This is a genomic window from Sphingobium indicum BiD32 (assembly GCF_000382885.1).
GTDB classification, from domain to species: Bacteria; Pseudomonadota; Alphaproteobacteria; order Sphingomonadales; family Sphingomonadaceae; genus Sphingobium; species Sphingobium japonicum_C.
The window spans coordinates 1-51,267 of sequence record NZ_CAVK010000240.1; the positions used below are offsets into that span (position 1 = coordinate 1).

The following is a 51,267-nucleotide window of genomic DNA, read 5'->3' on the forward strand; positions in this document are numbered from 1 at the left end:
GCCGAGAGAGTGTCTCGCGGCGGCCCGTCATGGAGACCTGCCATGGCCAGACAGCCTGCAAAAATCACCCTCAGCCCGTCGCGTGACATTCCCTTCGACCATCTGATCCTGTCACAATCCAATGTCCGCCGCGTGAAGGCCGGCGTGTCGATCCCCGAGCTTGCCGAGGATATCGCGCGCCGGACTTTGCTTCAGAGCCTCAACGTGCGCCCGGTACTTGATGCCGAAGGTCAGGAGACCGGCATCTTCGAAGTTCCGGCCGGTGGCCGACGCTATCGCGCCCTTGAGCATTTGGTGAAACAGAAGCGCCTGGCGCGCACTGCTCCCATTCCCTGCATCGTCAAGGCGGCGGACAATGACGTCTCGGCGGAAGAAGACAGCTATGCCGAAAACGCGCACCGGGAACAGTTGCATCCGCTCGACCAGTTCCGGGCCATGCAGGCCATGGTCGACAAGGGTAGCGCCGCCGAAGACATCGCCGCGCATTTCATGACCACGCCCGCTGTCGTCCGCCAGCGTCTCAAACTGGCGTCGGTCTCGCCCAAACTCCACGACATTTACGCCGAGGACGGCATGTCGCTGGACCAGTTGATGGCGTTCACCGTGTCCGAAGATCATGAGCGCCAGGAGCAGGTGTGGGAAATGCTCACCCATAGCTTCAACAAATCCGCCGCCTACATCCGTCAGCGCCTGACGGAAAACAGCGTCCGGGTTGCCGACAAGCGGGTGCGGTTCGTGTCCGTCGATGCTTATGTCGCAGCAGGCGGCGGCGTGATGCGCGACCTGTTCGAGGACGATGACGGTGGCTGGCTCACCGATCCCGCACTGCTCGACCGCTTGGTCGACGCGAAACTTGCCGCCGAGGGCAACCGGATTGGCACCGAAGGCTGGAAATGGGTGGTGACCTCGGTCGATCTGCCATGGAATGCGACCAACGGACACCGTGAGATCGTTGGCGCAGAATTACCCATGACTGAGGCTGAGCAGGCAAGACTCACGGCGCTCCAGGCTGAAATCGAGCAGATCGAGACCGAATGGGCCGACGTCCCCAACGTGCCGCAGGACGTCTATGCGCGGATCGAAGGGCTTGAAACGGAAATCGGCCAGCTGGTCGACCGGCCCATGGTTTTCGATCCTGCCGAAATGGCAATCGCCGGTGCCTTTGTGACGATCGAGGCGGATGGTTCGCTTTGCATTGAGCGGGGCTACGTCCGAGCCGAAGACGAACCGGTGGCGGAAGTGGGCGGGGAAGACGATGGCTCCGGGGTCGATCCCGTTTCGGGCGAGCCAATACCTGGCGCAAACCACAACGGGACCGCACCAAACGCCAGCGGTTCGGCGCCTACCGGAACTGAAGAAGAAGATGCTGACGACGACATCCTCAAGCCGTTGCCCGACCGCCTGGTTGCCGACCTGACCGCCTGGCGCACACTCGCGTTGCAGGATGCCTTTGCACAAAGCCCCACTACCGCCTTCGCGACGGTGCTGCACGCGCTCGTGCTCGACACTTTCTACAGCTACAGCCGCGAGAGCTGCCTGCAATTGTCGCTGAACCGGGTGTCCTTTGCCAATCCACCTGCAGGTCTGCGCGACAGTGCTCCCGCGCGGGCCATCGGCGAGCGCATGAAGCGCTGGGAGGATCGACTACCGGAGTCCGACAAGGAGCTTTGGGACGCGCTTCTGGCCTTCGACGCCGATGAGCAGGCCAGTCTGTTCGCCCATTGCACATCGCTGGCGGTGAACGCGCAGGCCGAGATCGTCCCCAAGTACGACAATGGCCGGGTGTCGACGCACAGCGTTGCACGCCGCATCGCTCACAGCCATGTCCTGGCGCATGCCGTTGGTCTTGATGTCGTGGCGGCAGGCTGGAAGCCCACAGTCGATGGCTATTTCCGCAGCGTGACCAAACCGCGCATCCTTGCCGATGTGACCGAAGCGCGCGGAGAGCAGTTCGCTGGCATGATCGATCACCTGAAAAAAGGCGACATGGCCCGCGAAGCGGAACGGCTGCTGGAAGATGCCCACTGGCTTCCAGAGCCGCTGCGGACGCCCGACGCCGACGGTGGTCATGGCGCTACGCCTGACGTTGATCGTGAAGGGCCCGAATTACCCGCGTTCCTTGATGATGACGAGGCGGCTTACGCGATCGCCGCCGAATGATCCGAACCGCGCGGGTTCAACATCCCGACTGTTTTTATCTCACTCAGGCCCGGCCATCGCGCCGGGCCGCCTCTTTTTGAGGAGACCTCAAATGCGGAAAACCAGTGCTCCCTGGCCCTCCTGCGGAGGACGCCATGGCTGACTATTATTCACCAACGGTCGTGCAACCGGACATACCAGTCGCGGCGATGACCCCGCTCGAACGCCGTTTGCTGTGCGAACTGTTTGAACATGAGGGCAATGACCAAACGGTCTACTTTTTCGCCAGCGATAATGTCGCCGACAGTGCTTGGATCGCGACCGCTGAGCTGGTCGAATTGCTCGGTCAGGATAATGGCATGGTCAGTCGCATCGCTGACGTGGTGCGCGCGGAAATCGCCAAGGGTGATCTTGGCGAAGACGAGTTCGAGCTCGATTTCTCGATGATCGGCTATGACCTGATCTTCCAGGACATTGTCCGGCGATCGCCTGACCTTGACCATGTGCAGATCATCGCAGCGTGGACCTGCACGAAGATGCGGCCCGACGGCTTTGGCGGGATGGCGACCGTCATAACGGCTGACGACGTCCATTCGATGTCGACCGCGTCCTACATCGAAGAGGTAATCGGGCGTTTGGGCGAGCCACCGCCCTCCACCTGAAATTTCCCGTCCAATCGTCCCACGAAGCCCGGCCGTTGAGCCGGGCTTTCGCGTTTCAAGGAGACCTGAAAATGTCAGCGCAATACATCTACGACACCGCCCCATTGGGCAGCCTCATCCGCTATTCGAACGGCGAGCCGCGCCCGCCCGAGCGTTTTCGCCGCAAACTTGCCGCTTGGAACAACGACAACGGCACCGGCCGGCTCGTTGAACGCTACCCCGGCCAGGTTGCCGATAACTACCGTTCGCCGGCGCATTTCATGCTCCATCTGGCAACCTACGGCACTCAGGGCGTCATCGTCATGACCGTGCGCCGCGCCTACAGCGTCGACAGCCCGCTCAACTTCGAGAGCGTCGATACGCCAAAGCCTGGTCAAGTCCGCGTGTTGACCACGTTTCGGGATAAGGACGAATTGCGCCACCTCGCAGCCGACATGGCATCGGCAGAAGCCTGGATGCGAGACAATCCCTATTCCGGGATGCGCGCCGAGATTGTGACCGGCGCTGATCTGGCCGTTCCGTCCTCTGAGCTCAGGAGGGCGGCATGAGCGACATCATCGTCGAACATGGCACGACCAGCGACGGCCTTATGGCCGCACGGGTCGATGGGCTCGCCTATATCGCCATTCCGCTCAAGGAAGGCTTCTCGATCGTGTCCGGCTGGAAGCTCAACCGGCCGATTGGCGAATGGTCCCGGTCAGATGTCTATTGCGCCGAAAGTGCCGTGGCTGATGAAGTCTCCTTCCGCGCCTTTATTGCCGACATCGCGCTGCATGTCCGCCAACGAAACGCGCTCGGTCGCGTCGATACGATCCTGCGCGTTTCCACGCCTTGGGGCATGTCTCAATCGGCAACCATCTACGCTGAGGGGATCGTCTTTCATTCCACTGCCGGTCATGCCGGCTTCAAGCTCGACCGGGTGCGCAATGCGGGGATGAATCCCGCGTTGCGACTATCTGGCGGCTGGTATGAAGAAGACGCCGAATGGGCGTTCGTCGCCGCAGGTTACCCGGACCTGTTCACCTACCGCGAACAGGTGATGGCAGACAGGGCGTTGCGGGATTGGTATCCTGATGCTTGGGAGGCACTCTATGGGCGCGAGTTGTCAGCGGCAGAATCTTTCACCCGTGACCGCCAGCAGTTTGCCCACCGCCACGCAAAGGACTGGGTGGTGATTTCCGCTGTTCGATCATCCGATCATCCTGGCATGGTAGAGGCACTGGCCACCGTTGGAGGGGATCGGAAAAGCCACGAAACGCGACGATTTCTGGTGCGGGTCGGAGAATATGCGGCCGGGCGCCATGGGTTTGTTATTGTTCCGTCGCGGCATCGAAACGTGCTCTGACGTCATCAGCAAATGAGCCACGCCGCGTTGAAGGCTAGCGAAACTGTTGGCTTACAGTTCTGCGAAAATCCGCATGAATCTCTGATCCCCTTCGCGATACCCCTGCCTTGGACCAGAGAAATTATCGGAGGAGATCGCCACTGAAGATATCTCGTTCACTAGGAAAAGTCTGAAATCCTGACCACTACCACCTGAAGTCTGCCAGCCACAGAGTGCTTCCTGCCCGTTCTCCAGCTGGCCGTACGTGTGCGGCTCCACGTCACGGATTTTCCCTTTGTAAATTAACGATATGGGCCTGATGTCATTGATTGCCTTTATTATCTGTGGGTTCATGTTCTACATACCTTTCATCAAGATAGGTGGGCAATCAAATGCAACTCAAGCAGGTCACGGTACGCCATTTTCGTTCATTGCGCGACGTGACTGTACAAATCGGTGCGCATACCGCGCTGATTGGCGGAAATGGGGCAGGAAAATCCAGCCTGCTTAAGGCACTCGAGAAATTTTATTCGACTACAAAGTCGCTCGATCCTGACGATTTTTATGGCCGTGACCAAACAATTCCCGTCGAAATTGAGCTCACATTCGATGGCCTAAGCCCTGCGGCTAGGGAAACCTTCGAAAGCCGGGTCCGTGAAGGTCGCCTTGTCGTCACCCGGATATTCGATAACTCTACATCGAGCGGCCGATACTATGGATCAGTTCTTCAGAATCCTGATTTTGCGCCGATACGCGCACAAACAGCCGCAAACCCAAAGCGTGAGGCGTATAAACAGTTAAAAGAAGGCACCCCTGCCTATGCAGGCCTCCCAAATGCATCGAGCGCGACTGCAGTCGATACCGCTTTGCTCGCTTGGGAAGCGGAGAACCCAGGGCAGCTAGTACTTTGCCGAGACGATGGCCAGTTTTTCGGCTTTCAGAATGCAAGCCGCGGAGCGTTGCAGAAGTTCACAACTTTTGTGTTCATTCCCGCTGTCCGCGAAGCTGCAAATGATGCTGCCGATGGAAAAGGTAGTCCAATAGCGCGACTTCTTGAGTTGGTCGTCAAAGGCGCCATCCTGCAACGCAAAGACATTCAAGATTTCAAACAGGAAATGAGCGCCAGATATCAAGCGCTAGTTTCACCTGAGAACATGCCGGAACTGGGTCAGCTTGCAGCCCGACTCACCACCGACATCAAAGGCCTGTATCGCGACGCGGCGGTTGATCTTGCGTGGCGCGCCCTGGATGAATTTCCGGTTCCTCTACCGCTAGCCGACGTATCGCTAAGCGACGACGGTTTCGGCGGGCCAGTGGACCGGCAAGGCCATGGTCTACAGCGGGCCTTCATTATCACCTTACTCCAGTACCTTGCGCGGACTGCCACCGCTCAACCATCTGAAATTTCTACAGAAGCAGCGCCGGATGTGGACGAAGCTTCTCTAGCAGCTCCAGAAATCCCAAATCTCATATTGGCAATCGAAGAGCCGGAGCTTTACCAGCACCCAACCAAGCAAAGGCATTTTGCAGATGTTCTTCGCGGACTAAGCTCCGGCAGCCTTCCAGGCCAAGAAGGCCCTACACAGGTGGTTTTTGCGTCACATTCGCCAATGTTCGTTTCTCTTTCGAAAGCGGACGAAATTAGGCTTGCCCGCAGAATCGCGTGCGAAGGCAGTGATTATAAGCACTGCGAAATGCGCGCACTTGATTTGGCTGCCGTAGCCGACAAACTCGGAGCTGGCTGGAGCAAACCCGCAGGCACGTTTACCGCAGAAACCCTTGTCCCTCGTCTACACATTCTTGGCATTGAGTTAGCTGAAGGTTTTTTCGCAAACGGCGTCGTTCTAGTGGAAGGGCGCAGCGACAAAGCAGCGTTGACGGCGGCGGCCCGGATGCTGGGTGTGAGCTTCGAGTCTGCGGGAGTCGCGATCCTCTCGGCGGAGGGCAAGAGCAACATTGACCGGCCGCTAATCATATTTCGCGAGCTTGGTATTCCGACCTTCGTTCTGTGGGACTGTGACATCGGAACCAAAGATCATTCCGAACAAAAAGATTTAGCCATTCTCCGCCTCTGCCAGCCAGAAGCTGCTGGTCTTATAGCTCCTATGCAGACAACAATTGGCAGCGGCTTCGCCCACTTTGAAGTGAACCTCGAAGCAACTTTGAAAGCGGAACTTAGCAAAGAGCTTATGGAAGCCTGCCTCGCCGTTGCCTGCGAACCGTTCGGAATCTCGCCAAGCAGCGACGCGCAGAAAATTCCCGAAGTTATGTACCAGACGCTTGCGGCTGCACAGGCTCAGGGCACAACTGCAACAACGTTGACCAACATAGTCAGGGAGATCTGGCTCTATTTGACTGGAGAAGCCCTGCCGGAGAATGTTCACAATTCAATTGGATAGATGCACCTGTCCACAAATTGCAAAATGCATAGCTGTCGTGGCCCGTATCGGTAAACCTTGAGTGGCTGCTGGCAGGTCGACAGAAGAATGGCAAACTTCGAGGCAGAGCTTTGCCTGGAGCGGGCGAACCGCCCGGGTTTGAGAGAGAGTGTCCGGGCGTGATCCGCCCTTCCTGCTCTCCCGGAGATCTCACCAATGGCCCATATCCTTACGGACGCAGCGCTCGGCGCTGCGCCGCACGCCCCGCATTGCGCATTTGATGAGCGTGCGCGTGCGCTGCTGACCGCAGCGACCTCGCTTATAGCCCTGCTCGAAACCGGGCAGTGTGTTGAATCCGCCTGTTTGCGGGATGCAATGACGACAGCCTTTGGCGGCACCGACGCTGAAGGCGCATGGGATTGGAAGAGCGCCTACGATGCCTGTGAGGTTGCACAAATCCTTTTCCTGCGCCGCTTTGGCCCGGCAATCTTCTCACGCGGTGGCTCTCGATCTCGCTCCCTTGCGCTGATTGAGCGGGTATCAGCTCTCATGCCGACCCACACCCGGCGCTCTGAAACCAGCCAGGCCTTGCAACAATATTCGACGCCTGCGGGCCTATCGTTCGTGGCCGTTGTCGCTGCTTCGATTGGCGCAGGCGAAACTGTGCTCGAACCTTCTGCTGGCACGGGCATGTTGGCGATTCAGTCCGAACTGGCCGGTGCACAGCTCGTGCTCAATGAACTCGCTGAAGGCCGGGCTGCGCTGCTGTCGTACTTGTTCTCAGGCGTGGCCGTCAGCAGACATGACGCCGCCTCGATTGATGATCGCTTGCCCATTTCGGCACGCCCGAGCGTTATCCTCATGAACCCGCCATTTTCGGCTGTCGCGCATGTTGAGCGGACGATGAAGGACGCCGCGCTTCGTCACATCGCTTCCGCCCTGGCCCGGCTCGCGAATGGGGGCCGGCTGGTGGTCATTACCGGCGCTGGCTGTTCTCCTGATGCTCCAGCATGGCGCGATGCTTTCATCCGGTTGCAGGGGACCGGACGTGTGGTCTTTACGGCCGCCATCGACGGCAAGGTCTATCGCAAGCACGGCACGACGATCGACACGCGATTGACGGTGATCGACAAGCTGCCGGCTTCCGATCCCACGACTTTCATTCCCAGTGCAGGGACCGCTCCTGATACCGCGACCTTGCTCAAATGGGTCGAAACGCAGGTGCCGCCGCGCGGACCGATGTCACCAATGCCCGGCGCAGGACTGCACTGCGCTTCTTCGCCGCCCGTGAACCGCGCGGTTGCTCGGACTGCCCCGATCAATCCCCTGGTCGATGCCGATGCGCCGGAACTCACTTATTCGACTGCTGCCTGGGCTCCGCCCGAGGAGCAACTCGGTGACAGCATCTACGAACGATATGGACTTCAATCGGTCGTCATTCCCGGCGCATTGCCGCACCCGACGCCGCTGGTTCAATCGGCGTCAATGGCCTCGGTGGCGCCGCCGAAACCAACCTATCGCCCGCATTTGCCCGAGCACCTGTTGCGTAACGGCGTGTTGTCAGGCGCGCAGCTGGAATCCGTAATCTACGCTGGCGAGGCCCATTCCGGGCATCTGGCAGGGTCCTGGGCCGTTGACGAGACATGGGATCTCGTCTCGGCGGCGGCTGAAGAAAGCGATGCTGCCGTCCGCTTTCGCCGCGGCTGGTTTCTGGGTGACGGCACGGGCGCGGGCAAAGGCCGCCAGGTCGCAGGCATCATTCTCGACAACTGGCTCAAAGGCCGCCGTCGTTCGCTCTGGGTTTCGGTATCGGACCGCCTGCTAGAGGATGCTCAGCGCGACTGGTCGGCTTTGGGGCAGGAACGTCTGCTGGTGACGCCGTTGTCACGCTACCGGCAGGGTTCACCCATCAAGCTGACGGAAGGCATCTTGTTCACGACCTATGCGACCCTGCGTTCGCAGGAGCGGGGCGCCAAGGCGAGCCGGGTCCAGCAGGTCGTCGAGTGGCTTGGCCGTGACTTTGACGGTGTCATCATCTTTGACGAGGCGCACGCCATGGCCAATGCCGCAGGCGGAAAGGGCATGCGCGGCGATGTCTCGGCTTCGCAGCAGGGACGGGCAGGCCTGCGGCTGCAACATGCCCTGCCCAGTGCCCGCATCGTCTATGTCTCGGCCACTGGTGCAACGACGGTACAGAACCTGGCCTACGCCCAGCGGCTCGGCCTGTGGGGCGGCGAAGACTTCCCTTTCGCCTCACGCGCCGACTTCGTAGCCGCGATTGAGGATGGCGGCGTCGCAGCCATGGAAGTTCTGGCCCGCGATCTGAAAGCACTCGGGCTCTATGCTGCCCGCTCATTGTCATTCGACGGCGTCGAATATGACCTGCTCGAGCACCAGCTGACCCCTGAGCAAGTGCGGATTTACGATTCCTATGCCGGGGCATTTCAGGTCATTCACGCCCATCTCGATGCGGCGCTCGAAGCATCGGGCGTCACCAGTGCATCCCATGGGACCTTGAACGCACAGGCCCGGTCGGCAGCGCGATCAGCGTTCGAAAGCGCCAAGCAGCGTTTCTTCAACCACCTGATCACCGCAATGCAGACGCCATGCACCATTCAGGCGATGCAGCGCGATCTTGAGGCCAGTCAGGCCTGTGTCGTGCAAATCGTATCGACGGGCGAAGCCCTGCAGGAACGCCGTCTTGCCGAAATCCCGACCGACGAATGGGATGACGTTTCCGTGGACATCACGCCGCGTGAATATGTGCTCGACTATCTCGCGCACAGTTTTCCTGTGCAGCTCTATGAGCCGTTCACCGACAGCGAGGGCAATCTCGCGTCGCGGCCCGCATTCGACGCGGATGGCAACCCCATCCTCAATCGCGAAGCCTGCCGTGCCCGTGATGCAATGCTCGAGCGGCTTGCGGCTTTGCCGCCTGTGCCCGGCGCGCTTGACCAGATTGTCCAGCATTTCGGCAGCGATGCGGTTGCCGAGGTGACCGGACGTTCCCGTCGCATTGTGCCCCGCGCCAACAGCGATGGTTCAGTCCGCTTTGCTGTCGAAAACCGGCCCGCTTCAGCCAATATTGCTGAAACCCATGCGTTCATGGATGACAAGAAGCACATCCTCGTCTTCTCCGAGGCTGGCGGCACGGGGCGATCCTATCATGCCGACCGGGGCGTGAAGAACCAGCGCCGCCGCGTCCACTACCTGCTCGAAGCAGGCTGGAAGGCCGACACCGCCATCCAGGGCTTTGGCCGCACCAACCGCACGAACCAGAAGCAGCCACCGCTGTTCCGCCCGGTATCGACCGACGTGAAGGCGCAGAAGCGCTTCATCTCGACGATCGCCCGAAGGCTCGACAGTCTCGGAGCGATCACGCGCGGCCAGCGGCAAACCGGCGGCCAGAACATGTTCAGCGCCAGCGATAATCTGGAATCCTACTATGCCCGCGATGCCCTGCGCCAGCTTTACCAATTGCTGGTGCGCGGTAAGATCGATGGCTGTTCGCTCGGGCAATTCGAAACGGCCACCGGCCTGTCGCTGCTCGACAGTGACGGCGGGCTCAAGGACGAGCTTCCGCCCATCACGACCTTCCTCAACCGGATGCTGGCGCTCACCATTTCCATGCAGAACATCCTGTTCGAGGCCTTCGAGGGACTGCTGACGGCCCGGGTCGAAGGTGCAATCGCCAGCGGGACCTATGAAATGGGCCTCGAAACCCTGCGCGCCGAAAGCTTCACAGTGTCTGACCGCAAAACAATCTATACCCATCCCGGCACCGGTGCGGTTACCCACCTCCTGACCATCGAACGCAAAGACCGGATCGAGCCGGTTGTGCTCGAGAGGGCGCTTGCCATGGCAGCGGATCGCGACGCCGAACTGGTGATCAACACCCGCTCCGGACGCGCGGCAGTCAAATTGCGCGCGCGCAGTCTGATCGACGATGATGGGGGCATTCACCCGCGCATCCGCCTCGTTCGGCCTTTGGAGGCGACCAATATCCTCGCCGAGGTGTTCGCGACCAGTCATTGGGAGCCGGTGGACCGTGAGCGGTTCAGCGAAGTCTGGCAGGCCGAACTTGCCGACTTGCCCGAGTTCGAAACCTCGACCCTGCACATGGTTTCAGGCCTGCTGCTGCCGATCTGGCGGCGGCTCCCCAACGAGTCGACCCGCGTCTACCGCCTGCAAACCGATGCTGGCGAGCGCGTCATCGGCCGCAAAGTTTCGCCCGCCTGGGTCGCCACGGTGATTGAGCAAGACACGGCGTCCGTCGTGCCTGCCGATGCTTGGGCGATGCTGTGCGCCGGAGATGCCAAATTGCATCTGGCCGAAGATCAGACACTCGCTCGCGTCCGCGCCATGAATGACTGGCGGATCGAACTGACCGGCTTCAACGATCTTGGCATCGAGCGATTGAAGGCAATGGGCTTGATCTCCGAGATCGTCTCGTGGAAACTCAAGCTCTACATACCGACAGGGGCTGTCGGGGTGGATGTGCTCGCCAAGCTGCTGGACCGGTTTCCGATCCAGCGGATTGCGGCACGAAAAGCCGCCTGAAGGAGCCCCGCATGGACAGTCCCGCCACCGATATCGCCCGCCGCCTTGCCGCCTCAGCCGAGGCGGTTTGCCGCCGTTACTTGTCCAATGGTCGCCGAGAAGGCCGCTACTGGCTGGTCGGCGATGTTCACAATTCGCCGGGTCGCAGTCTCTACGTCCGATTGTCTGCAACAGCCGAGAGCCGGGGAGGCGCAGGCAAATGGACAGACGCGCAAAGCGGCGAACACGGCGATCTTCTCGACATTATCGCGGCAAGTTGCTCCCACCGGACCATGCGCGAGACGCTCGACGAAGCCCGCCAATTCCTGAGCCTGCCGCCGCCTGATGAGTCCAAACCCCGAAACCCTACCATACGCAAAGCGCCGACCGGCACACCAGAAGCGGCCCGGCGCCTATGGGCCGCCTCAAAGCCGATCACGAACAGCATCGCAGCGCGTTATCTTGGTCGCCGGTCGATCATCGATCTTTCCGGCATTGATCAACTGCGTTTCCATCCGCGCTGCTACTATCGGCCTGCTGAAGATGATGTACCTGGTGCGCGAGAGGCATGGCCCGCCATGATCGCTGCAGTCACCGACAATGAAGGCACTATCACGGGGGTTCACCGCACTTGGCTTGATCCGCAATCCCACGACAAAGCCGCTGTCGCATATCCACGACGCGCCATGGGGCACTTGCTCGGCTCGGGCGTCCGGTTCGGCAAAGCGGACGGCGTCATGGTAGCCGGTGAAGGCCTCGAAACCCTGCTGTCGCTGCGACAGGTGATGCCATCCATGGCGATGATCGCAGGGCTATCGGCCGCCCACCTCGCTGCCATCCAGTTCCCTGCCGCGCTACGTTGCCTCTATGTCGCGCGCGATGATGATCCTGCCGGGGCAACGGCATTGTCGACCTTGATCGAGCGCTGCGAACCGTTTGGCATTGCGGTCATACCTCTTGAACCCCGGCTCGACGATTTCAACAGCGACCTTACCGCCTATGGCCACGAGCGGCTGGCAGCGGCCATTCGGGTGCAGCTCAGCGCCGCCGATGCCGTGCAGTTTCTCAAAGAATGAGCAAAGCTGTCCGGTAAGCGGGGGATTTTCCGGCGAAGTGGGACGCATGGCCACCTCTCCCGGTCCTTGAAGGTCGCCACGCCCTCGGCCTTCGGGAGGGGGCGACTGCGGCAGCGGACACGGGCACCGCAATGGCTACGCTGCGGCTATTTTCCGCCGGGGCTGCGCCCCTTTGCATCGCGAAACAAAATAGCCTTGCTTCGCCATCCTCTGCTGACGCTCCGGCCGCGCGGTTCCGCGCGGTGCAGGCCCATGCCCGCCGCCGCTGGTCGTCGCCACGAAAGCCGCGAGAGGCGCGGCTCAGGACACGGAGACCATCATGGCAAGCGCCCCAGACCTTCCCCTTGAAGACACCACCCCCGAACTCGGCTCAACCGCCTATCTCCTTCAGGAAATGCAACTCTACGGCTATCGCCCCTTCGAAGACGAACCTGATGGCAGGCCGCTCCCCGATGCCCGCCTCGCCGGTGGCGCGGTCGCCGACATGTTCGACGGGCTTGTCTCGGCTTTGATCGACACCCGCGTTGAACCCGATCTCGAAGACCTGCTCTGGAACCTCGTCAACATCTTCCACCGCGCCGGCGAGCGGGTCGAACGCGATCTTGACGACAATGAACAGGCGCAAAAACGCCTTCAGCGCGAACAGGATGGCAGCGAAGTGCGCTCGGTCGAACTTGAGCGCCAAATTGCCGAAGGCATCTCGCTCATCGAACGCCGCGATACGATGGAATTCTTCCGCGAAGCCGCCGCCGATCAATTCCGCATTCACGCCCGCAAGGCCTGGACGCCCCGCACCGGATCCCGCGTCAACCGCAAGGCCATGACCTCAGCCATCATCGACAGCCGCGACTTTCTCGACAAACGCGCCAGAGAAAATGCCCGCGTGCTGCTGCCCGAAGGCACCCGTATCGGCTTCACCGGTGGCCCCGACTGCAACGATCACTCGGCCATCTGGGATGTCCTCGACCGGGTTCATGGGCGTCATGCCGACATGGTCCTGTTGCATGGAGCAACGCCCACCGGTGCCGAACGCGCCGCCGCTTGCTGGGCCGATACGCGCCGAGTTCCACAAGTCGCCTTCCGGCCTGACTGGAACCGACACAAGAAGGCCGCTCCGTTCAAGCGCAACGACCGTATGCTCGAAGCTCTGCCAGTAGGTCTGGTCGTATTTCCGGGCACCGGCATCCAAGACAATTTGGCTGACAAGGCGCGCAAGATGGGCATTCCGCTCTGGGACTTCCGCGAGAAGCGGTGAGACCGTCAAACTCATGCAAACCAATTTGAGCATTGTCGGCTGCCGACCAACTTAAGCCATTCCCCGCCCAGCGGTGAATGACCGCTCCTGCCGAAACCTTCCATTCCCGTTCCATTGAGCAGTCCGGCAGCATGGCGCGAGCTCTTTTGCGGTGTGGAAGGAGAGGGCGAACTTCCCAGCGGCAGACGACTCCGAGGTTCTCTGATGTCGGATGGACGGCAAAATCGCGCGTGTCGACAAACCCTAAAACTTGCATTGTTGTACATCGCAGCAAAGCGACAGGGTTTGTCGCATGGCTCTCCGAGCCGACAGATGTGATATGGCAAGGCAATCGGCATAGCCGCGAGAAACATGTGTTTGCCGTCATAGCTAAGCAGTGGGGGCGCTCCTTTTCGATCAAGCTAGATCGCATAGGCACGGAGAAACGCATCTACTGCAAAGGCAACCGATTGCTCGGTGTCGAACCATGGCTCCGCTCCGTACAACGGCGGTTCGATGATCCCCGCTTCGAGCAAACCCTTGAGGTGAGCTGCCACGAACCGATTATCAGCACCACGGATTGCCCCGCTTGTCTGCAACTGAGTGAGATAGGTCTTCACTTCAGCCCATGTGCCTCCGCAACCCGCGTCGTAGAGGCTCTTTCCCAGCTTCGAGTTTGCGCCCTCGGCAATCGCCGTCCTCATGATCGCTACCGCATCAGCAGATGTCAGCAAGGCCAGATAAGCCATCCCGAACCGGCGCAGGACGAGGGCGATATCGGGTTCAGATGCATCAAGGAGGCGCACCGCGTCTGCCGCCTGCCCCTCCATAACCTCCATCATCGCCGCGCCGAACAACTCCTCCTTGGATTTGAAATATCCATATAGCGTGCCCTTCGATCCACCGAGCCGCGCCGAGATCATCGCCATGCTTGCGCGCGCGTAACCAACCTCGCGGAATATGTCCGTCGCCGCTGCCAAAATCGCGTTACGCCGTGCGTCAGTTTTCACTCGCATTCGCATCACTCCTTTCTTGAACCACCATGTACGGTTTTAGATTGACAGGCACAAGGGCCTGCTCATAAATGACCGAACTGTATGGTTTTGGAGTTCGGTATGGAGTCGCTTGTGAAAAAGCGCGGGGGAATGGCGGTACTCACCGCCGCGCTCCTGCTGGGCGGTTGCGCAACCCTGCCACAGAAAAGCGCATTGCCTGCGCGAGCAGCCGTTGAGAGCATAGCTAGCGTGAACAGCTTTGCCGCGCCGGACGCTGCCTGGCCGTCAGATCACTGGTGGGAGGATTTTGGCGACGCTCAGCTTTCGGGGCTGATTGCGGAAGGACTGGTGGGCGCCACCGATTTGCGCGTCGCCGAGGCCCGGTTCGCCCGCGCCCAGGCGCTGGTCGGGGAGACCCGCAGCCGCCTGCTGCCCTCGCTCAATGCGAATGCTGAAGCCGGTGCGACCAAGCAGAGCTACAACTATCTCTTCCCGCGCGAATTCGCGCCCCAGGGCTGGCCCGACTATGGTGTTGCAACACTCCGGCTAGATTGGGAGCTGGATTTCTGGGGCAAGAACCGGGCAGCACTAGGCGCGGCGCGGTCAAGTGCGGCGGCTGCCGGAGCGGAGGCGGCTGCAGCGCGACTGGCCGTGTCTGCCGGAATCGCCGCCGCTTATGCGGACCTGGGATCTCTCCATGCCGAGCGCGATGCCGCTGCGCGCGCTGTCGAGGTGCGTGGGCGTACGCTCGAACTGATGGAAGGCCGCAAGGCGGAAGGGCTCGAAAACGCGGGCGCTGTCGAACGCGCCCGGTCAGCATTGGCGACCTCGCAGGGCGAATTGGCCGCGCTCGACGAAGCGCTTGTTCTGGCGCGCAATCGCATCGCAGTGCTGCTCGGCGCTGGGCCGGATCGCGGCCTTACCATCACGCGGCCTGCTCCAATCGCCCGCGAGGACTTCGGCCTGCCCGCCAATCTGCCCGCCGAACTGATCGGCCGTCGTCCTGACATCATCGCCGCACGGTTGCGCAGCGAAGCGGCCGCGAGCCGGATCAAGGAAGCGCGTGCAGCCTTCTACCCCAATATCAATCTAGCCGGACTGATCGGATTGCAGGCGCTGGGCCTGGACAATGTGTTCAAGTCCGGCTCCGAGTTCGGAACAGTCGGCCCTGCGATAAGCCTGCCGATCTTTGACGGCGGAAGCCTGCGCGGCCGCTACCGAGCCTCGGAAGCCGACTATCGCGAGGCCGTCGCACAATATGACGGTGCGCTTATACAGGCGCTGCGCGAAATCGCCGATGCCGCCGCCAGCGAACGCGCGCTTGGCCAGCGGCTCGACCGAGCCCGCGATGCCGAGCGCGCTGCAAGTGCGGCCTGGGCGGTCGCCAACAACCGCTATCGCGGCGGTCTTGCCACTTCGCTGGACGTACTCGTGGCGGAAGACGCGCTCATTTCCACCCGCCGCACCGTCGCAACGCTGCAGGCCCGCGCTTTCGCCCTCGATGTCGCGCTCGCGCGCGCGCTGGGCGGCGGTTTTCGATCCTGAAGAGGAACCCTTTCGATGAACGAACTCACCTACACCGAGGAACCGCCCGCCGGTCCGCAGAACGCGAAGCGCAAGAAGCTGTTTATCGGCCTTGGAGCGACAGTCGCCATTCTTGGAGGTGGCTATCTTGCTTATGACGTCTTGATTGCTTCACGCCATGTCGAAACCGACAATGCCTATGTCGGCGCCAATGTGGCGCAGGTCACGCCGCTGATCAGCGGACCCGTCCATGATGTGCTCGTGGACGATGCGCTGCCGGTCAAGCGCGGCGATATATTGGTCAGGCTCGACGACACCGATGCCAGACTGACGCTGGCGCGCGCAGAGGCGGAGTTGGCGACCACCGAGCGGCGGATACGCGGTCTTGTCGCGACCGACAGCGGTCTCGGTGCCCAGGTCGCGGCGCGCGCCGCAGACGAGACACGGGCAGACGCCCAGCTTGCTGTCGCCAGGGGCGATCTGTCGCGAGCAAGGATCGATCTTGATCGTCGGGAAGCGCTTGCTGCTTCCGGCTCGGTCTCCGGCGATGAATTGACGAGCGCTCGCAATGCTTACAGCACGGCGCTCGCGCGGCTCAAGGATGCTGACGCCGGGCGCGCTCAGGCGACCGCGAACCGCACCGCCGCGATCGGCAGCCGTGACGCCAATCGCGCGCTGATCGACCGGGCAGCGCCGGAGGATAATCCGGAGGTCCTTGCCGCACGCGCCGCACGCGACCAGGCGCGCGTCGATCTCGATCGTACCGTCATCCGCGCCCCGGTCGATGGTGTGGTGTCCCGCCGCCAGGTCCAGGTCGGCCAACGCGTGCAGGCCGGAGCGAGCCTGATGGTCGTGGTCCCTGTGAACGCGGTCTATGTGGATGCCAATTTCAAGGAAGGGCAGCTCAGGAAGGTGAAGCGCGGTCAGCCCGTGACGCTCACCTCCGATCTCTACGGCAGCGATGTCGAATATCGTGGCACGGTCGTGGGCTTTTCCGGCGGAACGGGATCGGCCTTCGCGGTCGTACCTGCCCAAAACGCCACCGGCAACTGGATCAAGGTGGTCCAGCGCCTCCCGGTCAGGATCAGGCTCGATCCCCGGCAGCTCACCGAACATCCGTTGCGGGTCGGGCTGTCGATGACAGCCGACATCGACGTCTCCAATTGATCGTGGACTGAGCCATGGCCGACGCTGCTGCAGAATCTGGAGTCACCGCAGTTCAACCCTTGACGGGTGGCAAGCTTATCCTTGCCGCGATTTTGATCGGCATGGGCAACTTCCTGGTCGTGCTGGATACGACCATTGCCAATGTCTCGATCCCGCATATTGCGGGCTCGCTCGGCGTATCCGTGTCGGAGGCGACCTGGGTGATCACCTCCTACGCGGTTGCGGAAGCGATAACCGTACCGCTCACCGGATGGCTTTCGCGTCGCTTTGGCGGGCAGCGGGTCTTCATAACCTCCTATCTCCTGTTCGGAATTCTCTCGCTTCTATGCGGCCTGTCCAGCACGCTTGGCATGCTGATCGGGGCGCGCGTGCTGCTGGGGTTGGCCGGCGGCACGATCATACCGCTTTCGATGACGCTGCTGCTGCGCATCTTTCCGCCCGAGAAGGCGTCGGTGGCGATGATCATCTGGGCGATGACGACCACGGTTGCCCCGATCGCGGGGCCTATTCTGGGCGGCACCATCTCCGACAATGTCGGGTGGGAGTGGATATTCTTCATCAATGTGCCGGTCGCCATGGCCGGGGGAATAGGGTTGCTCTATCTGTTCCGGGGCCAGATCGAGGAAATCGTCAAGGCAAGGATCGATGTGATCGGCCTCATCCTGATGATCATCTGGGTCGGAGCGCTGCAAATCATGCTCGACGAAGGCCGCAACCATGACTGGTTTGCCGCCAATGAGATTCGCGCGCTGGCGATCATCGCCGCGATCGGGTTCGTCGCTTTCCTGATCTGGGAACTGACCGAGAGGCATCCGATCGTGAACCTACGTGTCTTCCGTCACCGCGGGTTCGTGGCCGCTTCGCTTACCTATTCAGTAGCATTCGGCGCCTTCTTCGCGACGGTCGTGCTGATCCCGCTCTGGCTCCAGCAGAATATGGGCTACACAGCGACGTGGGCGGGCTATGCCACCGGCATCATGGGCATCCTGGCGGTCCTCAGCTCACCCGTGATCGGGCAGTTCGCCGAAAAGATGGATGCGCGGCTGATTGTTTCAGTCGGAATCCTCGGGCTTGGTCTGATATCGGTATGGCGTATGGGTTTCACGCCGGACATGACCTTCGCGCAGATGGCTTGGCCGATGCTCGCGACTGGGCCGTTCCTGATGATGTTCTTCATCCCGGTCACGGGTCTGTGCATGGCCACCGTCGACCCTGACGAGCAGGCCGATGCCGCCGGCATCTCCAACTTCATGCGCACGGTGGGAGGCGCCTTCGCGGCCTCGCTGGTGCAGACCGGGTGGGGCGGCGCAGCGCGGGAAAATCAGACCGAGCTGGCCGGTGCGATGTCGCAAGGGCAAGCCACGCTCGACGCGATGACGGCACAAGGCATGTCGCATGGAAGCGCGACAGCCATGCTGACCGGGATGGTCGAAAGTCAGAGTACGATGCTAGCGACCCTCAACATGTTCGCCGCTATCGCGATATGCTTCGCTTTCGCCGCAGCGATCATCTGGTTCGCGCCAAAGCCGAAGGGCCCGATCGACATGAGTGGCGGGCATTGAGAAAGCCCTTGGGAGTCAGATAGCGAATAATTCTGGCGGAGTGGCAAAGGCAGACCGACGAAACCGGCTGACACACCGCTTCAGACGCTAACGCTCTCATCAATCGCAAATTGCGGTCAGCGATGTGCGATAAACAGGTGTTTTCCGACAGGAACCAGGATGGTTTCTGTCGTATTGGCATATTCTTCGAAGCGGAAGGACTGCAATCGTCGGAAACGGACATTCGCGACCGGCCTTAGGAATGACGGGCAAGTCCCAGCCGCCGCGACGTAGGCCCCTCGCCGACGGCGAGGGGCCAATGGGTCAAATTTCGGTATTCTCGGCAAGGGCAAGCGCGTCTTCTACGTCAATCCCAAGATAGCGCACCGTATTCTCGATCTTGCTATGCCCGAGAAGGATCTGGACGGCGCGAAGGTTGCCGGTTGCCCTGTAGATGATCGATGCCTTCGTTCGCCGAAGTGAGTGCGTACCATAGTCGCTTCGCATCAGACCGACCCCTGTCACCCATTCATCGACGAGCCGGGCGTACTGACGGGTGCTAAGATGCCCGTTATGGTCAACCCGACTGGGAAAGACATAGTCATCGACTGTGCCGCCCCGGCGGTCGAGCCAGGCCAGCAGGCTAGCCCGAGCGTCGGGGAGCAGTTCGAACTGAACGGGTCGACCTGTTTTCTGCTGCATGACAATCGCACGCGTTCGGACCTGTCCACCGCTGACGATGTCGCCGATCTTCATCTGCACCAAATCGCAGCCCCGAAGTTTGCTGTCGATCGCCAAGTCGAACAACGCCCGATCTCGCAAGCGGCGGCGCTGATTGAGGTAAAATCGGATCTCCCATATTTGCTTTGGTTTCAGCGCGCGCTTCGCGCCGACTGTCCTCCCCGCATTCCAGACTTGGCGCTTGGTGGCAGCGGGCTCGGTTTGATGCATCTCCATGATCATTCTCCAATGGCCAGAATGGCCATCTGAAGAACGTCTTCCGGCTCAAAGAGGGAGAAATGGCGCGACGCTCCTTTCGACCAGACTCGGTCGCTCAGATCAGCCAGCACGAACGTCCGCTTCAAACAGACATTGCCTATCGGTTAGCGAGTAGCCTGCCGCTGTAAAAGTGAAGGAAGGGGTACATAGATCGACCAAGGTCGGCAGCAATCACCGCAATCCCATCCGATCCATCTTCTTCAGCAGCCCTACGCGCGATAAGCCAAGTTCGCGCGCGCTATGAGTGTGGTTGTGGCCCGTTCGCTCCAACGCTTCCACAATGCGCCTGCGCTCCAGAGCTGCAACTTCCTCTTCGAGCGTCTGCGGCTGGGGCAGCGCATTAAACGGTTCGCTTGATCCGGTGGCAAAGACCATATCCTGCACGCTGATCACAGCCCCTTCTGTCAGCGCCGCCGCGCATTCGACCGCTGCGCGCAACTCTCGCACGTTACCAGGCCAGGGCCGTTGGGCGATCCACGCCAACGCTTCGGGTGCAAATCGCGTCCGATCTGAAACGCGCCTTAGGAATATTTGCGCCAACAGCGTCTTATCCGCATTCCTATCGTCCAGGCTTGGCGTGGCGAGCACCACACCTTTCAATCGATAATAGAGGTCCTCCCGGAACGACCCTTCCGCTACGGCAGCACTCAAGTCGCGGTGGGTGGCGGCAACTATGCGCACATCGGCATGGCGCATCTCCCGAGCCCCTACTGGCTGATAGGTGCCATCGGCGAGGAAACGTAGCAGTTTGACCTGCATGGCAGGCGGCATTTCGCCGATCTCGTCGAGAAACAGCGTTCCGCCATGCGCCGTCTCGACCAGCCCTGCGCGGTCTGCATGGGCGCCCGTGAAGCTCCCCTTGAGATGCCCAAAGAGTTCGCTTTCCAACAAGTCTGCCGGAACTGCTCCGCAGTGCACCGGCACCAAGGGCCCCTTGGCCCGTGGCGAAGTGGCGTGGACAGCACGTGCGACGAGTTCCTTGCCCGAGCCACTGGGCCCCAGTACCATAACTGGCAGAACGGTGGGGCCTACCCGGCGTATCAGCGCACGTAATGCAACCATCGGCGGGGACTGCCCAATCAGGCCCATGTCCTCGCTGGCCTCATCGCGGGCGCGAAGCGCGGCCAGTTCTTGCGCCAGCTTTGCCCGTTCCACCGCCCGGGCGACGACGATCTTGAGCAGGTCGGGATCGACCGGCTTGGCGAGGAAATCCCACGCCCCCGCCTCGATCGCCTGCATCGCCAGTGCCTGATCAGCGTGACCAGTCATCACCACCACCGGCGCAGGAGTAAACGCGGAAATCAGAGCGATCCCTCCTTGCGGATCATGATGCGGCGGCATGGCAAGGTCGAGTAGCACGACACTCGGCCTGTGCTTCAAAAAGGCAGCATAGGCGGCATCACCATCGCCTACTGCGATCACCTCATGGCCTTGCGCCCGCAGCCAGTCGGCAGTCAGGCGCTGAAAGGCGGGTTCATCATCGGCCAGAAGGATCATGGGTTTTCCCCAAAAGTCAGGCGGAAACAGGTTGTCCAACCCTCGCGCTGCGCAAGGGTGGCCGCACCACCATGCGCCTCCATAATACGGCGGACGATCGCAAGGCCAAGGCCAGTGCCGCCTGGACGGCGCGAGACGAAGGGTTTGAACAGGCTATCTGCGATTTCGGGCGCAATGCCGGGGCCATCGTCGCAAATGTCGACGGAGCGGCCATGGGCAATGATCGTACAATCGCCGCCCATCGCCTTGGCATTGTCTACCAGATTGGCCAAGGCGCGGCGCAAGGCTGCGGGATCGGCATTGAGCATCAAGCCTTCGGGCACCTCCAAAGGTACGCCGAATCCGGCCAGATAAGACGCCAGTTCGATGGGGCGCGGCGCGATCGTCCAAGCCCGAGCATAATCAAGAATGTCGGTGACCAGCGCGTTCATGCGCCCCACCTGCTCCCCAATCTCGGCGCGCACCTCGGGCGGGGCGCCGGTGGCTGCCATTTGCACAATGCCCAGCGGGTTACGTAGATCATGGGCAATTGTCGCAGCCAGCGCACCCAGTTCCGCCAGCCTTGCTTCGCGTTCGGCCTCCACAATGCGGTGAGCGCTAACGAGGCGGCGGGCTGCTTCCTCGACCAGCGCGGCGATGCGGGCGGCGGTATGACGCAGGGCTGTGGGGGCATCCTCCCATCCAATCAACGTCACGGCCTCGCCCACAACCGCCAATCCCGGCCCATCTGCGCCAAGGTCTAGGTGCTGGCGCAGCATGGCGTTAGCCAGTTCGCTCAGCGCCCGCTCGTCTGCGGCCTGCGCCAAAGCATCACGCCACGGTTCCACATCTAGCCTTGCCCCGGGGAACACCAGCCTGTCGGCGAGACGCTTGAGCGGCGCCATTACCAAGAGTCCAAGAGCCATTGTGCCCGCCAAGGCCGCCCATGTTGCCACAAAGCCCTCTGGCCGCCCGGCCAGCGCAAGTGGCAAAGTGGCGATCAGCGCGGATGCACCACCCGCGCCCGCCAGGAGCAGTATCCACACCAAGCCCCGGCGTGCCCAGATGTCCGCCGCCATGAAACGATGCCGCAGCACCGCATAAACCAGCGCCACCGAATAGAGCGGCAGCGCGAGTACCGGCCAAGGATAGACCTCAATCCCTAACGCGGGGAAGGCAAACCCCGTGAGCGCGAGTAGGCCAATCCCGCTGGAAACGAATACGGCGCCTGCTTGATCGCGATGTAATCCGCTCTGCTGGTGCCATGTTTGGAACAGCCGCAGATGCCCCGCCACCGACAGTGCCGCCGCAACAGCCAACACGCCCCAGCCCACCAACGAGGGCGCAAAGGCTCCGGCAAAGCCATGCCAAGGCATGATCCGCCCCACGCCTAGCAAGATGCCTGCAAGCGCGGCCACACTGGCCACGCAATAGCTTGCCCAAGCGACCGGACGAAGCGAACCGCACAGCGCAAAGGCAAAGACGAGATGCACGAAGGCCGCCGCGGGCAACGGTGACAGCGCGATCACCGTCAGCGTGAAGGAGGCCGCCTTTGCGCCCAGCATCGCGGGCGCGGCCATGGCCAAACTCCACAGTGCAACCCCGCACAGGAATACAACCAAGGTCCACGCGCCCGGAAGGCCCCGCGCCTTTGCCGCGACAAAGCCTGCCAGCAAAGAGCTGGCCAGTGCAGTCAAGCCCAGCGCGCCAATAAAGACCATAATGCCAAGTGCTGTATCCATCGTTGACAGCATATCACTCGTTTCCGTTCACGTCGTTAACATTCAGGTGGCCGTTCGCAGTCCGGAACCTTGGTTTTCCGGCAGTCTCCGCAATTGGCATGCCAATTGCGAGGCACGTGGCACGACGCGGTCATCTCGACCGCCCTCGTGAAAGGAGCCAAGCCATGTTGATCCCGATTGCCGCCCTGCTGCTCACCTATGCTGTGACGCTGGCGCTAGCGGGGCTGGCCGCCTTTGTGTTGCGCCGCCCGCTTTCAATCCTGTTGTCTGAACTGTGCGGAACTGAAGAGCGGTCGTCATTCTGGACGGTGTGGTCGATGGTGATGATGATCGCGCTGCCGCTGCTGTTCGTCTCGATGGCGCGGATTGCCGCGCGACAATCAGGATGAGAACGCAGCGACAATCAAGGTGAGAATCGACGCTTGCTGGAATGGCGTAGGGCGTAGCCCGTAGCCGTTCCAGCAAGCGTCGAGGCCTCTCCTCATGGGGGGTCTGAGGGTCGTGGTCGGCCCGGTATGACGCGCATCGCTTCGTTTGGAGGGGATGCGGGTGCCGGGCTGCCATATCAACGATCATCAGATGAGGCTCTATATGAAGCTCAAGCAGACCAACCCGGTGTCGGTAGCTGCCGCCAAGGCCGGGATCAGCATGGCGAGCGCGTACCGGATCAACGCGGATCCATCTCTGCCCTCGCAACGCAAAAAGCCACGCGAACGGCGACGGCCCGATCCGCTGGCAGAGATTTTCGAGACCGAGATCGTGCCCTTGCTGGAGGCGGCACCTGGGCTGCGCGCGGTTGCGATCTTTGAGGAGCTCCGCAGGCGTCATCCCGATCTCGATCCGGGGGTCAGGCGGACACTGGAGCGCCGGATCCGCGCGTGGCGCGCGCGGTTTGGTCCCGATCAGGAGGTCATCTTCCGGCAGGTCCATGAGCCTGGCCGGCTTGGCTTGTCGGACTTCACCGATATGGGCGATCTGGCCGTTACGGTGGCGGGGGCGCCGCTCGACCACCGGCTTTATCACTTCCGGCTGATCTGGTCGGGCTTCGAACATGCCCATGTCATTCTGGGCGGCGAGAGCTATGTCGCGCTGGCCGAAGGACTGCAAAATGCCCTGTGGGCTGTCGGCGGCGCGCCGATCGAGCATCGCAGCGACAGCCTGTCGGCCGCGTTCCGCAATCTCGATGCCGATGCGCGGGCGGACCTGACCACGCGCTATGACGCATTGTGCGAGCATTACGGCATGGTGCCGACGCGCAACAATCGCGGCGTTGCGCACGAGAATGGTTCGATCGAAAGTTCGCACGGTCATCTTAAAGCCGCGGTGCGTGACGCGCTGCTGCTGCGGGGGGCATGCGACTTCGACGATCTGGCCACCTATCGCCAGTTCATCGACGAGATCGTTGCCCGTAAGAACCGTCGCAACGGCGCTCGCATCGACAGCGAGCGTGCGGTGTTGCAGCCGCTGCCCCATGCACGCACCAGCGATTACGAGGAAGTGATTGTGACCGTCACTTCGACCAGCAGCTTCACTCTCAGAAAGGTGTTCTACACCGTGCCCTCGCGGCTGATTGGGCACCGGTTGCGGGTTCGGCTCTATGATGACCGGCTCGACCTGTTTATCGGTGGCACCCGGCTGATGACGCTGCAGCGCGGTCGGTCTGCCGATCATGCCACGCACGCTCATGTCGTCGATTACCGGCACGTGATCCACAGCCTGCGGCGCAAACCCATGGCACTGCTGAAGCTGGTATACCGCAATCAACTGTTTCCGCGCGAGGCATACAGGCAGACCTTCGAGCGCTTGCTTGAAGCGGTGGGCGAACGCGCTGCCTGCAAGCAGGCAGTAGAACTGCTCAGCATGGCCCATGAGCGTGCCTGCGAGGCTGAACTGAACGAACTGCTGGCCGATGGCCTCGCCGCCGGTCGCCTGCCCGACATGGCGGCATTGCGGTTGCGCTTTGCACCCGACCCTGCCGCGCTGCCCGAAGTGGTTGTCGAACTGACCCCGCTTGCCGATTACGATGCTCTGTTGATGGGAGAAGCAGCATGAGCAAGAACGTAACTGCCGCCCATACCGCTGTCGATATCCAGCGCGTCAGCCTCGTACTCAATGACCTGCGGCTGCCAGCAATAAAGTTGGTCTGGGCAGACTTCGCTGCGCGCGCCGACAAGGAGGGCTGGCCCGGTGCCCGCCTGATCGCCGCCCTGGCTGAACATGAGGTCGCTGAACGCGATCGCCGTCGTATCGAGCGGCATCTGAGCGAAGCAAGGCTGCCCCCAGGCAAAACGCTCGACAGCTTCGCCTTCGACGCCGTGCCCATGATCTCTCGCGCTCAAGTCACCGCCATGTGCTCGGGCGACGCCTGGCTCGAAAAGGGCGCAAACCTGATCCTGTTCGGGCCGCCAGGCGGGGGCAAAACACACCTCGCTGCCGCAATCGGCCTCGCTCTGATTGAGAATGGCTGGCGCGTACTGTTCACGCGTACCTCCGACCTTGTCCAAAAACTCCAGGTCGCGCGGCGTGAACTCGCGCTCGAAGCCGCCTTGGCCAAGCTCGATAAATATCACCTGCTGATCCTCGACGACCTCGCATACGTCACTAAGGATCAGGCAGAGACCTCGGTCCTGTTCGAGCTAATCAGCGCCCGCTACGAGCGCCGATCGACGCTGATCACTGCAAATCAGCCGTTCGGTGAGTGGAACCGGATCTTCCCAGATCCCGCCATGACGCTTGCTGCCGTCGATCGGCTTGTCCACCACGCCACCATCTTCGAAATGAATGTCGAAAGCTATCGCCGCCGCGCCGCGCTCCAGCGACAATCGCGCGCAGGAAGGCCACCAACCTACGCGACAATTAAGTCTACTGAGGAGTTGTCGCGCAGCGACAATCAAATCAACGACTGACTATTGCCAGCGACAACTACCGCTGGCATCACGCCCGTGCCGCGACAATCAATTCTCATCCTGATTGACGCTAGCCTCTCACCCGGATTGTCGCGCTACAGCGGATTGCCACGGATCCCACCGTACTGATCCAGGGCACGGTGGCGGCTACCCTGGCGGGTATCCTGATGGCGATGGCCGGCATGGGACTGGCCGTTTGGCGCCGCGTGCCGCAGCCCAACATTAACTGAGGAGGCCGCTATGCGTGTGATGATCGTGGGCGGCGGGTTTATCGGCGGACATCTGGCCGGGCGACTGCGCGCTGAAGACTGCGCGGTAAAGATCGCCGGGAGGCACGGACATGATATCGCCTGCGATCTGACCCGTGAGGACGCCTCCATATGGGCCGAGCGCCTGCAGGGCTATGACGCCGTGGTAAACTGCGCAGGCGCGCTGGCTGCAGGGGCCGATTACGACGGTTTGCACTCGCGCGGTGCGATGGCCTTGTTCGATGGCGCCGCGCAGGCCGGAGTGGATCGCGTGATTCAGATCTCCGCCCTGGGCGCTAAGGATGGCACTACCGCTTACCATTCCAGCAAGCGCGCTGCAGACGAACATCTGACCACATTGGGCTTGGGCTGGGCGATTGTGCGCCCCTCCCTGGTGGTTGGGCGCGGCGGGGGCAGCACGACGCTGTTCAGCGCTTTAGCAGTCTTGCCGGTGTTGCCTGATATCGGCGGCGGCCCGGTCGCTCCCATTGCCATCGACGATCTTGTGGAAGCGGTATGGCGCTTGCTGCAGCGCCCCTTGCCCATGGCTGTGGTGGTGGATGCAGTCGGGCCCGAAAAGATGCGGATCGTGGACCTGATCAGCATTTTGCGACGCTGGCAGGGGCTTGGCCCAGCGCGCAGCCTGCAGGTTCCGCGCTGGATACTTCGCGCGGTCGCCAGACTCGGTATTGGGCCGATGACCCTCGAGAGCTTGGCCATGCTGGAGGCGGGCAATTCAGCGCCGGTCGAGCCTTTCGTAGTCACACTTGGTTTCACTCCGCAGCCTGTCGCGCAAGTTTTGGCCCGCCACCCAGCAACCCAGAGCGATACGCTGGCGGCCCGCCTGTTGCCACTTGCGCCCGCTTTGCGGGGCTTGCTAGCGGCAGTGTGGCTGGCTGGCGGGTTAGTACCACTGTTGCTCACCCCCATGACCCAGAACATCCAATTGCTCGCTCGCCTTGGGCTGGAAGGCACTGGGGCAGTGGGCACCGTCTGGGCCGGATCGCTGGCTGATATCGCAATAGGCTTGGCGCTGCTCCTGCACTGGCGCGGGGCCGCCCTGGCTGGTGTGGTGCTGATGAGCGTCTACAGCCTGATCCTCTTCGCCATTGCGCCCGAACTCTTGGCCGATCCCTTTGGCGCCTTGGTCAAAAATCTCGCGGTTCTCGGCCTGTCTTTGGCCGTCCATGCGATGGAGAAGCCCAATGCATGATTATCTGCTCCTCAAGACAGTCCATATCCTTAGCTCCACCCTGTTGTTCGGCACAGGGCTTGGCACCGCGTTCCATGGCTGGATGGCCAATCGCTCGGGCGTGCTGGCAGCTCGCCGGGTGGTCAATCGCAACGTGGAACTGGCCGATTGGCTGTTCACCACACCCGCGGTAATCGTGCAGCCAGTAACGGGGGTTTGGTTGGCGAATCTGGCCGGTTACCCACTAACAACGCCGTGGTTGATGGCTTCCATTGTGCTCTACATCGTTGTGGGAGCCTGCTGGCTGCCGGTGGTGGCGATCCAGATCCGGATGCGCCGCATCGCCGAGGCTACCCCTGACGGCGCAGAACTGCCCAGACACTATCACTGCCTCGCGCGCTGGTGGTTCGCACTTGGATGGCCGGCGTTTATCGGAGTCATCATCATTTTCTGGCTAATGGTTGCCAAACCGGAGCTTGCATTGTGACCGAACCGCTATTCCGCCGTCTGCTGGGAGACGCCATCGAAGACCTGCCGTCAGTGCTGCGCCGTGCCCACGATTCCAATGACTGCCAGAGGTGGGTTGGAAAGGCGCAAGTTGTGGCTAGCCGCAATCCGATCGCCCGCGCTCTGTGCTGGATGATGGGCTTGCCAAAGGCTGGAAACGATATCCCTGTAACCGTGGTGTTAGAGCGACATGGGGAGGCCGAAGTCTGGCGTCGCGACTTCGCGGGCCGAACCTATCATAGCGGGTTTGTCGCGCGCGACGGCCTAATTGTGGAGAAGATGGGGCCTGCCACCAACCGGTTTCGGGTGTGCGTGAAAGACGGAAGGCTGCACCTCGATTTGGTGGCCTTCCGGTTTTTTGGGCTGCCGTTTCCGTCATGGATCAGTCCGCGGTGTCCCGCCACCGAAAGTGAAGTGGATGGGCGCTATCGTTTTGACGTGCCTATTTTCCTGCCCTTTCTGGGTTTTGCCATCCGTTACACCGGCTTGATGGAGGAGCTTCATGATTGACCAGGGGCCCATCATTCTGTTCGACGCCCAATGCGTGCTGTGCTCTGCCAATGCACAGTTTATCCTGAAGCATGATCGGCTAACCCGCTATCGCTTGGCTTCGATGCAAGGGGCGGTCGGCGCGGCGCTCTTTCGGCAGCACGGCATAGATCCGGCAAATCCGGATACGATCCTGCTGATCGAGGGAGACCGGGTACTACGTGACAGCGAGGCCGTGATCGCTATTTATACAGGGCTTGGCTGGCCCTGGTGCATTGCCGGCCTAGGTCTGCTCGCGCCGAGAGCCCTGCGCGATCCTGTCTACCACTGGATCGCTCGGAATCGCTACAGACTGTTCGGCAAGCGCGAGACTTGCTGGGTGCCTACTGCCGAGTTTGCCGAAAGGGTCTTGTGATGAATAGGCCTAATCTGCTCCGCGGTCGTGTCATCGGTGGGATCACCCTTGCCTTGGTCATCGCGCTCAGCGCTTATATCCTCATCAATGCTAGCAAGGCCAACAGCGTCGCCTTTGCCAGCCTTTGGTTTCTCGCCGTTCTGCCGGCCTATCTCTGCGCGCTCATTTGCTATGTGGGTGACCCGGCGGGTGACAAACCTTCGTCGTTTTACTGGTATGTGCCGCCGCTATTCGGGGCGCTTGTGGTTGTAGGCTCGGTAGTGTTTCTGCACGAAGGGGTCATTTGCATCATCATGCTCGCCCCGATCTGGCTGTGCTCTGGCTATGCCGGCGCCTTCATCTTGCGGCGCGTGCGGAAGGGGCGGACCGATGCCGCAAGGTTCCACGCCTCGTTGCTTTTCCTACCGCTGATGTGCGGCAGCTTGGAAAGTCAGATTCCGATCCCGGAAAAGCAGGTGACGTTAACGCGCTCCATCGTCATCCACGCCACACCGGCTCAAATCTGGCCCTACGCGGTGGCCAATGCGCATATCAGCCCGGATGAAGGCCAATGGAATATCGCGCAGAGTATTGTTGGTATACCTCGACCACGCGCTACCACTATCAGCGGGCACGGTGTCGGCGTTGTGCGCAAAGCCTACTGGGGCGATCACATCAATTTCGAGGAAAGGATCACCCAATGGCAACCGGGCCAACGGCTTGGCTGGGCCTTTGCCTTTAGCAACAGCTCACTTCAGGATTACACCGACACACATATCTCGCCCGACGGGCAGTTTCTCAAGATTGACACTGGCGACTACACGCTGACACCGTTGAATGACGGCACAACCAAGCTCACCCTGCGGACCAATTACATCGCCAAGACGCACGTCAATCTTTATGCGCAAATGTGGGGCGAGATCCTGCTGGGCGATATCGAAAGCAACATTCTGACAATCATCAAGCAGCGTGCCGAAGCGACAAAGGCTGGGCTTTAATCCTTCGGCTTCCGTTCGTTGAATCGATCAACATATGACCGGCTTCAACAGGAAGTCTTCGGGCCCGTCGAACCGTCGCTGTTTGGTGGCGGCACATGACCATAGCGACGGGACCCGGTGTCCGCTTTCCTAAGCTCCTTGTTTTGCAACCAGCCCACCCGTTTGCAACCTTTGCAGTGTCCTTCAAGGCTGCCTCAAAGCTGACCTTCTCCTTTGGCCCTTGCCCAGCCAGGAGCTGCCTTTCAGTAACCGGCCCAATTCCGGTGGTAAGTCCTGCCCGGTGGAGCGTTCGCTGAATGTCGAGTTTTGGCGATGAACCTGCCGTAGGACGGGGGACGCGTGAATGGCCAGTTTGTCCCAGACTCTGTCCTTCCAGCGAGCCGAAAACCGACTCAGTTCACGATAGCCTTTGGGAAAGTTTGCGGCGGCGGAACGACTGATCTGGGGTGAAATGCTGGCAGCCCTTCAACTATCCAGCAACCGTTTCTCGTAGACTGTGCCAATTTCGCTTCCATCCCACACATAGCAAAGGTGCCGCTCCTGTCGGCAATTTGCCAACAGTCTAGGCCGAAACACAGCGGCACATTCGCCGTCAGGATCGCGGACACTCTCATAGACAATCCCGTCCGAACCTGCATCGCGCATGGTCCGAGCGGTTTCCTGCGACACGGCATAGCTGCTCGGATGGTACAGAGCTGACAACGCCTCTCGCTGCCCGCGGATGTCGTGAAGGCTCGCGTCGAGATCGACGGCATAAACCCGCATGTCGAGTTCCTGCGCCGGTTCGTCGGTGGCCTTTAGGAAGTGCGTGCGGTGATGTCGGGTCTCGGCGATGGCGGTTGCCAGTGTAAGTCCGGCATAGAAGACGCCGTAGCTACCGTCGGTGAAGCGGTCGCCGACCGGGTTGAGGTGGGTGAACGCCGCCATGATCGGCGAGGATCCGGGGCCTGACACGCGGTCTTCAGGCGGCACGAGCGACAGCTCGCCTGCTTCGTCGCGCAGGCGGTCATTGGTCATCGCCTCGATGGCATAGACCGCTTCGAGATCGGCAGGATCGGCAATCGCCTCGAACAGCGAGATCGGGGGAAATCTGCTGGGGATGATGCGGTAGCAGGGCGTCCAGCGAACTTCAGACGTGGGAATGTCCACGGGTCAGCCGCGCTGCCCGTCAACATACTGACGCACAACATAGAGATCGGCGACATTGCCTGACATCATCCGTTCGAGCGCCGAGGCGCCGCCGAAAACCTGCGCCTTGTTGGGTTTGCGCACCCACTCATCGGCCGTCTTGGGCAACAGGATCTGCAGGCCTTTGTAGATGCCCATGACATAGGAAATCCGCTCCAGCGCATCCTTGGGCAGCGCCGCGACCACGCCGCGCTTCCAGGATTGGAAGGTCGAGCGGCTCTCCAGACCGAGCAAGCGCATCTGCTCCTGCTCTTTCAGGCCCCAGGCATCGGCAATGCGGAAGAACGTGCGCAGGGCTGGCCCCGTCAGATCCTTGCGATCAAGTCCCTTTACAGGCGCTTTGGCTGCAGTTTGGATACCCATGGCGGCATGTCCTTTCATGGCTTCATATGCTTATATTCTGTACAAAAGTCAATATGAGAGCTGATATTGCACATTTCAGTCTGTGTAATGCGGCGAGGAGCCCCCGCTGTTGCCCGTCGAATGTCCAAGGTGACAACGCCTCTCGATCAGCCAATTGCTGCGTGCGAGGGATGATTGCTGCTGCACTCCATGCAGTGATCCGGTGGGGAGGAAGCCTCCGACTTTTGGTCGATGAAAACGGAGATTGCCGAGTGACATTCGTTTTCAGGCGGAGCGAAAACCACCCCTCCTTGTCGCCTGTCTGCGGGTCTCGTCACGCCTAATACCGTCAACCCCGTGCGGGGTTCGCCCTTCGCTGACGCTGCGGTGACGGCGGCTTCCGGCCCCTTCTTTTGGCGCCATCGGGGATGGTCCCCGACCACCTTTAGGAGAAACGACATGGCTACCATCGCAAATCTCACCGTGAAGTCTGACGACAGCTTCGAAGGCAACCTCGCCACGCTGACCGTGTCGGCACCGATCGCCATCATCCCCAACAACCGCAAGACCAAGGACAGCGAACCCGACTACCGCATCGTCAGTCGCAAGAACGGCTTCGAACTGGGCGCAGGCTGGAAGCGCTTCTCGCAGAACACCGGCGCCGAATATGTCTCGGTCTCGCTCTCAGCTCCTGAATTCGGCACCATCTATGGAAACATCGCCAACGCGCCAGGCGATGATCCTTCGAAGAAGGTCATCATCTGGAACCCGCCGAGCTAAGGCGTAATTGGCGGCCCCACCTCCGGGTGGGGCCGCTCCTGCCTGGGCGTAATTCGTCCCGTGAGAGGTCGTTGATCGAGAGCGCAGTTAAGCCTTGGCTGACACCAGCCAGGCCTTGCCCTGCATCATCACCCCTTGGTTCGGCACGTGGTGCTTTGCGAACAATTCCAGCAATTCACCCTCCGCCGCAGCTCGGACATCTGTTCCTTGCTCGTCCAGCGCTTTGCCGACGGCCATGGAGGACAACACGAAACTTACCGCTTCCTGCGCCGTTGCTCCAACGCCGCCAACCGGTTGCTGCCCTGTATAGGCCATGATGTCGGGACTCGAAAAACCACCGGCCGCAAGCACCTCGTTCAGATACTCCAGATCCTCGAATGCGAAGGGTCCTGGAGCGCGCGGTACAGCAGGTGGAATATCAACATGTCTGCGGACAACGCCCATCATTTCCATCATCCACAAATTGTCGCGCGGCGGAGCCCAAACTGCGAGATCGATACGCGCACCGGGCCGCAAAAGGCTGCGCAGGTTTGCAAAAGCCTGATGCGGCTCAGCAAAGAACATGCTGCCGAAGCGCGAAAAGAGACGATCGAATGGCGCATCCGGCAGTTGTACATTGCTGGCATCCGCACAGATGAAGCGGATATTGCCAACACCGGCGTCGCTCGCCCGCTTTGTCGACGCCGCAGTGAGGTCAGGCGAAATATCAATACCCAACACCTCACCCCCGGGAGCCACCGCATTGGCAATGGCAATGGTTGTGCCCCCACCGCCGCAGCCAATATCCAGCACACGCTCAACAGGCTGAAAATCAGCGCGGGCTAGTAGAGCTGCACCTATGGGTGCGATCATCCCTTCAAACCGCGCAAGATTGGCTAGCCACTTGGTGCCCATTTCCCCGGCCCAATCTTCGCCCTTGATCGTGCTGGTTTTATCACCCGACTGTTTCGTCATGCCGCTTCCCTCTCACAAGATTACAGAACCATAGGCCAGAATTCGCCATAAAAGGTAGTGACTAATTACTCACAAAAGCGCAAGGTGGTCAGATGCCCCGCACCAAACTCTCCGCCGATGCACGCCGTGCCGCCACTGTTGAAACGGTGATTGGCTTGGCAGCAGCCACCAATCCGGCGGACATTACGACTGCGCAGATTGCAGCGCAGATGGACGTGACGCAGGGCGCACTTTTCCGCCATTTTGCCGACAAGCAAGCGATCTGGGCTGCAGTGATGGACTGGACTGCCACCACGCTGCTCGCGCGCTTTGATGCCGTTACAGGGGTGACGCCAATTGAACGGCTGCGTGCCATGTTTGCCACGCATATCGATTTCGTCGTGACCCACCCCGGCGTGCCCCGAATATTGTTTGGCGAATTGCAGCGGGATGGCGACGCGCTGGGCAAGATGAGCGTGCGCGCACTGATGGCCGCGTATCGCGAACGTGTGACGAACCTGCTGACTGAAGCAAAAGCGCAATCGCTTATCGCCGAGACGGTCGACATCCCCGCTGCGGCCACAATGTTCCTTGGCATGGTGCAAGGGCTGGCCATGCAAGCAATGGCAGCCAGTGATTTCACCACGATGCCCGCCGTTTCGGGGAGGCTATTCGACCTCTTTTGTGATGGACTGGGAGTGGCCAAATGACTTTGCCATTCACCATGAGCCGCCGCGGCTGGACATTGCTGGCCGTGTTAGCGCCACTTCTGCTGCTCTTTGCCTGGGTGGCATTCCGCTCTGGCCCGCTTGCCCCGGTCAATGTGACGATCGCGCAAGTAGAGGAGCGCAGCATTGCCCCGGCCATGTTCGGCATCGGCACCGTCGAGGCGCGCTACACCCAGAAAGTTGGGCCAACCGCTGCGGGCCGGGTGACAATGGTCGCCGTGGATGTGGGCGACATAGTAGTCGCAGGGCAATTGCTGGCACAAATCGATCCAATCGACCTCGACCAGCGCATCGATGCAGCGGCTGGCGGGACTGCGCGGTCAGCCGCGCTGGAACAGGCCGCAGTAGCTCAGATTGCGGATGCGAACGCCCGGGTCGTTCTCGCCCGATCCGTGGCCGCACGGACGGAAGAGCTGAAACGGGGTGGCTGGGTCACCGATGCGATGGTTGATCAACGCCGTCAGGAACTGGCTGCTGCGCAGGCAGGACTTGCGGCGGCGCAGGCCAATCGCAGTGCTGCCACAATGGATCGGGGACGTCTGGGCGCTGAACGATCGGCGTTGGTGGAGCAACGTGCCAACCTGCGCCTTGTCGCACCGCACGCTGGGCTGGTGGTGCGCAGAGCTGTGGAACCCGGCACAACCGTAGTGGCCGGTCAGGCTGTGATTGAGATTATCGATCCATCGCAATTGTGGATCAACGTACGCTTCGACCAGACCCAATCGGCTGGTCTGGCAGCGGGCCAGCAGGTGCGGATTGCTTTGCGATCGAGGCCGGATGCTCCCCTTTCCGGCGTAATCGAACGCGTTGAACCGATGGCAGATGCGTTGACGGAGGAAGTGCTGGCCAAGGCACGGTTCACTATAACCGGCGGATTGCCCGCAATCGGTGAATTGGCCGAGGTAACCGTGGCCCTGCCGGCACAGGCACGATCACTGGCCATACCTAATGCAGCTGTACACCGGATTGATGGGCAGGTTGGCGTTTGGGTGGTCCGTGACGGCGATCTTGTCTTCGCGCCCGTCAGGCTGGGCGCTCAGAATCTGGAAGGCTGGGTGCAGGTGCTGCATGGCCTCACCCGGGGCGAGGACATAGTAATTCACAGCGCGCGGGCGCTATCGGCTAGCAGCCGATTCAGCATTGTCGACGCACTGCCATGATCAGCCTAGCGGGGCGCGATATCCTGCATGGCTGGGGCAAATTCGTTCTTACCGGTGTAGGACTGGGTTTGTTGATCGGTGTCACCTTGTCGATGGCGGGCGTCTATCGCGGCATGGTCGATGATGCGCAGGCCTTGCTGGACAATAGCCGAGCCGACCTGTGGGTCGTGCAGAAGGACACGCTCGGTCCCTATGCCGAACCGTCCAGCCTGACCGAAGACAGCGAACGCCCGATCCAGGCGATGCGCGGTGTCGCCCAAGCCGCGGGCGTAACTTACCTCACCATGCAGATTGCGCACGGTGACAAGGATGTGCGGGTAATGGTCGTCGGGGCGGAAATGGGCGAGCCGGGACTGCCCGGCCAACCCACCCATTTGATCTCCGGACGCCAGATCGTGCGTGGCCACTATGAAGCTGTGGCCGATGTGAAGACCGGCTTCGCAATTGGGGATCGCGTCAAAGTGCGCCGCAACTTCTACACCATCGTCGGGTTGACCAGCCGGATGGTGTCATCGGGCGGCGACCCGATGTTGTTCCTGTCGCTAAAGGATGCCCAGGCCGCCCAGTTCCAGAAGGACAGCGACGCCATTGTCCGTCAGAGGGCGCGCACGGCTGCCAATCCCCAACTGAACCCGCCGGGCAATCCGGCGGTTGCGCAAGCTGTAAACGCCGTTCAGTCGGGCAATAGCAACGTCAATGCCATTCTGGTCACCATCACACCGGATGCCGATCCCGATGAAGTCGCCGCCGCAATCCGCCGTTGGCAACGCCTCACGGTCTATACGCGCGCCCAAATGGAAGAGATCCTTGTCCAGAAACTGATTGCCAACTCGGCCCGGCAGATCGCAATGTTTCTGGTCATCCTTTCGATCGTGAGCGCAGCCATCGTGGCGTTCATCATCTATACCATGACAATCGGAAAAATCCGCGAAATTGCCGTGCTGAAACTGATCGGCACGCGCAATCGAACGATCTCGTGGATGATCTTGCAACAGGCGCTGGGGTTGGGACTGATTGGATTCATCGTCGGCAAAATTGCCGCCAGCCTGTGGGCGCCCTTCTTCCCTAAATATGTTCTGCTGCTGCCATCGGATTCGATCCTGGGCTTCGTGGCGGTGATGCTGATCTGCACAGTGGCCAGCTTTCTGGCCATCCAGGCTGCGATCAAGGTGGATCCGGCGGAGGCGATCGGTGGCTGAGGGCATCATCCTTGAGAATGTCGTCAAGACCTACGGCAGCGGCGACACGGCAGTTCATGCCCTGCGCGGCGTCGACATGGCCGTGGCAAAGGGCGAAGTGATCGGACTGATCGGGCCATCAGGCTCTGGCAAAAGTACATTGCTAAAATGCCTTGGCGCAGTGATCGAACCGACGTCAGGCAAGATGACGATTGGTGACCAGTGCATTTATGACAATGGCTGGAAGGTCCGCGATCTGCGCGCGCTGCGCCGCGATATGATCGGCTTCATTTTTCAGGCACCCTATTTGATCCCTTTCCTTGATGTGACCGACAATGTCGCGTTGCTGCCGATGCTGGCCGGAAAGCCAAATGCAGAGGCACGAAAGATGGCCCGAGATTTGCTCGACGCTTTGGATGTCGGTCACCGCGCCGCCGCCATGCCCTCACAGCTTTCGGGGGGGGAGCAGCAGCGTGTGGCGATTGCCCGGGCATTGATCAATCGTCCGCCGGTCATCCTTGCCGATGAACCCACTGCGCCGCTGGATGGCCAGCGTGCTCTTGCTGTTGTGGGGCTTCTCAACGACATGGCCCGGCAGTTCGATACCGCGATCATCATCGTCACTCATGATGAAAAGATCATCCCGACCTTCAAGCGGCTCTATAATATTCGAGACGGCCATACGGTTGAGGAAACACCGGGTCATCATGAGCCAGAAGCATCGTTCGGAATATGACCTCCGTGACAACCTTCAAGACAAGAGCTAAGTGGCGGCGCGAATGAACACCTTGCGCACCTTCACTTTCCAGCGGCGAACATGGGCGATGGTGCTTGTGGCGATCGCCCTGCTCGTTCGCGGACTGATCCCTGCGGGCTATATGGTGGCACCCTCAGCGCTCACACTAAGCGTTCAGATTTGTTCGGGTTTCGAAAACGAGCACAGCACCATCGAGATTGTGGTGCCGCGATCGGGCAATGGGCAGGACCGCTCAGGCGATCATAGCCAGAAGAATCCACCTTGCGCCTTTTCCGCCCTGTCGATGGCGTTGATCGCGGGGGCGGATGGCCTTTTGCTCGCATTGGCACTCGCATTCATCCTCATCACGAGCGCACGTCTCGTTGCGTTGCCGGTGCATCGGCGCTTTGCGCATCTGCGCCCGCCACTGCGTGGCCCTCCATCATTCGCCTGACAAAACGACCTGAACCTGCGGACTGATCCGGGCCACAATCGCGCATGAGCTCCGCATCAATTTCAAGGCAAGTCACCCGAACCGGCATCTTCGATGCGGGCGGCACGACTTTGCATGTTTTGCGAATGATCTGAACCATGAAGACTTCACTCTTAAGCTTGGCGGTCGCCCTGACCGCTGCCACGCCTGCCTTTGCCGCTGAAGGCGATGAACAATCAGCTGACACCATCGTCGTGACAGCGCCGCGCCTGACGGCCACCGATGCCGCGACCGAAGCTGACGAGGAACTGTCCACCGGCCCCGATGGCGCGGCCTTTATTGCGCGTCAGCCCGGCGCGGCTGTCGTCGCGAATGGCACGCTTTCCGGCCAGGTGCAGATGCGCGGCCTGTTTGGCGAGCGCATCCTGCTGCGGATCAATGGCCAACGTTTCGCGACAGGTGGCCCCAACGCCATGGACCCGGCAATGCACTATGCACCGATGATGCTGATCGACAGGATCGAGATCGCACGCGGCATTTCCCCTGTGCGTGACGGCCCGGGATTGGGCGGCGGCGTCAACACCATCCTCAAACATGCGCGCTTTGGCGACGGCTCCAGCCTGTCACCACAGATCGACCTGACCAGCCAATATCGCAGCGTCGATGACAGTGTGGCCATTGGCGGTCTTGTGGCTCTCGCCAGCGACAGCCTGCGCCTCGGCGTGATTGGCTCCTATGAAGCCGGTGACGACATCCGCTTCCCCGGCGGGCGCATTGGCAGCACGTCATTTCATCGCACAGTCTATGGCGTTCAGGCTGGCTTTCGCGCGGGGCCCGGCGAGTTCAGTCTCGAATATCGGCGGCAAGATACCGGCCGCTCGGGCAACCCGCCGTTCGCCATGGACATTGTCTATTTCCACACCGACTTTGCCCGCGCAGGGTTTGAAGGTGATCTGAACGACGACCTGCGGCTGGAAGTCCACGCCAATTACACCGGTGTGTCCCACCGCATGAACAACTATGAACTACGCCCCGCGCCAATAATCGCAATGACCCGGCAGTCAGACACCTATGCCGACACAATGGCCGCCGATGCGTCGCTGCGCTTTGGTTCGGCAGATCGCCACATCCGGGTCGGCGGTGATTTCGAGCTGATCGACAAGGGCTATGTGCTCTATAATCCCTTGTCTCCAGCCTTCTTCATCCATCCGCTTGATCGGGCCAGCAGCGACCGGGTCGGCGGCTTTGTCGAATGGCGGAGCGGCTTTGGTGCTATTGAATCCGAACTGGGACTACGCATCGACCGCCACGGCGCATCGACCGGCCCATCGCGCTTTGGCCCCGGTGTTCCGGCCGGTCCGGTCAATCTGGCCAATGCCTTTGCACTGGCCGACCGCAACTGGTCGGGCACCAGCGTCGATGCATCGCTCCGGCTATGGGCAGAGATGGATGCATTCACTCCGCGGCTGACACTCGCGCACAAGACGCGCGCACCCAGCCTGATCGAGCGCTATTCTTGGTTGCCCACTGAAGCCAGCGGTGGTCTCGCCGACGGGAACATCTATGTCGGCGACGTCAATCTCAAAATCGAAAAAGCTTGGATCGCAGAGCTTGGCGTCGACTGGCAGGGTGACACTGCCTACGCCCGACCGGTCATCTACTATCGCCGGATCAACGATTTCATTCAGGGTATACCGTTCGACACCACTCCCGGCATTCTTAACACCCCGGTTGAAATCGTATCAAATGGCAGAGGTGATCCCACGCCGCTGCGCTTTGCCAACACTGATGCGCGCATATGGGGCGCCGATATCGCGTTCGGCGCAAAGATTGCGGGTCCGCTGCGCCTTGACGGTGTCGCCAGCTATGTGCGTGCTGAACGCACCGACATTGCCGACAATCTCTACCGGATGGCACCTGCCAACGGACGTCTGGCAGTGAGCTGGGAGGAAAGCCGCTGGTCGATCTCGGTCGAAGGCCAGTTCATCGCCCGGCAGCACCATGTGTCCGCTACCAATACTGAGGCGCCGAGCGCTGGCTATGTCCTTGCCAACATCTCTGGCTACTGGCTGATACGCGACGGTGTCCGGCTCGATCTTGGCATCGAGAATCTGTTCGACACCTACTATCTCGATCATCTGGCCGGATATAACCGGATAACAGGGTCCGATGTCCCGTTGGGATCACGTTTGCCAGGCGCAGGCCGCTCCGCTTTCGCCCGAATCCGCTGGGCGATGTAGCAAAAGGCGGGCGCTTGTCTGCACTGTGCTGACGAGCGCCCGCTACCCTAACCCTCATCGCCAGCGAGCGCGGCGCAGCGCTCGCCGGTCAGAGCCAATACCTGGCCCTGGACGGTAGCGGCAACCTCGCCCTCCGCCGCAAAGGCCGGGAGCCGGACGGTTCCGACGGCTTGTGCGAGGCTGCCGGTCAATTCGGCAATGGCCCTTTCCGCGTCACCTTGCGGCAGGCCGATCGTGCGTGCCAGCGTCATGAAATCCCGGCGCGTCAGCCGATCATCCTTGCCACCCAGCTTGAGCGCCATGCGATCGCCGCCAAGACCCGGGAATACCCGCGTCGTGACCGCATCATACAGCGGAGCGAAGCGAACCGAGGTGAAAGCCTTGGCATTCGGTTCGGCGATTTTGAGCAGCGCGAGATTTTTGAGGTGCATATCGCCATCGGCAATCAGCCAGGCAAAAACCGCACGGCGGAACAGGATATCGAGATCCGCTGCAGGGTCGGTCGACAGCGGCCGCAGTCCGCGCGCCATCCGCTCTATCGTCCCGTCATATTTGGCAGAGGCAGGAAGATCGAGGATCGAGCAGAAATCCTCAAGCGCGATCCGCCTCTGATCATCCGGCTCCAGGCGGATGTCGAACCGCTCTACAATGAGCGCGGGAGCCATGCCATCGGGCATCGCCGTCAGGGCGACATCAGGCGCGGCAAAGCCTGCAGCGCGGCCAAGTTCAAGGCAGAGCCATTCCACGATCGGCAGCATCTCGAAGCCAGCGGTGCCTGCTGGTTTGAGGATATGGGTAAATGGCAGATCGATGGCCGGAAGGAGTGTGCCATCGGGTGCCAGATGCATCGGCGCCTTGATCTGAACACCCGACAAGCGCGGTGTTTCGGCGCGCGCGAATATGCGCGCGAGGTTTTGCTCGAAACTCTCCTCGATGGCACCGCGCGCCGGGCCATCATAGTGGCCAGTGAAACGGCCTGCCTCGACAAAGCCGCTCAGCTTCGTCGTGAGAATGTCAGCCGGTAGTGCCGTCAACTCGTCGCGCGTCTCGACCACAGCGACGTTGGACATATAACGCCGTCCACGCTTCAAAGCTTCGCGCTCGTCCCGCTCGTGAAGCACCTTTGCGAGCCAGCCTTCCGGCAGGAGGGATTCGACAAAAGCCGGAAGTTTGCCGGGCGTTGTCTCCCGGATGAGCGTCGGCCCTGAGCGCCGGGCCGGCTTCCAGCGCCACTCAAAGCCGTCATGGGCGAGGTTCCCGAGCGGCTCGCCATGCCAGGCGATCATCAGATCCAGCGCGGCCTTGTTTACGGGCGCTTTGGCCGTACCCGGCTGCGCCATAAGGAAGCGTTCAGCGGCTTCGCCTTCGCGATACCAGCCATTTTCGCGGGCCAGTGCCCAGACTGCATCGGCGGCTTCCTTGGTCGTGCCGTGCTCCTCGACGAGACGCGCAGCCAGTTGGACGCGCATCTCGGCGGTGATGGCGCTGGCATGTTCGCTGCGCAGCCGAAATGCTTCCAGAAAGCGTTGCCGCGGGGAGGATGCATGAATACGCAGCTCGCCCTGATCATCACCAACCACCGCTGATGCGGTCGAAGGGTGCTTCGGCGCTTCGTTCTGGACGATTTCCAGGCTGCGCAGCCGCGTGCGTTGGTTGCGTTTTCCGCTTATAAAAAGCCTGCCATCGGGTGTCGGAGCAAGCAGGACCGCGCTCGCCGACGACAGATAGGCATTGGGATAGAGATACTGTGCGATGCGGATCGCGTGGCCCATTATGGCAGCGTCCGCATCGACATCTTGATCGATATATATGCCGCGCACGAGCTGGACGAGCTCGCCCGCTTGCGCGCGCTGGTGCGCGCGCTTGGCATCGATCGTTTCGCCGACCAGATGGACTGTCATAGGATTATCTCGCACTTCAGATGCGCGTTAATCCCACGGGTGGATGTGATATGCAAGAATTATCTCGCATCTCACATGCACGTTAATTCCGCAAGCAGGTGCGGTGCGGAGCACACCGCTGAGGGCAAGCACCGACCCACCTCTGGACTAGGCTATTTCTGCTTGATCCCGCAGCATGTCCGAAATGCGTATACATTTTTCGGACAGCGTCCTGGAAGCGCCTCTTACTGGCCTACCGTCGGATATTGCGGAGAGTTGTGACCTCTTCCAGATGGCGATCAAGAATCTCAATCAAGCCAACCGCAGCTTCACTGGGCTGCATTGTACCACGCTCATACTTTTGGAACGCTCGCCGTCCGCCGCCAATGATCCTACCCGCCTCTTCTTGGGTGAGGCCAAGCTTCTTGCGCACGGCCTTGACCCGTGCGGCATAGGCCGCTCGCAACTCGAGATAGGCTTGATCCAATGCTTGAAGTTCAGCGCCCGAATGGATGGAATCGCCATCGCCTTCAGGATACCAGCCCGGCACCTCCACTTCGCGTGACAACGAGCCAACGCTCAGCGTTTGCATCCGGGCGTCACGCCGAAGCACATCACCGGTCTTGGGATGAAAGCGAGTCTGACCCATCTTCAAACCTCCTTGCCCGATGTCGATCGAATATCGTTAAGCATCTCACCGGCAAACCCCAGCGCCAAATGCTGTATTTGGCTTCCAAAAATACACCTTCAAGGTTAAATTTCAATTGCCGACGTTTGCCTGACTGGGCGCAACGATGCAGCGCCTTCGGCAAGCAGGCGGGCGATCTCGTCTGAAGTTTTGCGCACCGCTAGCTTCAGAGCTTCATCGATATGGATGTAGTCCTGCGTGACGTTCTGCGAAGCATGCCCGAGCATGGCCCGTATCGTCAGTTCCGTGAATCCGAGTTCGCCCGCGATGCTGCCGAAAGTGTGGCGAAGGGTATGCAGTGTGGCGCCCTCAATTCCCGCCCACTGACAAACTCTCCGGAAGCAGGCTGGTGCAGCCTGGTATGCGCCAGCGCCCGTCATTGACGGGAACACGTAGGGGTTACCAACGATCTCGGGTTGAGCGAGAACGACCTTCAGTGCTTCTGGGCCGATCGAGCGGACCTGTGCATCGGTTTTGGTATCCGGGAAGGAGACAAACCCACCCTCCGCATGCACCCAGGCGCGCTTCATCGACTGCGCCTCTTCCCGTCTGTATCCTGTCAGCGCAAGTGTCCGCACCACTGCAAGTGCTGTCGGATTTTCGCCATTACGTTCGGCATAGGCGATGGCTTTGCCGAACGCGACGAGTTCGGCAGTGCTGAGCCGTCTCGTCTTCTTGTTGATTGCGAGTTTCTTGGCTCCTCTGGTTGGGTGCTCCGCAATCAGCCCCTTGTGCTTGGCATGACCCAAAATGGCTTGCAGCGACCCGAGGCATCGCGACGCGACGCCAGGCCCGCCAGCGGGCCGACCACCACGGCCTTTACCTCTAGCCTTGGCAGTTTTCCCGTCCCGGACATCAGCCTGCATCTGCTCGACATCCGCGATTGTCAGCCTTTTCGCCATGCGATGGCCAAGAATCGGTTTGATGTGAGTGTTGATCCTGCTCTCATCCATCGCGAGCGAGGAGGCCTTGATTGGACGGTTCTTGCGGCCAAGAATGTTGCCGGCGCGGGCTTCAACCAGATACCAGTCACAGATCTCGGCGACCGTCATGCCACTGCGGGCCTGATGAATTGCCTCTGCCGGGTCCTGACCACCAGCAACTTCGCCAAGCTTAATCTTCGCCAGATCCCGAGCCTGCTCCGTCGTGATGACACCATAGCGACCGAGATTGATACGCCGCTTGATCCCTTCGATGTTGCGGTACTGAACGATGAAGGTCTTGAGCCCCGACGGAAGCGCCCGCAAGCCGAAACCCCGAATCTCGCTGTCCCACAGGACGGCCTGTTTATCTTTAGGCGGCGCGAATGCGTCCACATTGCGCTTGTTCAACTTCGCTGTCGGCATATTTGACCCTCCATTTGGAGACAAAGATTTCAGAGGGGTGCTTTGTCTCCATTTTGTCTCCAGATTTAAGCGTTTCGAGGGTATTATGGGCGGAGACAATCGTAAAGAGGAACATTATAAATATCTGATTTAGCGTAGTTAATCGTACTCAGGAGAGTTTTGGAAAAGTGGCTGAAATATTTTGCCAAGGTTGGGGTCGAGGGTTCGAATCCCTTCGCCCGCTCCAGTTTTTCCAAATGATATCAGAAGTATATTGGTGGGATGACTGCGCTTTGCGTGGATACGAAGCACTACGACAGCATGCTCGTCTCCAAATAATATCCACCTAAAATCGCGCGGACGGTCAAGATTGCGGCAGATTTCCCGTTACACAAAAGGGGAAAGCGTTCCCCTGTCGCCGCGCCATAGCCGCGTCGAAACCCCTTCTGCGGGCGGCTCCGTCCCCGCAACGCCCCGGTGAGAGTAAGAGGAAGGCCTGATTGGCCGTGACGGGTAAGGGTTGAGAGAGAGGCTCTCGGCGCCCGTCGCGGCGAAGGGCGCAACGTCAGTGGAGCACCCGCAAGCGCAGCGCCGATCTTGCCGATCGCTTCGCGCTTCATGACAAAACCGTCGTCGAGATAGGGGCCGTACCGCACTGAGGCGGCCTGGCCCCGTACCGCGCGCTTAGGCAGCGTTTTGCCCTCTAGCCAAAGAAACTGATACCCGTGCGGAAGCCACATTTGGGGGGCACAGCATGATCGGCAATCTACAAATAGAAATTCGGCCAGAGCGGCATCAAGCTACACGCCAGCGCAGGGCCGCATATCCGGGAAGCAGTTGTTGGGGATGCGCGACATGAGCCGTCTGATCATCATATCGAACCGCGTCTCGGCCACAACCTCCGGTGGTTCGGGAAGCCAGGGTGGACTTGCCGTCGCATTGTCGGCAGCCCTGCGCGAAAGTGGTGGCATCTGGTTCGGGTGGTCGGGTGCGGAAACACAAAAATTCACTGGCCATATCAACTTGCAGCGCAACGTCGGCGTCACCACGGCAACGATTGATCTCGAAGCGCAGGATATCGATGAATATTATAATGGCTATGCCAACCGCACCTTGTGGCCGCTTTTTCATTTTCGTACCGATCTGGCGGAGTATAAGCGGGGCTTTGCCGGTGGATATGAGCGCGTCAATGCGCGTTTCGCGGACACCGTTTCGCCTCTGCTGGAGGCGGACGACCTCATCTGGGTAAACGATTATCATCTGATGCCGCTGGGACGGGAGTTACGGCAAAGAGGATGGAAGAACCGAATAGGCTTCTTTCTGCATATTCCGTGGCCGCCGATGCGGCTCCTACTCTCGCTTCCGAGCCACCGCGAACTGGTGGAATCGCTGTTCGCCTATGATGTGATCGGTTTCCAGACGCACGATGGGGTCGAAACCTTCCTCGATTATGCACGGGGCGAGCTGCACGCCGACATCGGCGACAATGGTGTCGTGACCCATGAGGGCCAGAGCGTGCGCGTCATTGCGTGCCCGATTGGCATCGATACGGCCGATTTCGTGATCAGCGCCAATGGACCTGTGGCGAGGGAAGTGCATCGCCGCATGCGCATCAGCGCCAATGATCGCACGATGATCATCGGCGTTGATCGGCTGGACTATTCCAAAGGTCTGCAGGAACGTTTTCTGGGCTATGAACGCTTTCTCGCGGCGCATCCTTCGGTGCAGGAGGACATCTTCCTGCTTCAAATCGCGCCACCATCGCGAAGTGATGTGCAAAGCTATCAGGAGATACGGGCGACCCTCGATGGACTGTCGGGACGCATCAACGGAGAGTTTGCCGACGCCGAATGGGTACCCATTCGCTATGTGAACAAAGGCTATCCTCGCGAACAACTGGCAGGCATGTACCGGGCCGCCCGTATCGGGCTGGTCACGCCCCTGCGCGATGGCATGAACCTGGTCGCCAAGGAATATGTTGCTGCGCAAGATCCCCAAAATCCTGGCGTCCTGATACTCTCACGCTTTGCGGGTGCCGCCGAGCAGTTGACCGATGCCCTGCTGGTCAATCCTCACAGCCCGGAGGAAATAGCCGATGCGCTCGCCGGCGCGCTCGCCATGCCGCTGGACGAACGGGTGGCACGGTGGCGTGCGATGATGGACAATATTGAGCAGGAGGACGTGATCTGGTGGCGGCGTAAATTCACCGATGCGCTTTCCAATACCCTTTCGAATTGACGGACTACCATGATCATCTTGCAAGCCAAGGCCGAAGCCGGCACCTCGCTGGCTGAAGGGATCGATCTGGAGTTCGAAGGGCATCATCCGGATTCGCCCCGGTATGAAGGCGGCCGATCTACTCCGTTGAAATTCGAAACTCAGGCCGTCGCGGTGGGCGTTGCCTGCTCAGTTGACGCTGCGGGCGGAGCATCGAGGAAGGGCTTGGCTAGCCCGTGATAAAGCCGCTCGCGACAGACCAGTGCGCTGACCACGTCGGCGATCAGGGCGGTTGCAAACAGAGGGATGATCATGCCGCGACTGGCCGTTGTCTCGGTGATGATGATCACGGCCGTCAGCGGTGCCCGGACGACGCCGACGAAATAGCCGATCATGCCGAGCAGCACGACCGCGCCCTTGGGATCGTCGGGAAATATGCTGGTGAGCAGATCGCCGAGTCCTGCACCGACCGACAGGGATGGCGCAAAAATGCCTCCCGGCGCTCCACTGAGCGCTGTCGCAAGTGTCGAGAGGAATTTGGTTGGACCAAACCAGGGCGATCCCCCCTGCGCTTCAACCATGAGCCGGGTCGTCTCGTAGCCGGTTCCCCAAGTGGCCCCTGCTGTCACTATGCCCAATATCGCCACCAACAGGCCGCAGGCACCCGCCGTGATTACTGGACGCTGCTTGATGGCGCGTATCCAAGGGCGGCCCGGGGCGGAAAAGCCAAGCAGCGCGCGTGAGAAAAGTCCGCCTGCAAGTCCGCCTGCGACCCCCGCGACCGGTGCCACGAACAGCACGCCGCGCAGGTCGAGGGTCTGACGCATTGCGCCGAAATAGATATAATCGCCCGCTACGCCGAGGCTGACCAAGCCCGCCACCATGACGGCGGCCATGACCAGCACGGCCACCCTTTGTTCATAGGCGGAGGCCAGTTCCTCGATCGCGAAGGCCACGCCTGCAAGCGGTGTGTTGAAGGCCGCGGCGACGCCAGCTGCGCCGCCCGCGATCAGGACACCGGCGGTGATCGGTACGCGCAACAGTCTGTGGATGGCAACCATGATCGCGGCACTGACCTGAACCGTTGGTCCTTCACGCCCCACCGATCCGCCCGCGCCCAACATCAGCACAGTGATGATGAGTTTCAGCGCTCCGGTTTTCAGCGAGATGAGCGGTCCCAATGCTTCGCGCGCCGGATTGCGCGAAGCCGCGATAACTTGCGGGATGCCCGACCCCCGTGCTTCGGGCGCCCAGCGCTTCGTCGCATAGACCGCGCCGGCAAAGATCGTCGGTGTCAGCAGGAGTGCGCCATATGGCCAGACGGCACTGAAGCGAAGAAACTGGTGCTGGGCGAAGTCGCCCATCTTGGCAAACGCGATCGCGAAGAGGCCAAGCAACACCGCGCCAAGGCCGGTTGCGATCCGGCGACGGAGCACCGAAAGGGCGTCGCGTGCCCGCTCGGTCCCATCGGCAGAGAGGGCCGCATCTTTGAAAGCGACAATGCGCGAAAGCCGCGGAAACAGTCTCATGGCCGGAACGCGGTTGTCGAGGGCGCGATACGCAGGACGATGAAACCGATAATGGCCGACGCGATGGAGCCTGCCAGAACGCCCAGCTTGGCAGCATCGTTCTGATGCGACCCTTCGCCAAAGGCGAGGCTGCCGATAAACAGGCTCATCGTAAAGCCGATTCCGCAAAGCAGCGCGATCCCATAGACCTGGTACCAGTTGGCATCGCGCGGTCTTTGACTCCAGCCTAGCCGCGCCAGCAACCAGACTGTGCTGAAAATACCGACCTGCTTGCCGATGAACAGCCCCAGAGCGACTCCCAGCGGCACGGGACTCAGAGCATCAGCGACGGTGAAGCCCGCCAGCGGCACGCCTGCATTGGCAAAGCCGAAGATCGGGACGATTGCATAGGCTACCCAAGGATGCAGGCCATGTTCCAGACGGGCGAGAGGAGATTGGGTATCGTCGGGCGCTGCTGGTGTCCGGGTCATCGGAATGGTCAACGCGACGGCGACGCCGGCGAGCGTGGCATGAATGCCCGACTGTAAAACGCATAGCCAGACAGCGATCCCTACCAATAGATAAGGCCAGAGCGCCGTCACCCCCCGTCGATTGCAGAGTGCGAGGACCACCAACCCGATCCCCGCGCCTGCAAGCGGGAGGAGATAGAGTTGAGCGGTATAGAATATGGCTATGATCAGGACCGCGATCAGATCGTCAATGATCGCAACGGCAGTCAGGAAAATCTTGAGCGACGTGGGCACGCGGCTGCCCAGCAAGGCCAGAATACCCAATGCGAAGGCGATGTCCGTCGCGGCGGGGATCGCCCAGCCACGAAGGCCTGCTGGATCGGATTGATTGAGGCTCACATAGATGAGAGCCGGCAAGGCTACGCCTGCGGCTGCCGCAACCCCGGGAAGAATCCGGTCGGACCATCGCGATAACTGGCCGTCCACTACCTCGCGCTTGATCTCAAGCCCCACGATCAGGAAGAACAGCGCCATCAGACCGTCGTTGATCCAGTGCAGCAGGCTGAGACCGCCCAGCTTAAGATGCAGCGTTTCGCGATAATCCAGCGAGAACGGAGAATTGGCGACGATCATCGCCGCCGCTGCGGCCGCCATCAGGATGATACCTCCAGCCGCTTCGGTTTGGAGAAAGGCGCGCATCATCGACGAAGGGCGACGTATGAATTCTATTGTGCTCATGTTCGCCGTCCCTAGCGCAGGATCGCCTGATCGGCCACCGGGACAAGGAACTTAGAGTATCCGTGATGGTCAAGCGCATGCAGTGGTCCAGAGACGATCTGCCCTGAGTAGCGCATTTGCGGTGACGATGAGCTTTCGCATGATGGCTGTGATGGCGATTTTGGCGGGTTTTCCGGCAGCGATGAGCTGCTGGTATTTGGCCTTGAGGTTTGGATTGAATCGGGCGGCGACCAGAGCAGGCATGTAGAGAGCCTGTCGGACATTGGCCCTACCGCCGCGGATGAAGCTTTTGCCTTTCCATTGGCCGGACTGGCGCGCGACCGGGGCAAGTCCGGCGAGCGAGGCAGCCTGCTTGTTATCGAGCGATCCGAGTTCGGGCATGGTGGCGATGATCTGGTTGGCGGTGAGTGTGCCGAGGCCAGCGATGCTGGTGAGAATGTGGTGGCGCCGGACGAGCTTTTCATCTGCGGCAATGACGGCCGCGATTTCAGCGTCGAGCGCAGCGATGTGGCGAGCGATCTGTTCGAGCCGTTGGCTGCACTGGCGCTTAAGCAGCGTGACGGTGAGGTTCTTTTCGCGGTTTTTGAGCGCGGTGCGATCACGCACCAGACCATCGCGGGCGTTGACGAGTTCGGCCAGTTGGTTCTGCTGCGGGCTTCGGGCGGGCCTGACCGGGGGTTTCAGCGTCACCGCCATCCGTGCGAGCAGCCTGGCGTCGATGCGATCGGTCTTGGCGAGCGTGCCTGTCGCCTGAGCGAAGCGCCTTGCCCGTTCCGGGTTGAGCTTGACGCAGGGCATATGGCCGAGCGCGACCTCCAGCGCGCGGTGGTAGATGCCGGTAGCCTCATAGGCGATCCGCTCGACCTCCCATTGCCCGGCCCATGCGATCAGGGTCTTGTGGCCCTTGGTGGTGTTGGGGAACTGGCGCTCGATCCCGATGGGATGGACATAGCAGTCCAACGTCGCTTTGGAGATGTCGATGCCGATGGTTTGTGGTAGAGAGTTGCTCATCTTTTTCGCTGTCCCATGCTTGTCATCCGGGCCTTGAAAGCCCCGGTATCCGTTCGGGCCTGATGAAAAAGAAAGGGGCGATCCTACTCTAACCCGGTCCCTTCACGACCAGCGGTTTTGCGATCCGTCCCCTTCCGTCCGGTCCGGGGTGGCCACCCCGGACCGGACATCGCATCCTGACCCGAACGGACCACAAAGTCATAAGACAAGCGGAATTCCTTGATTCCATTGGACCCGCGAAATCTGCACTGAAAGAGGGCTAGATATCCCGATCAGATTTGCCGCTCCAATCACGCTGAAACGAGCATATCGAGGGAAGTTACCTCGATAACTGGAAAGGCGCATCTTGAGGCGTGCCGGTTTTTCGTCAGCGACGTGCCTCAAAGAAGGTCGTCATCCTTGGCTGCATCGGGCGGACGGGGGTGTGCAATTCTCGCTCCAACATCGTTATCATCCACCTGCGGTGCTGAAGGATGAAGGTGGTAAAGTCGCCAGCACTGGCAGGATTGAAAATCGGCACCGCCCAGTCGGCTTGGGGCTCGGTATATTCTGTCTCGAAAAGGCCGCGCTCATCTGTTGGCGGATCGACATGGCGGCCCAGAAAACTATTGTTTCTGAACCGGATATTTTCCGCCGGTGAAAAACCCGGCGCGATCACATAGTCAGGGCCACTCCGTCCCGCCTCGTGGCCATAACGCCCGATGCCCGCCACGGCGAATCTGTTATCGACAAAGCGAACATCATTGGCCCAGCCTTGCCATTCCGTGGCAATCACCATCTGCGCATCGATCGCCTTCCCGACATGCACGACATTGTCCTTGATCAGTACATCCGAGACAGGGCCAGAGAGCTGAAAAATGCGGCCTGCGTCATTACGACTGACGTTGAAGCGCGCGGTCGTTCCATAGTTGCCCAGATTATCGGTATTGTTTCGGCGTGGGGAACAGATCAGCAGGAATCCGCCCGCATTGTCGTGGCTGTAGTTGTAAAGGAAGGTCGTCCGTCGTGAGTTAAAATCGGAATCAAATCCCTGACCATCATAGCGGGTGACGGTAAAGGCGGCCTCATTAAGTTGGATGAGGCTGTGGTCCGTACTCCATTGCCAGATCGCGGCATTATAGCCTGGCGCGCGGCTGCCCGCGTAGCGCACAATATTATGTTCTATTAGGGCACCGTCAGTCCCGCGCGGGACAATGCCGTCTCCACCTACATCCTCGATAAGATTATCACGGATTACGACCTTTCCGCTCGGAAACCATCGCGCTATCGTCACCTGATCGCTGATCCCTGCGATGCCTGACCTGTCGACCCGCCAAACGATATTTCGCTCGATCCTCAGATCTTCGAACCGGGTCGCCAGTTTCGGTCCAAGAGTGCGGAACACTATCCCGCCGTTATCCTTGCGGTCATTGGTCCCGCGGACGTCATGCACATACATGTCAGTGACGCGAATGCCGCGCTTGACGCCGCTATCTTGCGCTGAAACCAGGATGCCGAAGCGCGGCTTCACCGGCGTCGCGTCATTTGTGATCTCCAGGCCACTGACGGTCACGAATTCGGCATTGAAAATGGCGACGCCATAGTCGGCAACACCACCCGCCTCGATCCGTGGTCGTGGGCCAGTTCCGGTTACGCGGACCGAGATTGGCGCATTGTTGCGGCCGGACCGCGTGATGACCAAAGGCTCTCGCCACACCGATCCTGCAACCAGCAGGATGGTATCGCCTGGCTGGAAGGGCATGTCCCTAACCCTTTGGAGCGAACGCCATGGTGCGGTGGCCGACCTGCCGTCATTTCCATCGTAGCCCAAGCTGGAATCGACATAAAAGGTAGTCGCCCGGCAACTGATTGAACCAATTAGCCCAAGGGTCACCGCAAAAATCGCCAGAAAATGCCATAGCACGCCGCGTAGGGCTGTCGGTAACGGGAGTAGCGGCTGCACAGGGATATTCATGATGCGTCGAGCCATGGAAAGGATTTGATCATGAGGTGGCTGATAGCGGGCAACGTCGACCATTCAATCTGGAAAGCGCGCATCCCGAGGTTCCGCATGTGGGGATCATATCGCTTGGCGGGTCGCTCATCCAGTCTGGCCGATGCTTTGGTTGCCATCCTCACAACCTGGTTCGCGGCTCTTTGGGTCGCGCGCCGTCTTACCCAGCACACCACTTAACGTAATCGC

General features: G+C 60.6%; 41 protein-coding genes. 27 read left to right on the forward strand and 14 right to left on the reverse strand.

What is annotated here, in order from left to right; genetic code table 11:
- Positions 1–42: 42 nt before the first annotated feature.
- The 8 genes from EBBID32_RS20980 to EBBID32_RS21020 all read left to right on the forward strand — a co-directional run bounded on the left by EBBID32_RS20980 (position 43) and on the right by EBBID32_RS21020 (position 13,373).
- Complete coding sequence (locus tag EBBID32_RS20980; protein WP_006966657.1) at positions 43–2,160, forward strand: ParB/RepB/Spo0J family partition protein; 2,118 nt, start codon at positions 43–45, stop codon at positions 2,158–2,160.
- Between the two features lie 134 nt (positions 2,161–2,294).
- Positions 2,295–2,801 (forward strand): hypothetical protein, encoded by a 507-nt coding sequence (locus EBBID32_RS20985; protein WP_006966659.1) that lies wholly within the window; start codon positions 2,295–2,297, stop codon positions 2,799–2,801.
- 71 nt (positions 2,802–2,872) lie between these two features.
- The gene (locus tag EBBID32_RS20990; protein WP_006966661.1) at positions 2,873–3,349 is read left to right on the forward strand and encodes a hypothetical protein; all 477 of its coding nucleotides are present in this window, start codon (positions 2,873–2,875) and stop codon (positions 3,347–3,349) included.
- Positions 3,346–4,146, forward strand: coding sequence for a DUF7007 domain-containing protein (locus EBBID32_RS20995; protein WP_006966663.1), 801 nt, complete (start codon positions 3,346–3,348; stop codon positions 4,144–4,146). The genes EBBID32_RS20990 and EBBID32_RS20995 overlap by 4 nt, the downstream gene beginning before the upstream one ends.
- Before the next feature lie 371 nt (positions 4,147–4,517).
- Positions 4,518–6,524: an AAA family ATPase gene (locus tag EBBID32_RS21005; RefSeq protein ID WP_006966665.1), complete on the forward strand. Its 2,007-nt coding sequence runs from the start codon at positions 4,518–4,520 to the stop codon at positions 6,522–6,524.
- A gap of 195 nt (positions 6,525–6,719) precedes the next feature.
- Positions 6,720–11,063 (forward strand): strawberry notch-like NTP hydrolase domain-containing protein, encoded by a 4,344-nt coding sequence (locus tag EBBID32_RS21010; protein WP_006966667.1) that lies wholly within the window; start codon positions 6,720–6,722, stop codon positions 11,061–11,063.
- Between the two features lie 11 nt (positions 11,064–11,074).
- Entirely contained in the window at positions 11,075–12,118 is a 1,044-nt protein-coding gene (locus tag EBBID32_RS21015) for a DUF7146 domain-containing protein (RefSeq protein WP_006966669.1), read from the forward strand.
- Between the two features lie 319 nt (positions 12,119–12,437).
- The gene (locus EBBID32_RS21020; RefSeq protein WP_006966671.1) at positions 12,438–13,373 is read left to right on the forward strand and encodes a DUF2493 domain-containing protein; all 936 of its coding nucleotides are present in this window, start codon (positions 12,438–12,440) and stop codon (positions 13,371–13,373) included.
- 401 nt (positions 13,374–13,774) lie between these two features.
- On the opposite strand, the gene EBBID32_RS21025 is transcribed toward EBBID32_RS21020, so the two are convergent.
- Positions 13,775–14,374 carry a TetR/AcrR family transcriptional regulator gene (locus EBBID32_RS21025; protein WP_051586988.1) on the reverse strand — a complete coding sequence of 200 codons (600 nt, stop codon included), beginning with the start codon at positions 14,372–14,374 and terminating at the stop codon, positions 13,775–13,777.
- Positions 14,375–14,467: 93 nt separating this feature from the next.
- On the opposite strand from EBBID32_RS21025, the gene EBBID32_RS21030 reads away from it, so the two are divergent.
- From EBBID32_RS21030 to EBBID32_RS21040, 3 genes are read left to right on the forward strand one after another with little or no spacing between them, the layout of a single operon-like run.
- Positions 14,468–15,892: an efflux transporter outer membrane subunit gene (locus EBBID32_RS21030; RefSeq protein ID WP_051093401.1), complete on the forward strand. Its 1,425-nt coding sequence runs from the start codon at positions 14,468–14,470 to the stop codon at positions 15,890–15,892.
- A 15-nt stretch (positions 15,893–15,907) separates the two neighbouring features.
- Positions 15,908–17,038, forward strand: a complete 1,131-nt coding sequence (locus EBBID32_RS21035; RefSeq protein WP_006966679.1) for an HlyD family secretion protein — start codon at positions 15,908–15,910, stop codon at positions 17,036–17,038.
- Between the two features lie 14 nt (positions 17,039–17,052).
- Positions 17,053–18,600: a DHA2 family efflux MFS transporter permease subunit gene (locus EBBID32_RS21040; RefSeq protein ID WP_006966681.1), complete on the forward strand. Its 1,548-nt coding sequence runs from the start codon at positions 17,053–17,055 to the stop codon at positions 18,598–18,600.
- Between the two features lie 303 nt (positions 18,601–18,903).
- Here the strand turns inward: EBBID32_RS21040 and EBBID32_RS21045 are convergent, their stop codons facing one another.
- From EBBID32_RS21045 to EBBID32_RS21055, 3 genes are all read right to left on the reverse strand, one after another.
- On the reverse strand, positions 18,904–19,542 hold the full coding sequence (locus tag EBBID32_RS21045) for a tyrosine-type recombinase/integrase (protein ID WP_440590972.1): 639 nt from the start codon (positions 19,540–19,542) through the stop codon (positions 18,904–18,906).
- Positions 19,543–19,749: 207 nt separating this feature from the next.
- A complete protein-coding gene (locus EBBID32_RS21050) occupies positions 19,750–21,075 on the reverse strand; it encodes a sigma-54-dependent transcriptional regulator (RefSeq protein ID WP_006966689.1) in 1,326 nt (441 codons plus the stop codon).
- Positions 21,072–22,796 (reverse strand): sensor histidine kinase, encoded by a 1,725-nt coding sequence (locus tag EBBID32_RS21055; protein WP_231382272.1) that lies wholly within the window; start codon positions 22,794–22,796, stop codon positions 21,072–21,074. Before EBBID32_RS21055 ends, EBBID32_RS21050 begins: the two co-directional genes overlap by 4 nt.
- Before the next feature lie 164 nt (positions 22,797–22,960).
- Here EBBID32_RS21055 and EBBID32_RS21060 point away from each other — a divergent pair, with 164 nt between their 5' ends.
- From EBBID32_RS21060 to EBBID32_RS21095, 8 genes are all read left to right on the forward strand, one after another.
- Positions 22,961–23,185, forward strand: a complete 225-nt coding sequence (locus tag EBBID32_RS21060; protein ID WP_006966693.1) for a hypothetical protein — start codon at positions 22,961–22,963, stop codon at positions 23,183–23,185.
- Positions 23,186–23,345: 160 nt separating this feature from the next.
- Positions 23,346–24,848, forward strand: a complete 1,503-nt coding sequence (istA, locus tag EBBID32_RS21065; protein WP_440590973.1) for an IS21 family transposase — start codon at positions 23,346–23,348, stop codon at positions 24,846–24,848.
- Complete coding sequence (istB, locus tag EBBID32_RS21070) at positions 24,845–25,702, forward strand: IS21-like element helper ATPase IstB (protein ID WP_006966696.1); 858 nt, start codon at positions 24,845–24,847, stop codon at positions 25,700–25,702. Before istA ends, istB begins: the two co-directional genes overlap by 4 nt.
- A gap of 240 nt (positions 25,703–25,942) precedes the next feature.
- Positions 25,943–27,163: an SDR family oxidoreductase gene (locus tag EBBID32_RS21075; protein ID WP_006966698.1), complete on the forward strand. Its 1,221-nt coding sequence runs from the start codon at positions 25,943–25,945 to the stop codon at positions 27,161–27,163.
- Positions 27,156–27,629, forward strand: a complete 474-nt coding sequence (locus EBBID32_RS21080; RefSeq protein WP_006966700.1) for a DUF2269 family protein — start codon at positions 27,156–27,158, stop codon at positions 27,627–27,629. Before EBBID32_RS21075 ends, EBBID32_RS21080 begins: the two co-directional genes overlap by 8 nt.
- Positions 27,626–28,159, forward strand: a complete 534-nt coding sequence (locus tag EBBID32_RS21085) for a DUF4166 domain-containing protein (RefSeq protein WP_231382273.1) — start codon at positions 27,626–27,628, stop codon at positions 28,157–28,159. The genes EBBID32_RS21080 and EBBID32_RS21085 overlap by 4 nt, the downstream gene beginning before the upstream one ends.
- Complete coding sequence (locus EBBID32_RS21090; RefSeq protein ID WP_006966705.1) at positions 28,152–28,553, forward strand: thiol-disulfide oxidoreductase DCC family protein; 402 nt, start codon at positions 28,152–28,154, stop codon at positions 28,551–28,553. Before EBBID32_RS21085 ends, EBBID32_RS21090 begins: the two co-directional genes overlap by 8 nt.
- 53 nt (positions 28,554–28,606) lie before the next feature.
- Positions 28,607–29,530: a hypothetical protein gene (locus EBBID32_RS21095; RefSeq protein ID WP_006966707.1), complete on the forward strand. Its 924-nt coding sequence runs from the start codon at positions 28,607–28,609 to the stop codon at positions 29,528–29,530.
- Positions 29,531–29,995: 465 nt separating this feature from the next.
- Here EBBID32_RS21095 and EBBID32_RS21100 read toward each other — a convergent pair whose 3' ends face one another.
- Together EBBID32_RS21100 and EBBID32_RS21105 are read right to left on the reverse strand one after the other, a co-directional pair.
- The gene (locus EBBID32_RS21100; protein WP_006966709.1) at positions 29,996–30,679 is read right to left on the reverse strand and encodes an RES family NAD+ phosphorylase; all 684 of its coding nucleotides are present in this window, start codon (positions 30,677–30,679) and stop codon (positions 29,996–29,998) included.
- A 3-nt stretch (positions 30,680–30,682) separates the two neighbouring features.
- The gene (locus EBBID32_RS21105; RefSeq protein WP_196805715.1) at positions 30,683–31,081 is read right to left on the reverse strand and encodes an antitoxin Xre-like helix-turn-helix domain-containing protein; all 399 of its coding nucleotides are present in this window, start codon (positions 31,079–31,081) and stop codon (positions 30,683–30,685) included.
- Between the two features lie 438 nt (positions 31,082–31,519).
- On the opposite strand from EBBID32_RS21105, the gene EBBID32_RS21110 reads away from it, so the two are divergent.
- The gene (locus tag EBBID32_RS21110) at positions 31,520–31,840 is read left to right on the forward strand and encodes a DUF736 domain-containing protein (RefSeq protein WP_006966713.1); all 321 of its coding nucleotides are present in this window, start codon (positions 31,520–31,522) and stop codon (positions 31,838–31,840) included.
- Positions 31,841–31,927: 87 nt separating this feature from the next.
- Here the strand turns inward: EBBID32_RS21110 and EBBID32_RS21115 are convergent, their stop codons facing one another.
- Entirely contained in the window at positions 31,928–32,794 is an 867-nt protein-coding gene (locus EBBID32_RS21115) for a class I SAM-dependent methyltransferase (RefSeq protein ID WP_006966715.1), read from the reverse strand.
- Positions 32,795–32,886: 92 nt separating this feature from the next.
- Here EBBID32_RS21115 and EBBID32_RS21120 point away from each other — a divergent pair, with 92 nt between their 5' ends.
- From EBBID32_RS21120 to EBBID32_RS21145, 6 genes are all read left to right on the forward strand, one after another.
- Positions 32,887–33,483 carry a TetR/AcrR family transcriptional regulator gene (locus EBBID32_RS21120; protein ID WP_006966717.1) on the forward strand — a complete coding sequence of 199 codons (597 nt, stop codon included), beginning with the start codon at positions 32,887–32,889 and terminating at the stop codon, positions 33,481–33,483.
- Positions 33,480–34,661, forward strand: coding sequence for an efflux RND transporter periplasmic adaptor subunit (locus tag EBBID32_RS21125; RefSeq protein ID WP_006966718.1), 1,182 nt, complete (start codon positions 33,480–33,482; stop codon positions 34,659–34,661). The genes EBBID32_RS21120 and EBBID32_RS21125 overlap by 4 nt, the downstream gene beginning before the upstream one ends.
- The gene (locus EBBID32_RS21130) at positions 34,658–35,860 is read left to right on the forward strand and encodes an ABC transporter permease (RefSeq protein WP_006966720.1); all 1,203 of its coding nucleotides are present in this window, start codon (positions 34,658–34,660) and stop codon (positions 35,858–35,860) included. Before EBBID32_RS21125 ends, EBBID32_RS21130 begins: the two co-directional genes overlap by 4 nt.
- The gene (locus tag EBBID32_RS21135) at positions 35,853–36,575 is read left to right on the forward strand and encodes an ABC transporter ATP-binding protein (protein WP_006966722.1); all 723 of its coding nucleotides are present in this window, start codon (positions 35,853–35,855) and stop codon (positions 36,573–36,575) included. The genes EBBID32_RS21130 and EBBID32_RS21135 overlap by 8 nt, the downstream gene beginning before the upstream one ends.
- A 43-nt stretch (positions 36,576–36,618) precedes the next feature.
- A complete protein-coding gene (locus tag EBBID32_RS21140) occupies positions 36,619–37,029 on the forward strand; it encodes a DUF2946 family protein (protein ID WP_006966724.1) in 411 nt (136 codons plus the stop codon).
- Positions 37,030–37,166: 137 nt separating this feature from the next.
- Positions 37,167–39,248 (forward strand): TonB-dependent receptor plug domain-containing protein, encoded by a 2,082-nt coding sequence (locus EBBID32_RS21145; RefSeq protein ID WP_006966725.1) that lies wholly within the window; start codon positions 37,167–37,169, stop codon positions 39,246–39,248.
- A gap of 47 nt (positions 39,249–39,295) precedes the next feature.
- Here the strand turns inward: EBBID32_RS21145 and EBBID32_RS21150 are convergent, their stop codons facing one another.
- The 3 genes from EBBID32_RS21150 to EBBID32_RS21160 all read right to left on the reverse strand — a co-directional run bounded on the left by EBBID32_RS21150 (position 39,296) and on the right by EBBID32_RS21160 (position 43,162).
- Positions 39,296–41,149 (reverse strand): HipA domain-containing protein, encoded by a 1,854-nt coding sequence (locus EBBID32_RS21150; protein ID WP_006966728.1) that lies wholly within the window; start codon positions 41,147–41,149, stop codon positions 39,296–39,298.
- Positions 41,150–41,381: 232 nt separating this feature from the next.
- The gene (locus tag EBBID32_RS21155; protein ID WP_006966729.1) at positions 41,382–41,777 is read right to left on the reverse strand and encodes a type II TA system antitoxin MqsA family protein; all 396 of its coding nucleotides are present in this window, start codon (positions 41,775–41,777) and stop codon (positions 41,382–41,384) included.
- Between the two features lie 104 nt (positions 41,778–41,881).
- Positions 41,882–43,162 (reverse strand): tyrosine-type recombinase/integrase, encoded by a 1,281-nt coding sequence (locus EBBID32_RS21160; RefSeq protein ID WP_006966731.1) that lies wholly within the window; start codon positions 43,160–43,162, stop codon positions 41,882–41,884.
- Between the two features lie 834 nt (positions 43,163–43,996).
- Between EBBID32_RS21160 and EBBID32_RS21165 the strand changes: the two genes are divergently transcribed.
- Positions 43,997–45,379, forward strand: coding sequence for an alpha,alpha-trehalose-phosphate synthase (UDP-forming) (locus EBBID32_RS21165; protein WP_037492365.1), 1,383 nt, complete (start codon positions 43,997–43,999; stop codon positions 45,377–45,379).
- Positions 45,380–45,519: 140 nt separating this feature from the next.
- On the opposite strand, the gene EBBID32_RS21170 is transcribed toward EBBID32_RS21165, so the two are convergent.
- From EBBID32_RS21170 to EBBID32_RS21185, 4 genes are all read right to left on the reverse strand, one after another.
- Positions 45,520–46,887: a chloride channel protein gene (locus EBBID32_RS21170; RefSeq protein WP_006966735.1), complete on the reverse strand. Its 1,368-nt coding sequence runs from the start codon at positions 46,885–46,887 to the stop codon at positions 45,520–45,522.
- Positions 46,884–48,074, reverse strand: coding sequence for a Na+/H+ antiporter NhaA (gene nhaA / locus EBBID32_RS21175; protein ID WP_006966737.1), 1,191 nt, complete (start codon positions 48,072–48,074; stop codon positions 46,884–46,886). Before nhaA ends, EBBID32_RS21170 begins: the two co-directional genes overlap by 4 nt.
- A 69-nt stretch (positions 48,075–48,143) precedes the next feature.
- Positions 48,144–49,085, reverse strand: a complete 942-nt coding sequence (locus tag EBBID32_RS21180; RefSeq protein WP_006966739.1) for an IS110 family transposase — start codon at positions 49,083–49,085, stop codon at positions 48,144–48,146.
- Between the two features lie 367 nt (positions 49,086–49,452).
- The gene (locus EBBID32_RS21185) at positions 49,453–51,102 is read right to left on the reverse strand and encodes a right-handed parallel beta-helix repeat-containing protein (RefSeq protein WP_231382275.1); all 1,650 of its coding nucleotides are present in this window, start codon (positions 51,100–51,102) and stop codon (positions 49,453–49,455) included.
- Positions 51,103–51,267: the final 165 nt, after the last annotated feature.

Excerpts from the sequence above, each read along its gene's own strand:
- EBBID32_RS21110 (WP_006966713.1), top strand. The coding sequence starts at position 31,520 with ATGGCTACCATCGCAAATCTCACCGTGAAGTCTGACGACAGCTTCGAA.
- EBBID32_RS21115 (WP_006966715.1), bottom strand. The coding sequence starts at position 32,794 with ATGACGAAACAGTCGGGTGATAAAACCAGCACGATCAAGGGCGAAGAT.
- EBBID32_RS21040 (WP_006966681.1), top strand. The coding sequence starts at position 17,053 with ATGGCCGACGCTGCTGCAGAATCTGGAGTCACCGCAGTTCAACCCTTG.
- EBBID32_RS21130 (WP_006966720.1), top strand. The coding sequence starts at position 34,658 with ATGATCAGCCTAGCGGGGCGCGATATCCTGCATGGCTGGGGCAAATTC.
- EBBID32_RS21105 (WP_196805715.1), bottom strand. The coding sequence starts at position 31,081 with ATGGGTATCCAAACTGCAGCCAAAGCGCCTGTAAAGGGACTTGATCGC.
- EBBID32_RS21005 (WP_006966665.1), top strand. The coding sequence starts at position 4,518 with ATGCAACTCAAGCAGGTCACGGTACGCCATTTTCGTTCATTGCGCGAC.
- EBBID32_RS20990 (WP_006966661.1), top strand. The coding sequence starts at position 2,873 with ATGTCAGCGCAATACATCTACGACACCGCCCCATTGGGCAGCCTCATC.
- EBBID32_RS21170 (WP_006966735.1), bottom strand. The coding sequence starts at position 46,887 with ATGAGACTGTTTCCGCGGCTTTCGCGCATTGTCGCTTTCAAAGATGCG.
- istB (WP_006966696.1), top strand. The coding sequence starts at position 24,845 with ATGAGCAAGAACGTAACTGCCGCCCATACCGCTGTCGATATCCAGCGC.
- EBBID32_RS21145 (WP_006966725.1), top strand. The coding sequence starts at position 37,167 with ATGAAGACTTCACTCTTAAGCTTGGCGGTCGCCCTGACCGCTGCCACG.
- EBBID32_RS21055 (WP_231382272.1), bottom strand. The coding sequence starts at position 22,796 with ATGGATACAGCACTTGGCATTATGGTCTTTATTGGCGCGCTGGGCTTG.
- EBBID32_RS21050 (WP_006966689.1), bottom strand. The coding sequence starts at position 21,075 with ATGATCCTTCTGGCCGATGATGAACCCGCCTTTCAGCGCCTGACTGCC.
- EBBID32_RS21165 (WP_037492365.1), top strand. The coding sequence starts at position 43,997 with ATGAGCCGTCTGATCATCATATCGAACCGCGTCTCGGCCACAACCTCC.
- EBBID32_RS21160 (WP_006966731.1), bottom strand. The coding sequence starts at position 43,162 with ATGCCGACAGCGAAGTTGAACAAGCGCAATGTGGACGCATTCGCGCCG.
- EBBID32_RS21075 (WP_006966698.1), top strand. The coding sequence starts at position 25,943 with ATGCGTGTGATGATCGTGGGCGGCGGGTTTATCGGCGGACATCTGGCC.
- EBBID32_RS21090 (WP_006966705.1), top strand. The coding sequence starts at position 28,152 with ATGATTGACCAGGGGCCCATCATTCTGTTCGACGCCCAATGCGTGCTG.
- EBBID32_RS20985 (WP_006966659.1), top strand. The coding sequence starts at position 2,295 with ATGGCTGACTATTATTCACCAACGGTCGTGCAACCGGACATACCAGTC.
- EBBID32_RS21030 (WP_051093401.1), top strand. The coding sequence starts at position 14,468 with ATGGAGTCGCTTGTGAAAAAGCGCGGGGGAATGGCGGTACTCACCGCC.
- EBBID32_RS21140 (WP_006966724.1), top strand. The coding sequence starts at position 36,619 with ATGAACACCTTGCGCACCTTCACTTTCCAGCGGCGAACATGGGCGATG.
- EBBID32_RS20980 (WP_006966657.1), top strand. The coding sequence starts at position 43 with ATGGCCAGACAGCCTGCAAAAATCACCCTCAGCCCGTCGCGTGACATT.
- EBBID32_RS21015 (WP_006966669.1), top strand. The coding sequence starts at position 11,075 with ATGGACAGTCCCGCCACCGATATCGCCCGCCGCCTTGCCGCCTCAGCC.
- EBBID32_RS21080 (WP_006966700.1), top strand. The coding sequence starts at position 27,156 with ATGCATGATTATCTGCTCCTCAAGACAGTCCATATCCTTAGCTCCACC.
- nhaA (WP_006966737.1), bottom strand. The coding sequence starts at position 48,074 with ATGAGCACAATAGAATTCATACGTCGCCCTTCGTCGATGATGCGCGCC.
- EBBID32_RS21150 (WP_006966728.1), bottom strand. The coding sequence starts at position 41,149 with ATGACAGTCCATCTGGTCGGCGAAACGATCGATGCCAAGCGCGCGCAC.
- EBBID32_RS21125 (WP_006966718.1), top strand. The coding sequence starts at position 33,480 with ATGACTTTGCCATTCACCATGAGCCGCCGCGGCTGGACATTGCTGGCC.
- EBBID32_RS21035 (WP_006966679.1), top strand. The coding sequence starts at position 15,908 with ATGAACGAACTCACCTACACCGAGGAACCGCCCGCCGGTCCGCAGAAC.
- EBBID32_RS21025 (WP_051586988.1), bottom strand. The coding sequence starts at position 14,374 with ATGCGAATGCGAGTGAAAACTGACGCACGGCGTAACGCGATTTTGGCA.
- EBBID32_RS21060 (WP_006966693.1), top strand. The coding sequence starts at position 22,961 with ATGTTGATCCCGATTGCCGCCCTGCTGCTCACCTATGCTGTGACGCTG.
- EBBID32_RS21180 (WP_006966739.1), bottom strand. The coding sequence starts at position 49,085 with ATGAGCAACTCTCTACCACAAACCATCGGCATCGACATCTCCAAAGCG.
- EBBID32_RS21185 (WP_231382275.1), bottom strand. The coding sequence starts at position 51,102 with ATGGTCGACGTTGCCCGCTATCAGCCACCTCATGATCAAATCCTTTCC.
- EBBID32_RS21010 (WP_006966667.1), top strand. The coding sequence starts at position 6,720 with ATGGCCCATATCCTTACGGACGCAGCGCTCGGCGCTGCGCCGCACGCC.
- EBBID32_RS21045 (WP_440590972.1), bottom strand. The coding sequence starts at position 19,542 with ATGATCATGGAGATGCATCAAACCGAGCCCGCTGCCACCAAGCGCCAA.
- EBBID32_RS21155 (WP_006966729.1), bottom strand. The coding sequence starts at position 41,777 with ATGGGTCAGACTCGCTTTCATCCCAAGACCGGTGATGTGCTTCGGCGT.
- EBBID32_RS20995 (WP_006966663.1), top strand. The coding sequence starts at position 3,346 with ATGAGCGACATCATCGTCGAACATGGCACGACCAGCGACGGCCTTATG.
- EBBID32_RS21020 (WP_006966671.1), top strand. The coding sequence starts at position 12,438 with ATGGCAAGCGCCCCAGACCTTCCCCTTGAAGACACCACCCCCGAACTC.
- EBBID32_RS21120 (WP_006966717.1), top strand. The coding sequence starts at position 32,887 with ATGCCCCGCACCAAACTCTCCGCCGATGCACGCCGTGCCGCCACTGTT.